67 protein-coding genes (2 of these 67 cut by a window edge) are annotated in these 56218 nt (G+C 45.2%); 39 read left to right on the top strand and 28 right to left on the bottom strand.

What is annotated here, in order from left to right:
* From ACMHKJ_RS08050 to ACMHKJ_RS08030, 5 genes are all read left to right on the top strand, one after another.
* Positions 1-716, top strand: partial view of an SGNH/GDSL hydrolase family protein gene (locus ACMHKJ_RS08050; RefSeq protein ID WP_413492969.1) — the 3' portion only. 466 nt of this gene lie to the left of the window's left edge; 716 of the gene's 1182 nt are visible here — the last part of the coding sequence; its start codon lies beyond the left edge, outside the window; the stop codon is at positions 714-716.
* Between the two features lie 1335 nt (positions 717-2051).
* Positions 2052-3422 (top strand): tyrosine phenol-lyase, encoded by a 1371-nt coding sequence (locus tag ACMHKJ_RS08045; RefSeq protein ID WP_067360826.1) that lies wholly within the window; start codon positions 2052-2054, stop codon positions 3420-3422.
* A 258-nt stretch (positions 3423-3680) separates the two neighbouring features.
* The gene (locus ACMHKJ_RS08040; RefSeq protein ID WP_413492967.1) at positions 3681-4943 is read left to right on the top strand and encodes an aromatic amino acid transporter; all 1263 of its coding nucleotides are present in this window, start codon (positions 3681-3683) and stop codon (positions 4941-4943) included.
* A gap of 84 nt (positions 4944-5027) precedes the next feature.
* Complete coding sequence (locus ACMHKJ_RS08035) at positions 5028-5171, top strand: hypothetical protein (RefSeq protein WP_413492965.1); 144 nt, start codon at positions 5028-5030, stop codon at positions 5169-5171.
* A gap of 245 nt (positions 5172-5416) precedes the next feature.
* Positions 5417-6421, top strand: a complete 1005-nt coding sequence (locus ACMHKJ_RS08030; RefSeq protein WP_413492964.1) for a hypothetical protein — start codon at positions 5417-5419, stop codon at positions 6419-6421.
* 192 nt (positions 6422-6613) lie between these two features.
* Here ACMHKJ_RS08030 and ACMHKJ_RS08025 read toward each other — a convergent pair whose 3' ends face one another.
* Positions 6614-7882 carry a NupC/NupG family nucleoside CNT transporter gene (locus tag ACMHKJ_RS08025; protein WP_413492962.1) on the bottom strand — a complete coding sequence of 423 codons (1269 nt, stop codon included), beginning with the start codon at positions 7880-7882 and terminating at the stop codon, positions 6614-6616.
* A 131-nt stretch (positions 7883-8013) separates the two neighbouring features.
* On the opposite strand from ACMHKJ_RS08025, the gene deoD reads away from it, so the two are divergent.
* Positions 8014-8721, top strand: a complete 708-nt coding sequence (gene deoD, locus ACMHKJ_RS08020; protein WP_413492960.1) for a purine-nucleoside phosphorylase — start codon at positions 8014-8016, stop codon at positions 8719-8721.
* Positions 8722-8780: 59 nt separating this feature from the next.
* On the opposite strand, the gene ACMHKJ_RS08015 is transcribed toward deoD, so the two are convergent.
* Complete coding sequence (locus ACMHKJ_RS08015; RefSeq protein WP_413492959.1) at positions 8781-9275, bottom strand: DUF4822 domain-containing protein; 495 nt, start codon at positions 9273-9275, stop codon at positions 8781-8783.
* 162 nt (positions 9276-9437) lie between these two features.
* Here ACMHKJ_RS08015 and ACMHKJ_RS08010 point away from each other — a divergent pair, with 162 nt between their 5' ends.
* Together ACMHKJ_RS08010 and ACMHKJ_RS08005 are read left to right on the top strand one after the other, a co-directional pair.
* Complete coding sequence (locus ACMHKJ_RS08010) at positions 9438-9575, top strand: hypothetical protein (protein WP_413492957.1); 138 nt, start codon at positions 9438-9440, stop codon at positions 9573-9575.
* Between the two features lie 18 nt (positions 9576-9593).
* A complete protein-coding gene (locus tag ACMHKJ_RS08005; protein ID WP_413492955.1) occupies positions 9594-10121 on the top strand; it encodes a hypothetical protein in 528 nt (175 codons plus the stop codon).
* A 127-nt stretch (positions 10122-10248) separates the two neighbouring features.
* Here ACMHKJ_RS08005 and ACMHKJ_RS08000 read toward each other — a convergent pair whose 3' ends face one another.
* The 5 genes from ACMHKJ_RS08000 to ACMHKJ_RS07980 form a co-directional block, all read right to left on the bottom strand.
* On the bottom strand, positions 10249-11409 hold the full coding sequence (locus ACMHKJ_RS08000; RefSeq protein ID WP_413492953.1) for an MFS transporter: 1161 nt from the start codon (positions 11407-11409) through the stop codon (positions 10249-10251).
* A gap of 287 nt (positions 11410-11696) precedes the next feature.
* The gene (locus ACMHKJ_RS07995; protein ID WP_413492951.1) at positions 11697-12545 is read right to left on the bottom strand and encodes an alpha/beta hydrolase; all 849 of its coding nucleotides are present in this window, start codon (positions 12543-12545) and stop codon (positions 11697-11699) included.
* 309 nt (positions 12546-12854) lie between these two features.
* On the bottom strand, positions 12855-14897 hold the full coding sequence (locus tag ACMHKJ_RS07990) for a TonB-dependent receptor domain-containing protein (protein WP_413492949.1): 2043 nt from the start codon (positions 14895-14897) through the stop codon (positions 12855-12857).
* 388 nt (positions 14898-15285) lie between these two features.
* A complete protein-coding gene (gene galE / locus ACMHKJ_RS07985) occupies positions 15286-16302 on the bottom strand; it encodes a UDP-glucose 4-epimerase GalE (RefSeq protein WP_413492947.1) in 1017 nt (338 codons plus the stop codon).
* A gap of 46 nt (positions 16303-16348) precedes the next feature.
* Positions 16349-16846, bottom strand: a complete 498-nt coding sequence (locus ACMHKJ_RS07980) for a hypothetical protein (RefSeq protein WP_413492945.1) — start codon at positions 16844-16846, stop codon at positions 16349-16351.
* 184 nt (positions 16847-17030) lie between these two features.
* Between ACMHKJ_RS07980 and ACMHKJ_RS07975 the strand changes: the two genes are divergently transcribed.
* Positions 17031-17453: a hypothetical protein gene (locus tag ACMHKJ_RS07975; RefSeq protein ID WP_413492943.1), complete on the top strand. Its 423-nt coding sequence runs from the start codon at positions 17031-17033 to the stop codon at positions 17451-17453.
* Between the two features lie 4 nt (positions 17454-17457).
* On the opposite strand, the gene ACMHKJ_RS07970 is transcribed toward ACMHKJ_RS07975, so the two are convergent.
* Positions 17458-18762 carry a uracil/xanthine transporter gene (locus ACMHKJ_RS07970; RefSeq protein ID WP_413492941.1) on the bottom strand — a complete coding sequence of 435 codons (1305 nt, stop codon included), beginning with the start codon at positions 18760-18762 and terminating at the stop codon, positions 17458-17460.
* Positions 18763-18946: 184 nt separating this feature from the next.
* On the opposite strand from ACMHKJ_RS07970, the gene ghrB reads away from it, so the two are divergent.
* A complete protein-coding gene (gene ghrB, locus ACMHKJ_RS07965; RefSeq protein WP_413492940.1) occupies positions 18947-19924 on the top strand; it encodes a glyoxylate/hydroxypyruvate reductase GhrB in 978 nt (325 codons plus the stop codon).
* Between the two features lie 203 nt (positions 19925-20127).
* Positions 20128-20535 (top strand): hypothetical protein, encoded by a 408-nt coding sequence (locus ACMHKJ_RS07960; protein ID WP_150384782.1) that lies wholly within the window; start codon positions 20128-20130, stop codon positions 20533-20535.
* A 59-nt stretch (positions 20536-20594) separates the two neighbouring features.
* On the opposite strand, the gene ACMHKJ_RS07955 is transcribed toward ACMHKJ_RS07960, so the two are convergent.
* Positions 20595-21542 carry a cation diffusion facilitator family transporter gene (locus ACMHKJ_RS07955; RefSeq protein WP_413492938.1) on the bottom strand — a complete coding sequence of 316 codons (948 nt, stop codon included), beginning with the start codon at positions 21540-21542 and terminating at the stop codon, positions 20595-20597.
* Positions 21543-22008: 466 nt separating this feature from the next.
* Between ACMHKJ_RS07955 and ACMHKJ_RS07950 the strand changes: the two genes are divergently transcribed.
* Positions 22009-22446 carry a universal stress protein gene (locus ACMHKJ_RS07950; protein WP_413492936.1) on the top strand — a complete coding sequence of 146 codons (438 nt, stop codon included), beginning with the start codon at positions 22009-22011 and terminating at the stop codon, positions 22444-22446.
* A gap of 324 nt (positions 22447-22770) precedes the next feature.
* On the opposite strand, the gene ACMHKJ_RS07945 is transcribed toward ACMHKJ_RS07950, so the two are convergent.
* The 3 genes from ACMHKJ_RS07945 to eco all read right to left on the bottom strand — a co-directional run bounded on the left by ACMHKJ_RS07945 (position 22771) and on the right by eco (position 24420).
* The gene (locus ACMHKJ_RS07945) at positions 22771-23226 is read right to left on the bottom strand and encodes a hypothetical protein (RefSeq protein ID WP_413492934.1); all 456 of its coding nucleotides are present in this window, start codon (positions 23224-23226) and stop codon (positions 22771-22773) included.
* Positions 23227-23261: 35 nt separating this feature from the next.
* Positions 23262-23663, bottom strand: coding sequence for a phosphate-starvation-inducible protein PsiE (gene psiE, locus ACMHKJ_RS07940; RefSeq protein ID WP_150384783.1), 402 nt, complete (start codon positions 23661-23663; stop codon positions 23262-23264).
* Positions 23664-23796: 133 nt separating this feature from the next.
* Positions 23797-24420 (bottom strand): serine protease inhibitor ecotin, encoded by a 624-nt coding sequence (gene eco / locus ACMHKJ_RS07935; protein ID WP_413492932.1) that lies wholly within the window; start codon positions 24418-24420, stop codon positions 23797-23799.
* 335 nt (positions 24421-24755) lie between these two features.
* Here eco and ACMHKJ_RS07930 point away from each other — a divergent pair, with 335 nt between their 5' ends.
* Complete coding sequence (locus tag ACMHKJ_RS07930; RefSeq protein ID WP_413483278.1) at positions 24756-24968, top strand: DUF465 domain-containing protein; 213 nt, start codon at positions 24756-24758, stop codon at positions 24966-24968.
* A gap of 161 nt (positions 24969-25129) precedes the next feature.
* Entirely contained in the window at positions 25130-25378 is a 249-nt protein-coding gene (locus ACMHKJ_RS07925) for a YecH family metal-binding protein (protein ID WP_413492930.1), read from the top strand.
* 81 nt (positions 25379-25459) lie between these two features.
* Here the strand turns inward: ACMHKJ_RS07925 and ACMHKJ_RS07920 are convergent, their stop codons facing one another.
* Positions 25460-25708 carry a DinI-like family protein gene (locus ACMHKJ_RS07920; protein ID WP_413492928.1) on the bottom strand — a complete coding sequence of 83 codons (249 nt, stop codon included), beginning with the start codon at positions 25706-25708 and terminating at the stop codon, positions 25460-25462.
* 119 nt (positions 25709-25827) lie between these two features.
* On the opposite strand from ACMHKJ_RS07920, the gene ACMHKJ_RS07915 reads away from it, so the two are divergent.
* Positions 25828-26175, top strand: coding sequence for a nitrous oxide-stimulated promoter family protein (locus ACMHKJ_RS07915; RefSeq protein ID WP_413492926.1), 348 nt, complete (start codon positions 25828-25830; stop codon positions 26173-26175).
* Positions 26176-26180: 5 nt separating this feature from the next.
* Here ACMHKJ_RS07915 and ACMHKJ_RS07910 read toward each other — a convergent pair whose 3' ends face one another.
* From ACMHKJ_RS07910 to ACMHKJ_RS07845, 14 genes are all read right to left on the bottom strand, one after another.
* Positions 26181-26735 carry a GNAT family N-acetyltransferase gene (locus tag ACMHKJ_RS07910; RefSeq protein ID WP_413492924.1) on the bottom strand — a complete coding sequence of 185 codons (555 nt, stop codon included), beginning with the start codon at positions 26733-26735 and terminating at the stop codon, positions 26181-26183.
* Between the two features lie 128 nt (positions 26736-26863).
* On the bottom strand, positions 26864-27577 hold the full coding sequence (locus ACMHKJ_RS07905) for a bactofilin family protein (protein ID WP_413492922.1): 714 nt from the start codon (positions 27575-27577) through the stop codon (positions 26864-26866).
* 163 nt (positions 27578-27740) lie between these two features.
* A complete protein-coding gene (locus ACMHKJ_RS07900) occupies positions 27741-27932 on the bottom strand; it encodes a hypothetical protein (RefSeq protein WP_067360771.1) in 192 nt (63 codons plus the stop codon).
* A gap of 68 nt (positions 27933-28000) precedes the next feature.
* Positions 28001-28624: an ATP-binding cassette domain-containing protein gene (locus tag ACMHKJ_RS07895; protein WP_413492920.1), complete on the bottom strand. Its 624-nt coding sequence runs from the start codon at positions 28622-28624 to the stop codon at positions 28001-28003.
* Positions 28611-29399, bottom strand: a complete 789-nt coding sequence (locus ACMHKJ_RS07890) for an ABC transporter permease (RefSeq protein WP_413493312.1) — start codon at positions 29397-29399, stop codon at positions 28611-28613. Before ACMHKJ_RS07890 ends, ACMHKJ_RS07895 begins: the two co-directional genes overlap by 14 nt.
* Before the next feature lie 15 nt (positions 29400-29414).
* On the bottom strand, positions 29415-30173 hold the full coding sequence (gene modA / locus ACMHKJ_RS07885) for a molybdate ABC transporter substrate-binding protein (RefSeq protein WP_413492918.1): 759 nt from the start codon (positions 30171-30173) through the stop codon (positions 29415-29417).
* A gap of 90 nt (positions 30174-30263) precedes the next feature.
* A complete protein-coding gene (locus ACMHKJ_RS07880; protein ID WP_413492916.1) occupies positions 30264-30662 on the bottom strand; it encodes a hypothetical protein in 399 nt (132 codons plus the stop codon).
* A 123-nt stretch (positions 30663-30785) separates the two neighbouring features.
* Entirely contained in the window at positions 30786-31673 is an 888-nt protein-coding gene (sctB, locus tag ACMHKJ_RS07875; RefSeq protein WP_413492914.1) for a type III secretion system translocon subunit SctB, read from the bottom strand.
* Positions 31674-31730: 57 nt separating this feature from the next.
* Positions 31731-32807, bottom strand: coding sequence for a type III secretion system translocon subunit SctE (sctE, locus tag ACMHKJ_RS07870; protein ID WP_413492913.1), 1077 nt, complete (start codon positions 32805-32807; stop codon positions 31731-31733).
* Positions 32791-33285 carry a SycD/LcrH family type III secretion system chaperone gene (locus tag ACMHKJ_RS07865; protein ID WP_413492911.1) on the bottom strand — a complete coding sequence of 165 codons (495 nt, stop codon included), beginning with the start codon at positions 33283-33285 and terminating at the stop codon, positions 32791-32793. The genes sctE and ACMHKJ_RS07865 overlap by 17 nt, the downstream gene beginning before the upstream one ends.
* Before the next feature lie 15 nt (positions 33286-33300).
* Positions 33301-34185, bottom strand: coding sequence for a virulence-associated V antigen (locus tag ACMHKJ_RS07860; RefSeq protein ID WP_413492909.1), 885 nt, complete (start codon positions 34183-34185; stop codon positions 33301-33303).
* Between the two features lie 200 nt (positions 34186-34385).
* Positions 34386-36545: a type III secretion system export apparatus subunit SctV gene (gene sctV / locus ACMHKJ_RS07855; RefSeq protein ID WP_413492907.1), complete on the bottom strand. Its 2160-nt coding sequence runs from the start codon at positions 36543-36545 to the stop codon at positions 34386-34388.
* Complete coding sequence (locus ACMHKJ_RS07850) at positions 36538-36864, bottom strand: hypothetical protein (protein ID WP_413492906.1); 327 nt, start codon at positions 36862-36864, stop codon at positions 36538-36540. The genes sctV and ACMHKJ_RS07850 overlap by 8 nt, the downstream gene beginning before the upstream one ends.
* Before the next feature lie 4 nt (positions 36865-36868).
* The gene (locus ACMHKJ_RS07845) at positions 36869-37240 is read right to left on the bottom strand and encodes a hypothetical protein (protein WP_413492904.1); all 372 of its coding nucleotides are present in this window, start codon (positions 37238-37240) and stop codon (positions 36869-36871) included.
* A 218-nt stretch (positions 37241-37458) separates the two neighbouring features.
* Between ACMHKJ_RS07845 and ACMHKJ_RS07840 the strand changes: the two genes are divergently transcribed.
* From ACMHKJ_RS07840 to ACMHKJ_RS07750, 19 genes are all read left to right on the top strand, one after another.
* Complete coding sequence (locus tag ACMHKJ_RS07840) at positions 37459-38778, top strand: FliI/YscN family ATPase (RefSeq protein WP_413492903.1); 1320 nt, start codon at positions 37459-37461, stop codon at positions 38776-38778.
* Positions 38775-39167 (top strand): hypothetical protein, encoded by a 393-nt coding sequence (locus tag ACMHKJ_RS07835; protein ID WP_413492901.1) that lies wholly within the window; start codon positions 38775-38777, stop codon positions 39165-39167. The genes ACMHKJ_RS07840 and ACMHKJ_RS07835 overlap by 4 nt, the downstream gene beginning before the upstream one ends.
* Positions 39167-40000, top strand: a complete 834-nt coding sequence (locus ACMHKJ_RS07830; RefSeq protein ID WP_413492900.1) for a hypothetical protein — start codon at positions 39167-39169, stop codon at positions 39998-40000. Before ACMHKJ_RS07835 ends, ACMHKJ_RS07830 begins: the two co-directional genes overlap by 1 nt.
* On the top strand, positions 40001-40906 hold the full coding sequence (locus ACMHKJ_RS07825) for a FliM/FliN family flagellar motor switch protein (protein ID WP_413492898.1): 906 nt from the start codon (positions 40001-40003) through the stop codon (positions 40904-40906).
* Complete coding sequence (gene sctR, locus ACMHKJ_RS07820; protein ID WP_413492896.1) at positions 40903-41550, top strand: type III secretion system export apparatus subunit SctR; 648 nt, start codon at positions 40903-40905, stop codon at positions 41548-41550. The genes ACMHKJ_RS07825 and sctR overlap by 4 nt, the downstream gene beginning before the upstream one ends.
* On the top strand, positions 41550-41804 hold the full coding sequence (sctS, locus tag ACMHKJ_RS07815; RefSeq protein WP_067360733.1) for a type III secretion system export apparatus subunit SctS: 255 nt from the start codon (positions 41550-41552) through the stop codon (positions 41802-41804). The genes sctR and sctS overlap by 1 nt, the downstream gene beginning before the upstream one ends.
* Positions 41801-42586, top strand: coding sequence for a type III secretion system export apparatus subunit SctT (gene sctT, locus ACMHKJ_RS07810; RefSeq protein ID WP_413492893.1), 786 nt, complete (start codon positions 41801-41803; stop codon positions 42584-42586). The genes sctS and sctT overlap by 4 nt, the downstream gene beginning before the upstream one ends.
* 13 nt (positions 42587-42599) lie before the next feature.
* On the top strand, positions 42600-43679 hold the full coding sequence (locus tag ACMHKJ_RS07805) for an EscU/YscU/HrcU family type III secretion system export apparatus switch protein (protein ID WP_413492892.1): 1080 nt from the start codon (positions 42600-42602) through the stop codon (positions 43677-43679).
* Positions 43680-44101: 422 nt separating this feature from the next.
* Positions 44102-44926 carry a helix-turn-helix transcriptional regulator gene (locus tag ACMHKJ_RS07800; RefSeq protein WP_413492890.1) on the top strand — a complete coding sequence of 275 codons (825 nt, stop codon included), beginning with the start codon at positions 44102-44104 and terminating at the stop codon, positions 44924-44926.
* Positions 44927-45025: 99 nt separating this feature from the next.
* The gene (locus ACMHKJ_RS07795) at positions 45026-45760 is read left to right on the top strand and encodes a hypothetical protein (protein ID WP_413492888.1); all 735 of its coding nucleotides are present in this window, start codon (positions 45026-45028) and stop codon (positions 45758-45760) included.
* On the top strand, positions 45690-47279 hold the full coding sequence (sctC, locus tag ACMHKJ_RS07790) for a type III secretion system outer membrane ring subunit SctC (protein WP_413492887.1): 1590 nt from the start codon (positions 45690-45692) through the stop codon (positions 47277-47279). The genes ACMHKJ_RS07795 and sctC overlap by 71 nt, the downstream gene beginning before the upstream one ends.
* Before the next feature lie 402 nt (positions 47280-47681).
* Entirely contained in the window at positions 47682-48497 is an 816-nt protein-coding gene (locus ACMHKJ_RS07785) for a hypothetical protein (RefSeq protein WP_413492886.1), read from the top strand.
* 187 nt (positions 48498-48684) lie between these two features.
* Positions 48685-48939 carry a type III secretion system needle filament subunit SctF gene (gene sctF / locus ACMHKJ_RS07780; RefSeq protein ID WP_413492885.1) on the top strand — a complete coding sequence of 85 codons (255 nt, stop codon included), beginning with the start codon at positions 48685-48687 and terminating at the stop codon, positions 48937-48939.
* Entirely contained in the window at positions 48936-49292 is a 357-nt protein-coding gene (locus ACMHKJ_RS07775; RefSeq protein WP_413492884.1) for a YscG family type III secretion protein, read from the top strand. Before sctF ends, ACMHKJ_RS07775 begins: the two co-directional genes overlap by 4 nt.
* A complete protein-coding gene (locus ACMHKJ_RS07770) occupies positions 49289-49663 on the top strand; it encodes a guanylate kinase (RefSeq protein ID WP_413492883.1) in 375 nt (124 codons plus the stop codon). The genes ACMHKJ_RS07775 and ACMHKJ_RS07770 overlap by 4 nt, the downstream gene beginning before the upstream one ends.
* A 2-nt stretch (positions 49664-49665) precedes the next feature.
* A complete protein-coding gene (gene sctI, locus ACMHKJ_RS07765) occupies positions 49666-49983 on the top strand; it encodes a type III secretion system inner rod subunit SctI (protein WP_413492882.1) in 318 nt (105 codons plus the stop codon).
* A gap of 1 nt (position 49984) precedes the next feature.
* Positions 49985-50764: a type III secretion system inner membrane ring lipoprotein SctJ gene (gene sctJ / locus ACMHKJ_RS07760; RefSeq protein WP_413492881.1), complete on the top strand. Its 780-nt coding sequence runs from the start codon at positions 49985-49987 to the stop codon at positions 50762-50764.
* Positions 50748-51371, top strand: a complete 624-nt coding sequence (locus ACMHKJ_RS07755; protein ID WP_413492880.1) for a SctK family type III secretion system sorting platform protein — start codon at positions 50748-50750, stop codon at positions 51369-51371. Before sctJ ends, ACMHKJ_RS07755 begins: the two co-directional genes overlap by 17 nt.
* Positions 51317-51940 carry an HrpE/YscL family type III secretion apparatus protein gene (locus ACMHKJ_RS07750; RefSeq protein ID WP_413492879.1) on the top strand — a complete coding sequence of 208 codons (624 nt, stop codon included), beginning with the start codon at positions 51317-51319 and terminating at the stop codon, positions 51938-51940. The genes ACMHKJ_RS07755 and ACMHKJ_RS07750 overlap by 55 nt, the downstream gene beginning before the upstream one ends.
* Here ACMHKJ_RS07750 and ACMHKJ_RS07745 read toward each other — a convergent pair.
* Positions 51937-52677, bottom strand: a complete 741-nt coding sequence (locus tag ACMHKJ_RS07745) for a cyclase family protein (RefSeq protein ID WP_413492878.1) — start codon at positions 52675-52677, stop codon at positions 51937-51939. The two genes, ACMHKJ_RS07750 and ACMHKJ_RS07745, sit on opposite strands and share 4 nt — an antisense overlap.
* 212 nt (positions 52678-52889) lie before the next feature.
* Here ACMHKJ_RS07745 and ACMHKJ_RS07740 point away from each other — a divergent pair, with 212 nt between their 5' ends.
* The 5 genes from ACMHKJ_RS07740 to ACMHKJ_RS07720 all read left to right on the top strand — a co-directional run.
* Positions 52890-53180 carry a putative quinol monooxygenase gene (locus ACMHKJ_RS07740; RefSeq protein ID WP_413492877.1) on the top strand — a complete coding sequence of 97 codons (291 nt, stop codon included), beginning with the start codon at positions 52890-52892 and terminating at the stop codon, positions 53178-53180.
* Positions 53181-53860: 680 nt separating this feature from the next.
* The gene (locus tag ACMHKJ_RS07735) at positions 53861-54169 is read left to right on the top strand and encodes a helix-turn-helix domain-containing protein (RefSeq protein ID WP_413492876.1); all 309 of its coding nucleotides are present in this window, start codon (positions 53861-53863) and stop codon (positions 54167-54169) included.
* Between the two features lie 185 nt (positions 54170-54354).
* A complete protein-coding gene (locus ACMHKJ_RS07730; protein ID WP_413492875.1) occupies positions 54355-54900 on the top strand; it encodes a fimbrial protein in 546 nt (181 codons plus the stop codon).
* 73 nt (positions 54901-54973) lie between these two features.
* The gene (locus tag ACMHKJ_RS07725; RefSeq protein ID WP_413492874.1) at positions 54974-55699 is read left to right on the top strand and encodes a fimbrial biogenesis chaperone; all 726 of its coding nucleotides are present in this window, start codon (positions 54974-54976) and stop codon (positions 55697-55699) included.
* Positions 55683-56218, top strand: the 5' portion of a protein-coding gene (locus ACMHKJ_RS07720; RefSeq protein ID WP_413492873.1) for a fimbrial protein. 16 nt of this gene lie beyond the right edge of the window; only the first 536 of its 552 coding nucleotides appear in the window; the start codon lies at positions 55683-55685; the stop codon falls past the right edge of the window. The genes ACMHKJ_RS07725 and ACMHKJ_RS07720 overlap by 17 nt, the downstream gene beginning before the upstream one ends.

Below are 56218 nucleotides of genomic sequence, written 5' to 3'. Positions count from 1 at the left end.
AAGTCGGAGAAGGTCAGACAATCAGTTCCCGCCTTTTAATTGAACGTGTACAGGTTCAGCCGGGGTCCGCAGACAGCACTCTGGTGGTTATCGGTGATTCGATGGTTGATGGCAGCGGTGTGGAAATGGACACTTATGGCCGCTGGACAGATTTTCTGGCTGAGCGCTTTATTGCAGAAAATATCGCGGTGGTTAATGCCGGACAGTCGGGTTCCCGGTTACTGAAAGACGGGATAGGCATCAGTACATTGTCACGTTTTGAGCGGGATGTCCTTCATCAGCCCGGCGTCAGTGCCTGTATTGTACAGGTCGGATTAAATGATATCGGGTTAGCGGGAACAGTATTAGATCCGCAAAGTTCCGTTCCGGCAGCAGCTGTATTGATCAACGCTTACCAGCAATTACTGAGTATGGCGCGGGGAAAAAATATCCGTATGACCGGTGTGACACTGGTACCGCTGCGGGGAACCGATGAATATGGTATGGAAAATTTTTATCAGCCTGAAAAAGAGACTGTTCGGCAGGAGGTTAACCATTGGATACGTACAAGTGGTGAATTTGATGCTGTTATTGACAGTGACCTGCTGGTGCGAGATCCGGCACATCCCCGGCAGCTCAGTGCGCAATATGATTCAGGCGATCACCTTCATCTCAACAATGCAGGGCACAGACTGGTAGCACAGTCCGTTCCGCTGAGCGTTATCCGCGCTGATTAACATTTTGCTGTGGTAGTTAAATGTCCCGCAATTTTGCGGGACATTTAACTTTATACATGACCCATTTCCCTGCTTTCAGGCAAAATCCACAATATGTGGATAAACAGCCGCATTTCTTCTGCCGGGATCAATAAGTAAAACGTGATCTTTACTGCATAATTAACATTTCTTGTATTTATATAATCGTCTGTATTCGCGGAATCTGATACAGAACCGCGTAGCCATAATTACGTAGTGATATCCTCATCATCTTCCGTAAAAAACAAACAACTAAGATGTAAAAACTATAAAAACAAATAATTCAAGATTTAACAACCGAATATATTGCTTATTGACGACCAATTCATCAGGTATAGTCTTTCTGCTGTTAACTCAATAGTGGGTATTCGGTTATAGCCCGTCAATATCAGGTGTAAACTTTTGGGTACATCATTTTTCTTTGCTAACATGTCTGTAAAGTGAAATCCGTGAAAACGATCACTAAACAGGTAAGATTGAAATTGCATAACAATTCACTTCTTTTATTAGATATTTTTGTTATTCCCTTGTCGTACATGTCCGGGAGAAATGTAACGAAGCATAATCTCTGTGATCTTCATCATCAGATTTATCCTATCCGGGTCACACTTTTATTTTTATCTTAAAATCAGGTTAATAAATCCCCGTGATCACAATGTTTTTCCGTCTGATCAAAAAATACACATGAAATTATAACTATAGTTATATATTAAATTTACTATCCAATAATGATGTAAAAAGAAGGTGCATGCATAATTTATAAAAGCGTATTGTAATATAATACATCTGATAATTTATTATACCTGTAAAGATAGATGCATTTATTTTTCATAAAGCACTATTTGTATTTTTGATGGCTATATAAATAACCGGGAAGTAAAGACAGAATGAAAGCATCATATAAATATCGGGAACCATTGAGTTATCACTATTTACATCACTTTAAAAAATAAATTTACCTCAAATAGTAAATCAAAATACAACAATACATTAACAACTATCAACATATTGAATAATAACAATTATTTTAACATTGGTGATATAGATCACCTTGTTTACACTTTTAATTAATGCTGGTTTTTTTATTTATATCGCCTCTATTCCATTTTCAATTCACTTCGAGCATGATGATTTCAAGCCAGACAAGAACGTCATCTACACCAGCAGCAATAAAAGTAAATAAATAAAATTTGAATTAACGCAAGAAAATTACCGGATTTACAAATGCTATATCATTCACCGGGCATGCTATTTATAACCAAGTAAATGCCTGTGTAAACTATCGAGTTATTATTATAAATAATTGGAGATTTTACCATGATGTATCCAGCAGAACCGTATCGTATTAAAAGTGTTGAAACTGTTTCCATGATCCCTCGCGAAGAGCGTATCAACAGAATGAAAGAGGCCGGTTACAACACATTCTTGTTAAATTCCAAAGATGTCTATGTCGATTTACTGACAGACAGCGGCACCAATGCCATGTCCGATAAGCAATGGGCCGGCATGATGATGGGTGATGAAGCTTACGCGGGCAGTGAAAACTTCTTCCACCTGGAAAGAACTGTTCAGGAATTATTTGGCTTTAAACACATTATTCCTACACACCAGGGCCGCGGCGCAGAGAATTTACTCTCTTCTTTAGCCATTAAACCGGGTCAGTATGTTGCAGGGAACATGTACTTCACTACCACCCGTTACCATCAGGAAAAAAACGGTGCCACCTTCGTTGATATCGTGCGTGATGAAGCTCACGATGCCGGCCTGGATGTGAAATTCAAAGGCAACATTGACCTTAAAAAGCTGGAAAAACTGATTGCAGAAAAAGGCGCGGAAAATATTGCGTATATCTGCCTGGCAGTAACGGTAAACCTGGCAGGTGGTCAGCCGGTTTCCATGGCAAACATGCGTGAAGTCCGTCAGTTATGTAATAAACACAAAATCAACGTGTTCTATGATGCAACCCGTTGTGTTGAAAACGCCTACTTTATCAAAGAGCAGGAAGCAGGTTTTGAAGATGTCTCCATCAAAGACATCATCCATGAAATGTTCAGCTACGCTGACGGTTGTACCATGAGTGGTAAAAAAGACTGTCTGGTGAACATTGGTGGTTTCCTGTGTATGAACGACGACGACCTGTTCTCAGCAGCACGCGAACTGGTTGTGGTTTATGAAGGAATGCCTTCTTATGGCGGCCTGGCTGGTCGTGATATGGAAGCAATGGCGATTGGTTTACGCGAAGCAATGCAGTTTGAATATATCGAGCACCGCGTTAAGCAGGTTCGTTATCTGGGCGATAAACTGAAAGCGGCCGGGGTACCGATTGTTGAGCCTGTCGGTGGTCACGCAGTATTCCTGGATGCACGTCGTTTCTGCGCACACCTGACCCAGGATGAATTCCCGGCACAGAGTCTGGCAGCCAGCATCTATATGGAAACCGGTGTCCGTTCAATGGAGCGCGGTATTATCTCCGCAGGCCGTAATAAAGAAACCGGCGACCATCACCGTCCTAAGCTTGAGACTGTTCGTCTGACTATTCCTCGTCGTGTTTACACTTATGCGCACATGGATCTGGTTGCTGACGGTATTATCAAGCTGTTCAAACATAAAGAAGATATTAAAGGGCTGAAGTTCATTTATGAGCCTAAGCAGCTGCGCTTCTTTACTGCACGCTTTGATTACGTATAACAAATTGGTGACAAAGGCCTCATTACTTTAATGGGGCTTTTTTGTCTCTGCATCTTATATACCCAACGTCATTCAGGATGCAGGCAGGCGGCAAGGAAAGACAGACGGGGAGCATAGGTAAACTATGTGACCCGGTGGGCTGACCGCAGCCAACACACCTGCAGTTTGAATAAATAAGGGTATAACAATAACGAACAAATAAAATCGATAGATATGAATGCTGTTGGTGATATTGATCATTAATAGGAAACTTTTATTATGAGTGTTCATAGTTCCGATACAAATAAATCACCCGGACTGACCAGCGGGACAATGCTTATTATTGCAACAGTCGTTGGCGGCGGTATGTTTTCATTACCCATTGCAATGGCCGGAGTTTGGTTTTCCGGTGCGACCATTATTTTACTTTTAGTCTCCGTCATGATGTTAATGACCGGATTAATGTTAGTTGAAGTAAATCTTCATTTCGAACCGGGCGCCAGTTTTAATACATTTACAACTGAATTATTGGGCAAAAAATGGAATGTCGTCGTAGGTATCGCCTTCGGGTTTGTACTCTATATTCTGACCTATGCCTATATTTCCGGCTCGTCTGCTGTCATTTCACAGACAATACTGAAATACACCGGGACCGCCATTCCGATTAAAGCCGCGGTGGCGATTGTTGCCTGTCTGGTCGGTGTGATTGTCTGGTACAGCTCCTTGTGGGTCGGGCGCATTACCACCATCCTGATTTTCGGTAAATTTATTGCCTTTTTTGCCACATTTTCAGGACTGGTTGCACATGTGGAAATTGCGAATCTGTTTGATTCAGCGTCGGTTGCCATTAAAGGTACCAGCTATCTCCCTTATGTGCTGATGACATTACCGTTCTGTATTATTTCGTTTGGTTTCCACGGTAATGTACCGAGTCTGGTCAAACTGTACGGCAAAACGAAATTCCGCTTCATCACCCGCTCAATTATTATCGGCACGGTGTTTGCGCTGCTGCTGTATATTTTCTGGCTGGGTGTCACGATGGGGAATATCAGCCGGGCAAACTTTGCGCCAATCATTGAGAAAGGCGGCAATATTGATGTTTTCGTTGAAGCAATCGGCGGTGTGATGTCCGGCAAAACCATGGAAGTCATCCTGACATTCTTCGGAAACTTTGCTGTCGCCAGCTCACTGTTAGCCGCAACACTGGGATTATTTGATTATATCGCTGACCTGCTGAAGTTTAAAAACGACAGCGCCGGTCGCTTTAAAACTGCCGTGGTGACATATCTGCCGCCGGCTGTGGTGTGCTTTTTCTTCCCGAACGGATTTGTGTACGCCATCGGCTACGCCGGTCTGGCCTTTACTATCTGGAGTGTGATTTTACCGCCATTCCTGGTTAAAGCATCCCGTAAACGTTACAGCAGTGCCATATATACCGCACCTTGTAATAACGCGGTACTGAACGTGGTGATTGTCTGTGGTGCGGTAGTTTACTTAACCGTGATACTGGATGTGTTCGGCTGGCTGCCAACCTTTAAATAGAAGTGTGTTACTGACGGCCGGATGTTGAAAAATATCCGGCCGCTTTTGCAACACCACACAGACTAATCTGCCGGGAGGCAAATTATGTACTTCTCTCTGCTACACTGGCAATCCCCACTGTTTACCCGCAGACAGGCTCTGCGTTTACTGGTTCAGTTACAGCGCGCCATACACATGACCCGCAGAGAGAGACGAGCCTGGCGGATCAGAAAAAACGCATCGGAATGAGTACGGAAAACTGATCAATTTTTGCAATTAACTTACGGTAAAGCGCTTTCATAAACTCTCCAAAACCGTGATAACCATCACGTCACATCCGGTGTATCTTACTCATCCGGCCCTTTCCTGCAAGTTTTCCCCGTACTTTTTTTATCCTGTTCACTGTAAAAAAATCACGACACTTTATCACTCACCACACAACAATATGATATTGTGATGCAATCGTTTGTTCGCAGCATTTTACGGGATAAATTATGCAAAAACCCTTATTTATCGGCACATTATTATCTGTATTCTTTCTCAGTAGTTTACACCCTGCCTTTGCGCTGACGTCACAACAGACAGCAAATACCTTGTCGCTGACAGAACTGGCAGAGACCTACAGCCCGGCTCAGATTTCATCACTGACACAACAACCCGGTACAGACAAATATGACGCACTGATGGTCACTATCGGCGCACTGACCCCGGCGGATCTGAAAACGCCGGCGGCAAACAGTGACAAACTTCAGACGTTTGTTGATGCACAGCAGAGCAAAATCCGCTATCTCGGTAATGTCTCGGATAAAAATATTGTCCCGCGCCTGCTTGCAGCATGGGATGCCGCCGTCTTCCCGAATGATTCAAAGACACTGATATCACTGAATAAATTTATTGATAAAGGCTATACCAGCGGCTACAACCTTGTGGATGTGCGGGAAGAATCGGGGTTTGATAAAAAACGGATGATCCGCTACGGACACAATGATATCCATCACGCAGCACAGTTAGTTTATCTGCTCAAACGCGAAGGGTTTGACCCGAAAGTACAGCTTACGCCGAAATCCTCTGCATTTGTCTATCTGGAGGAATGGGGTGAATCTGATTATCCGGTAACCACACTGAAAAGCGGGAAAAAAGTCGCTATCGCCAGCGAATATAATCTCGATTTTGAATTTCCGACCATCGCAGAAAGAGATCGTTTTCAGGCACTGATTGACCAATACGCCAAGAAAAACAGCGCTGATCAGAAAGGGCTTATCCGCGCAGCCTGGTGGCAGCCGTTCTACCGCAGCTATGTGCCGGTAACCGGTTATGATGAAGTGACTGAAACCCGTGTAACAAAAGGTCATTATCAGGCGGATTTAATGGCTCTGCCGGAAAATGCAGAAAAACAGGCAGAGAATATCCGTAAATCAAAAAGTGGCATGCAGGTCAAAAGTGAGAAAGTCTGGGTAAATCCCTCCTTTTTCCGCTACCTGAAAGGGGATTATAAGTAGCCGTCCGGCATACAACATGGCGCTGTGTTAAGTCCGGCGCCACTCTCCCGGTTCACTGATAACGGGCAAACCGAAAAGTCGCTGTAAACACATCCGTGTGCGCTCAGGCACGTCATCCCTGACGTGCATGCTTTTCGTCCGCCTGCCCGTTATCAATTCACCTGCTATTTCAGTTGCTTAAAGCCGGATTTGTCACCCGCCGATAAACAATCCGGCTATCGTCGCCGCCATCAGGTTGGATAACACCCCCGCGACTAATGCTTTCATACCCAGTGTGGCAATCTCTTTACGCCGCTCCGGGATAAGACTGCCTATTCCGCCGATAGCTATCGCGACAGTACCGAAGTTGGCAAATCCGCATAATGCAAAAGAGAGAATAATTTGTGTACGCTCTGTCATCGGCAATCCGGTGGCAGCGACAACAGCATCACCTCTCAAATATTCAGCCAGATTCACATACGCGAAGAATTCATTGATAACCACTTTCTGACCAATGATCCCACCTGCGGTCAGCGCTTCATTCCACGGAATGCCCATCAGCCAGGCCATAGGCGACAGTACATATCCCAGAACAAGTTCCATGCTGAGCTCAGGTAAACCAAACCAGCCGCCGACACCGCCGAGCAATCCGTTCAGTAACGCGACCAGGCTGACAAACGCCAGCAACATTGCACCCACCGCCAGCGCCATATTTAAGCCATTCATTGCTCCTTCCGCTGCCGCATCAATAATATTGGCAGGGCGATTTTCCTGCACCGGTTTGGCATTGGATTCATCCGCTGTTTCCTGCGTTTCCGGGATCATCAGTTTGGCGAATAATAAGCCGCCGGGGGCTGCCATAAATGACGCAGCCAGCAAATACTCCATTTTTACACCGAGTTGTGCGTAACTCACCAGCATCGTGCCGGCAATAGAAGCCAGCCCGCCGCACAGCACGGCGAACAGTTCCGAGCGGGTCATACTACCGAGATACGGTTTAACCAGTAACGGCGCTTCTGTCACACCAAGGAAAATATTCGCCGCCGAGTTCATGGATTCTGCCCGGCTGGTTTTCAGTAATCGTTGTAATCCCCCGCCGACCCAGCGCACAATAAATTGCATGATCCCCAGATAATAGAGCACCGCAGACAGTGCAGAGAAAAAGACAATAATCGGCAGCACCCGCAGAGCGATAATAAAGCCACCACTGCCGAACACTTCATACATTTTATCGCTGACCAGCCCGCCGAAAATAAATTTCGTTCCCGCATTATTAAAGTTGATCACCGTTGTAACCGCGTCTGCCATCACGAGAAGGACATTCTGCCCGACCGGGGAATACAAAATTAATCCGCCCAGAATCAATTCAATAATAAAAGCCAGCCCTACTGTGCGAAAATTAATCGCACGCCGGTTCTCAGACAATAAGTATCCGATCCCCAGCAACACCACTATCCCCATAATGCCGATTGCTGTATTCATAATGTGTATCCGGTAGAAACCCTGAGTGAAAAATCCCGCCGCAAACGGCGGTACAAAAAGCAAACCGTGCTAACATGCTGACTGACAAATACCGCCCCCGCACACAGTTTGATTGAGAGGAGAGCACTTTTATGGCAGTTGCAATTCAGGCAGACGCAAACGATTTCGCTGAAACCATTATTATGCCCGGAGATCCCCTGCGCGCCAAGTTTATTGCTGAACATTATTTAACGAAAGCGCGGGAGGTCAATCACGTCCGTAATATGCTGGGCTATACCGGTGAGTATAAAGGTAAGCAGGTTTCAGTCATGGCACACGGCATGGGTATCCCCTCAATTTCTATGTATGCCTATGAACTGATTAACGATTTCGGTGCTAAAAACCTGATCCGTATCGGCACCAGTGGTGCGGTACGTGATGACGTGAAATTGATGGATGTGGTCATTGCCATGGGTGCAAGTACCGACTCAAAAGTAAACCGCGACCGCTTTTATAACAATGACCTGGCAGCGATCGCAGACTGGCATTTGCTCTCTTGCGCGGTGAAAACAGCGGAGCGGCTGCAACAGCCGGTAAAAGTCGGCAATGTCTTCACCGCCGACCTGTTTTACAGCACCCGCCCTGAACTGTTTAAGGTGATGGAACAATACGGTATTCTCGGGGTGGATATGGAAGTTGCCGGTCTGTATACCGTAGCGGCAGAACTTGGTGCGCGGGCGCTGGCAATACTGACCACCTCCGATCATATTAAAAATGGCGGAAAACTGACTATCGATCAGCGCCAGAATGCAATGCACAATATGATCGAACTGGCGCTGGAAACCGCACTGATACTGTGACCCGGCTGTAAAACAGAAAAAGCGCCATCGCGGCGCTTAATTTGCTGACAAATCAATACTTACTCTGCGGTTTTAGGTTTATGAACAATATCCGCATAGTGTGTTTTATCATCTGCTTTCGGATAGACGCGATAAATATATTCATCCGGCGTGACTTTAATATTCTCCACAATACGGGTGAACAAAACCTCACCTTTATCATTTTTACCGGTCAGTGATCGGGTTTTACCGTCTTTACTGAATGACCAGTCACCCTGCAATTTAAGTTTTCCTTCCGGTGTATACATTTTGACCGTGCCGTCTTTTTCATAATCAGCCAGTCCGAAGAAACCCTCCACACTCTTATCGGTTGCGGGGATCTCTTTACCGTTCTGATCAAGCGCCTGTGTTGTCACCCAGGTTTTACCAATCAGATAATCTGCCGTATTGCCGGCCTTTACACCTTCTGCCTGTGTGGTGAAGGTAATAGTACCGGACTGTGTATTTGTCTCCGCCAGGGCGGAATATGAAAATACAGATGCCGTGATACCGGCAATCAAAATCATTTTTTTCATGTCAGTTCCTCAGGTTATCGGACTAAATCAATGTGATCAGTAATAGCATCAATAATAATAAAATTAATCCTATTAACTTATTTTTTATGTAAACAAATATAAATATTTATAAATTATATGTTTATTCACCTGTTTCCCTGCCGGCCAAAATAAGGAGATAAAATGGAGAATTATGAAGAAATTATGATGAATTGTGCAGGGATTATGATTTCACAGTCAGAAAGGGTAAAACGGATTGTCAGCAGTTCCGGAATGTTTAATGATAGCGCCAACAGCAACACGAAGATTCATTCAAATTAATACAGAAGGAAAATTAACATGAATAAAATGATTGCAAGCGTTATCGGTCTCAGCTTATTAGGTGCAGGTTTTGCGGCAGTTGCAGCACCGGCTCCGGTTAATCAGCAACAACAAAATACACAGAACATGAATGATAACGGTAATTACCACCGTGGTAATAATAATGGTTATTGCGATGGTAACGGCGGACGCCACGGCATGATGCGCGGTAACCACAACGGCAATAATAACCACAATGGTCGTGGCTATCATAACAACCGCGCACCGATCTACCAGGCATCACAAACTACCGCCACACCAGGTGAAACCCTGAAAAAAATGATTTCAGATGCTCCGGCCGTGAATAAAGACGGTAAAAAATATCATGTCCGCGCCAGTGTCCGTGATATGAACCATAATCAGATGTATCAGTCATCTGTCACAACAGATGCACCAAAAGATGCGCTGACAAAAATGGCAGGTGATGTACCGGCGCCGGTAAGCGGTCAGCAATATTATGTCCGCACCAGCATTGTTGAGATTCTGCCGGATAACACCGCACAGTAATCCTCTGATTTAAAAAAGAACGCCGCATTTATCAATGCGGCATTCTTTTTTTTGATATATACCCAACATCATTCAGGATGCAGCCAACACTCCTGCGGTTTGAATGAATAAGGGTATAACGGAGCAATCAGCTTGCCAGAATACGTGACTTGCGGCGAACGGCTGATAACAGCATATAAATTGCGGTGGACAACAGGACAATAAAGAAGAAATTCATAATGCCGTCGGGTTGTTTCATCAATTTCCCGGCAACCAGCGGACCTGCCGCTGAGCCAATGCTGTAACAAAACAGCATGACCTGAGTGGCGGCAACAATGACATTCGCTGTGAGCGTGTCACACGCCAGCGTGATCGCCACCGGATAAAGGGCAAATGAAGACATCCCCAATAATGCCAGCCCGGCAACCATCACCAGATAATGCCCGGAAATATAAATGATTCCCATGGCAAATACGCCAAGCAGAGAGACCATTGCCAGCAATAACACTTTACTCATCCGCGAGGATAACTTGCTGATCACCGGCTGAATAATCATCCCGCCGAGAATAATCGCCGCCATCAATCCGCCGACCTGCTCTGTATTGTACTGTTTTTCCTGTAGCGCCAGCGGCATCAGCCCGTAAATTGTTCCCATCACAATACCGGATGTCATACAGCCGACCATCGCCGGTTTACTCAGACGAAAAATTTGCTTCAGAGAAAGGTTTTTGTGTCCGCCATGGCAGTCCGGCTGCGCATCGGAGAACAGCAGTGGCAGAACAGCAATCAACAACACCGCGATGACCACAGCAAACGGCACCACACCCGCCGTACCAAACACACCGATAGCCAGTTGCCCCAGCGTGGTACCACCGTACAGCGCTGTCATATAGAAACTCAGTCGTTTGGCACGGATAGCCGGGTTATCACCAATCAGTAACCAGGATTCAATCACCACAAAAATACCGGCAACCGCAAACCCTGCCAGCAGGCGGGATACCAGCCAGGCACTGAGTTCAGTATAAAACGGCAGAATAACGACCGTGGCAGCCAGTGCCAGAGCGAACAAAATAAATGACCGGCGGTGACCAATGCGGGCAATAACCGGTTCAATCAGCATTGAGCCGAGTAATAAACCAACATAGTAAGCACTGGCTAACCAACCTGCATATTCACTGCCGATAGCAAAGCTACCCAGCGACAGCGGGATCAGGCTCATCAGATAACCGGATGCAATTGCAAATAAGGTCAGACCCGCGACAGGGATTAACACGCTGTCATGACGCGGTGCGCTGGTATTGTGAATCACTGCACTATCTCCACCTAAACAAAAAAACTAAAAAACATGACGCTGCTTTTTTCTCAGGTTTATCCATCGCCAAAATAGTTAATGGCGGATCTGGGCCGGAAGCAGTGGATTTATATCAGAAACGCAGCGGAATATAGACTGTTATGAAAGAGAAATGAAATCAAAAAAACTAATGCTGACGAATAGTTTTTGTCATGCGTGGAGATAACAGGGAAAAATGTGGTTTTCCCTGTTATTAACGATATTTTTAAATGAAAATTAACAAAAAATCAACGTAACTTTCGGATTTACGGAAGCAGTAAAATGACCGTATTAATCGCATCCGGAATCACACTGCCGTGCGATTTACCGGCAAAGCTGTGCAACTGACACTGTTTTCCCTGCTGTTGTAATTGCTCACAAACTTCACGCGCCGTAATGTCACTGTAACGGGAGGCAAGATTCTGTTTTTGTTCATCACTCATGCGTGACGGATCAGGTTTTTCCTCCAACCCGCCCTGTGTAATGGTCAGGCGGATATCCGGTGAAACTGCCGCAATACGCTCCGCTGTCATATAAGTGCCGTGTCCCCACCAGAGCGAGGGACTGGCGCTGATATAGTCGGTAAAGAGATCCGGCTCTGACATGGCGGTGCGCAATACAAATAGCCCCCCCAGACTGTGCCCGAAGAAATAGCGCCTTTGATTATCGACAGAATAGTGATTACTTACCCACGGAAGAACCTGTTGGCGGATAAACTGCCGGAAAGCGACTTCACCACCGCCATCAGCGAACTGTTCACCAGCCGCCGGGGGCGTATAATCAAGAGTGCGTATTTTCGGATAGGCGATATCAGACGGATAGCCAATGCCGACCACCAGCGGCAGCGGACGGATATTCCCGGCACTGAGCTGATTGAGCATCATCGGAAACTGTCCGTTACCATCCAGCATATAAACCACCGTATAAGCCGCCTGCGGTTGTTTCGGCTGCGCGATATACAACCGGTAAGCCCGCCCGCTGTTATTCATCTCATGATGCATCACAGTAAACTGCTGCTCTGCCGCCTCACTCAGAGGTGTTATCTCCTGTGAAGGACGCGCCATCAGCGGAAAAGCCGCCATCAGGCAACTGAGCACAATTACTTTTTTCCACATCACATAACCTCAGAAATCATTTAGAAAACACATCAGCCACATCAGCCACATCAGCCAACCACACCAGATATTACGCGAATTCATTTGTTCTGAGAGCGGACAAATCAGATATTACGCAAAATCATTCGTTCTGTGGCAAGGCAGCAACCGAAAAAAACCGGGGAGCATACACAAGTATGTGACCCGGTTTTTTAAGGGCGGCCAACGCCGCCACAGGACGAAGGATGAAGCGTAAGGGTGCATACATAAGTATGTGACCCGGGTTTTGAGGGCGGCCAACGCCGCCACAGGGCGAAGGATGAAGCGTAATCAGAAGTTGATTTTCAGATTAGCCCAATACCTGCGCCCTTCATCGATTTGCCAGTTCCCGTTCACATCAATATCATCACCTTTTTCATTGGCGATATTCAGGACGGCCAGGTTCAGCAGTGCATTTGGCATCACTTTGTAGGTCAGTCCCAGATCCATTGTTGTTATACCGCTGCGTTCACGCGGCTGTTTTGCCCCGTTGCGTTGTGCTGCCCAGATTTGTTTGCCTGTGTAGTTTGCGCGGGTGTAGAAATTCAGATCCGGACGGAATTGCCAGTCGAGGTTTGCATTTGCGGCATGACGCGGTGTCATTTCCAGCGGCTGACCTTTGAGGGATTGCCCGTTCAGCTTTTCATCATCACTTTTACGTTCTGAGTCTGTGAAGGTGTAATTCATGCCCAGGTTCCAGTCCTGTGCTACCGGAATGCGTGTTGCCATTTCGACACCACGGATATTCGCTTTACCCACGTTATCGTAGATAAACATATTCAGCCCGGTCAGCGGATCGGTTTCACCGGCAACCTGATAGCTGGTCAGCTTATTTTTAAATTCTGTATTAAACAGTGTTGCGCTGGCAGAAAAACCGGATTCATGATCATACGCAATACCCAGTTCTTCCGTGACACTGGTTTCCGGTTTCAGGTCGCGGTTACCATACATAATCGCTGCCCCGCCCTGGGTGGACGTCCCGAAGTTCGGACTGAGCTCACGCAATGACGGTGCACGGAACGCTTTTGCCACGCCGCCTTTAATGGTAATTTCATCGGTCAGTTTGTACACCGCATACGCACGCGGATTCCAGTGTTTGCCATAAAATTCATGGTCGTCCATACGCAGACCACCAGTCAGCGTCAGAGAATCCGTTACACTGAATTCATCTTCGACAAAGAGCGCTTTTTGATCTGCTGTGATGGTTTCAGTGACTGTTTTCTTTCCTTTAATCGCAGAATCATCTTTCAGTTTGGCATACTGATATTGTCCGCCGACTGTCAGAATATTATCCGGCAGAAAGGCGGTCACTTTTCCGTCAACTACCGTGTTGGTGATTTCCGGCTGGCGCGCATCATAGGCCATATTCCAGATTTCACTGGTTTTTTCCCATTTTCCGGTATTGGTTTTCCGGATGGTATTTTCCTGATAAACACTGACATCACTGTTTATCTCATCCCAGTCGCCTTTCCAGGTTAATGCCCAGTGATTGCGGTCATTATGAACTTCAGATTTATTATTTTTCTGCTTCAGCCCGCCACGGATAGCATAATCATCAATAGATTTACCCGGCGTAGAGGTATGTTCCTGCGTACTGCGCCCCATTTCGGCTAAGAATTTCTGCCCTTCAACCGGGGTAAACGCCAGTTTGGCGGTGATGTTTTTATCATCACGGCGCGGCGTACCTTCCAGTAACTTATCTTCACGGCGATAGTTCATTCCGCCATAAACCTGTAAACCCAGCTTGTCTTTAATCAGCGGACCGGAAACATAAAAATCGCTATTAGCCGAATTCCCGTACTCATTACTCTCCTGGAGAATACCGCCCATTCCCATGGAGCCGTGCCATTCTTCGGAGACAGCTTTGGTGATGATATTAATCACGCCGCCCATAGCATCAGACCCATAGAGGGATGACATAGGTCCGCGGATAACTTCAATACGCTCAATAGCTTCAACCGGCGGAATAAAACCGGATTCATAGCCACCGCTGCCGTTCGGTCGGGATTCACGGCTGTTCTGCCGGCGTCCGTCCACCATGATCAGTGTATAATCACCGGACAGCCCGCGGATACTGATATCCGGCTTCATGCTGCCGCCGATAATACTGACACCTTCCACATCTTTGACAGCATCATTCAGATTGCTGATGGGCTTATTCTGCAATTGTTCTTTGGTGATAACCGTAATGCTGGCAGGCGCGTCGCGCATTTCCTGCGCAAAACCGGATGCCGTAACAACAATGGTATCTTCTTTTTTATTTTCGGCGTAAGCCGTGGTGGCTGCGGTCATAACTGCGACCGCAAGTAATGAGCGTTTGAATGAAGTGTGCATAAAAATCCCTGACAAGATTGATATTTTTTATAAGAAATATTAAATGAGAATGATTAATCCTATCATTGATATCCGCTAATGAGAATATAATCAATAATGGTAATTATTATAAAAATAATAGTTATTTGATTATTTATCGTTAAAAAATGAAGAAAATCTGGATAATTTATTAGCGGAAGGAAAAAAATATAAAAAAAATGCTGTAATTTCGGGTGAAATTACAGCTTTCTAATGAAATGCCAATATTAATAATGAGGGATAGTTGATAAATAAAATTAACACATATACGTCAGGGATTTCTGTTCATCACATCAACAACATGTGACTGAACCGACAATACTGACAGCATAACGTATCTTTATCTGCACCCGGCGGACAAATCGTGCGGTCAGTCGGCATATCCCTGAGGATTTTGTAACTGCCAGCGCCAGGCATCCTGAGCCATATCATCCACAGAACGAACCGCACGCCACTGCATGTCACGCGCTGCTTTTTCCGGGCTTGACCAGCACTCGGCAATATCACCGGGGCGACGATCACAAATCGCATACGGGACAGGTTTACCCACCGCTTTACTGAAGGCGCTGATCATTTCCAGCACACTGGTTCCCCGGCCGGTTCCCAGGTTATAAATGTGCAATCCGGATGATTGCGCGACGGTATTCAGTGCCGCCACATGTCCGTCGGCCAAATCCATTACATGAATATAATCACGCACGCCGGTTCCGTCAGGTGTCGGGTAATCATTACCATAAACAGAGACTTTCTCACGGCGTCCGATAGCAACCTGAGTAATGTACGGCGTCAGGTTATTCGGAATACCGGCAGGATCTTCCCCCATCGTTCCTGACGGGTGTGCGCCGACCGGGTTAAAGTAACGCAGCAGAGAAACAGACCAGGTGTTATCAGCGGTCCATACATCACTGAGAACCCGCTCAGACATGTATTTACTGGTGCCGTAAGGATTGGTGGTATTACCAATTTCAGATGTTTCGGTAATCGGCACACTTGCCGGATCGCCGTAAACGGTTGCCGATGAACTGAAAATAATCCGTCTGACCTGCGCCCGCTCCATACTACGCAACAATACCAGTGTACCGTTGATATTATTATCATAGTATTCAACAGGTTTACTGACAGATTCCCCGACAGATTTCAGACCGGCAAAGTGAATAACAGCATTAATCTGATGTGAGGAAAATACCGTGTCCAGAAAAGCTTCATCACGGACATCACCCTGATAAAAAACAGGTTCTTTCCCGGTGATTGCTTTTATTCTGTCCAGCACTTTTTTATTGGCATTACACAGATTATCAATAATAACGGGGGTCATTCCGGCATGAATTAACTGAACACAGGTGTGGCTGCCGATATACCCCATGCCGCCGGTGACAAGAATTTCCACATAAACCTCTCAGACTTAATTCTGAATAAAATAATAGACCGCGCCATCAGCGTGGTGGCTGTAATTCTGCCGGAACGGCGTCTGCCGTCTTAATCAGGTTAATAAAATCAATGCCTTCCGGACTGAAAATAAACAATGCGTAATCTGTCGCCATTTTGATTTTGTCATCGCGGGTAATCCCCGGGAAGCCCGGCATTGGTCCGCCTTTCTCAACCTGTTTAATCAGACCAACCTGATCAATCATCACGCTACAGGCCAGCTGACCGTTCATCTCTTTCTGATCCATCCGAACCATATCGCCCTGATACGGACGGGATGTAAAATGATCAATTCCACCTTTATCCTGAACCGCCACACTGTACTGATTGGTGGATTTATCCAACCGCACCAGTCCGATATTCTGCGCATCACCCCGGACAGGCAGCTTATAAACACCGGTAAAATCAGGGCAATTTGCCTGTGTCTGTGCCGGTGGCAGAGGTGCGGCACAGCCGCTGAGCAGTATCGGGAGCAGTGCGGTTGCCAGCCAGAGTTTCCGCGTCATAAATATCCTTTTGTCAGTCCATTTTCCGGGTCCGGAACAGACAGAGAGCTTACCATATTTTCGGCATCATCCGGAAAACGGAACCTCCGGTGATGATATTTTCACTTTTTATGGAGTTATCTCATTGAATATACGCTGTTCATTCTCATAATAAGCGGTTCTGCTGTCCACATGGATGTTACTCATGCCTCCTTTCACCCGTTATCTCCCGTTTCTGCCCTTTATCGTGATAGCCATCATACTGTCTGTTTTTATTTATCAGTTTGCACAGGCCGATTTACAGGGGCGCTACCGGGAAGATAACCGGTTCATGTATTTCCTGCATACCGACAGTGATATCCGCAGCGTGCCTCGTATCTCAGATGATTTTTATTTTGATTATTCGCGGGATGATAATGACACCACAATCAACAGCATTACCTTCACCGGCACGATACAAACTGATGAAATCGGTGCTTATCTGAACACGCTCGGTTATAAACAAGTCCTGCGCCGGCTCGACGGAACAACGCTTTGGGAGCCCCGTAAAGGACAGGGGAAAAGCTATTTCCAACTGGAAACAGATACGCCCGCGGATGCCGTCCGTCTGACCAAAACCCGCCGCTGACAGACTATTTTATCTTATCCCAGCGCACCAGATTCTCAGACACCACCGCCAGTAAAATAGCAACCAGCATACCGTTTCCGAGCAACGGACGCAGTAACACAGGCAGGTCACTGATAAAAACAGCCGGAGGATTAATCAAAAAAATCCCTGTGAACAGCGGCACCGCAAGACGATAAATATTACGCGGATTGAGTACCGTTTTATCGACAAACGACAGCGCCGAAAACAGCAGTGGCAGATACGTTGCCAGCATCACCGCACTGCCTATAGCCAGTGGCAGCCCGCTGAAAAAGATCGTCAGCGGCGTAATCAGCCCCATCAGTAAAAACAACCCTGCGCCGACGACCAGCGATGTCCGGCTGCTGTCATTGGTCTGGGTAATTAATCCGACCGATGACACAAAGGGTGCAAACGGCACGACCGCCAGCGGTGATGTCAATAATGTCACTGTGCCGGTCACCATAAAACTGCGCCGGTACATTTTGCTGTTCTCCTGCAACCTGTCCATGTAAAACACATCCGTCGCACGGATAGCCCCGAAAGTGTTACTGATATTCAGCAGGCCGGTCAGAATACAGGTGATAATCACACCCCAGCGCAATTCAAACCCGGTTGTCTCCCCCAGCGGCAGTAACTGCCACGTAGTGGAAGCCGCATCCCTTGCAGGCGGTGAAAATAGCAGCACATACGCGCCCCAGCCCAATAACACTCCAATCAGTAAGGCATATTTTGCAACCGATGCCGGTGCATAGATAATCAGCCCGAGAACCAGAAACAACGTCACCAGAGCAAGGAAAAAGACCGGATAATTCACACCAGCATCCGGCGGCATAATCCCGAACGGCAGCCCCAGCATCCCTTTAAGAAAAATAGAAATAAGCTGTGCACCCATCATAAACATAAACACCGCCATGACGGTCGGGGTAAAAATACGGGCGATCCGCGCCCCGGCACCGGTTATACCAATCACCAGAGTGATAAGTCCCGCGCAGGCAATACCGATAGCTATATTTGCCCCGGTCACGCCCGCTGAGGTGCCGAAAGAGGCTTCTGCTACGGAGATCCCCAAAATTGTCGCCCACCACAGCCCGGTCGGCCCTTCCATAATCGCCCGCTGATGCCCGGCAAATACCTGAACCAGGCTGCCCAGCGCTGTGGCAATAAAACTGTATTGTGTGATTGTCAGTGTCACCGCATCTGAGAGATTAAACGCAGATTGCAGCGTCGGCGGGATAAGCACCGTGTTACAGAAAATAAAGAAATACCACTGAAAACCGGAGAGCCAGTGGTCTTTTTGCATTTTGATCATGAGGTAACGCCTTTTGGATAGATACCCAACGTCATTCAGGATGCAGACAGGCGGCAAGCTCCGCCAACGAACCTGCAGTTTGAAGGAATAAAGGTACAAAACCGGAATTATTTTTAGTATCGTGATAATGATCATACTATCAAAGTCCCGTAACCTTGTGGATAATTTCCCCTGTGAGGTCATAATGAAACCATCCGTCGTTGTTTACCGCGATATTCCTGATGATTTACTCGCCCGTCTGTCTGCTGAATGTGATGTTCACCGTGTCCCGGAGATTGACCCGGATATCAATCCGTCCGTAAAACCACTGCTGGCACAGGCAGATGCTATTCTCGGCTCCGGCGGAAAAATTGATGCCCGCTTCCTGACGATGGCACCCAAGCTGCGCGTGGCATCGACCATCACGGTCGGGTATGACAATTTTGATGTTGCCGCCCTGAGTGAACACAACGTCGTACTGATGCACACTCCGGATGTACTGACCGAAACTGTCGCTGATGCCACGATGGCACTGGTGCTGGCAACTGCGCGGCGGATGATTATCAGCTCAGAGCGGATGAAACGCGGAGAGTGGACACAGAGTATTACGCCGGACTGGTACGGGTGCGATGTTCACCACAAAACTATGGGGATCGTCGGTATGGGCCGCATCGGTGATGCTCTTGCCCGCCGCGCACACTGCGGATTCGGCATGAAGGTTCTCTACAATGCCCGCTCCCGCCATGAAAAAACAGAATGCGCGTATCAGGCACAATACCGGTCATTGGATGCCTTACTGTCAGAATCAGATTTTGTTTGCATCACGCTGCCGCTGACAAAAGAGACGCATCATCTGTTTGGTCGTAAACAATTTGAAAAAATGAAACGCAGCGCCATTCTGGTGAATATCGGACGCGGCGCGGTTATTGATGAAACCGCACTTGCACAGGCGCTGGCGGATAATACGATCCTTGCCGCCGGTCTGGATGTCTTTGAGCAGGAACCGCTCTCCCCTGACTCTCCGCTGCTATCTCTGCCCAATGTGGTACTGATGCCGCATATCGGCTCGGCAACACATGAAACCCGCTATGGAATGGCCGCCTGTGCGGTGGATAATGTGATCCGCGCCCTGAACCTGGATGTCAGCCAAAACTGTGTCAATCCGCAGGCATTGCAACACTAATCAGCTCCTGTTTACACAGCAGATTATCATAACCGGATAATCTGCTGTCTCACCGCACTTTAAACAACTCTCCGGAAATCGCAATTTCCATAATTATCAGATAAATACGATGGTATTTCCCCCTGATATCGTTTGATCTATACACTATATTCCGGGATACGGATATTCAAGAATAGTCACGACAGTGTATTAAAGGTCAGCGTATGAAAAAAATCGGATTACCGCTTCTTTGTATTCCTTTGTTGCTTTTTGGTTTGTTTCTGTTCTTTCATGAGACAGGAAGGATTATTTATCATGAATCAGATACTTACCGCTATTATCTGTATACCGACAGCGGCATTCGTAATGCCCCGCGGATAACGGATAATTATCAGTTTGAGTATATTCCGACGGAAGGGTCTATTTCAGAAATGAGCAGCATTGTGTTCCGTGATGCCGGGGACTCTGCCCCGCTGAAAAATTACCTGAGTAATGCCGGGTATTATCTCTACCGGATCCAGGATCAGGGACGGGATGAAATCTGGCTGTCAGCACAGAATAATAAAGCACTTTATTCTCTGCGCTGGGATAAACAGTCCGGGCTTATCCGCCTTTCCAGCGGATCGCTGTAAAGCACATATAAAAAAGGCGCACGTTCATGTGCGCCTTTGATTGCTTACACAGCAGAATATCAGGTTGTCAGCCCTGCACGGACAGATTGCGCGGGGTCAATGTGCGTCATCACACTCAGAACCTGCGGGTCGCGCCGGATATTCATTTCTGCGGCAATGGCAATCTCATGACCCTCTTTGACAGTCAGATTTTCATCAATTTCAAGATGCACATCCACCAGCAGATAATCGCCGGACTTGCGCGTTTTCAGATCATGGATACCTTCCACGCCGGGCGTCGCCATGACGGATTCGGTAATTTTCGCAATAGTCTCTTCATCTGCGCCGCGATCCATTAAATCCTGGAGTGATTGCAGCGTAAATTTGATCCCCATCCGCAGAATAAACAACCCGACAACTAAAGCTGCTATCGGATCAAGTATCCTGTATCCCAGCAGACTGCCGGTGATACCAATCGCCACCACCAGGGATGAGGCCGCATCGGAGCGGGCATGCCAGGCATTCGCTTCCAGCATATTGGACTTCACTTTGCGCGCCACATATAACATGTAGCGGAACAAGCCCTCTTTTGCCAGCAGTGCCAACAGCGCCACATATAACGCCACTGGATGAACTTCCGGAATTGTTTCCGGTGACATAATGCGCGAACCGGCTGTCCACAGCATACCGCCGCCAACGACCAGCAGCAGCACACCCAGCACCAGCGAGGCGACATTTTCATAGCGGAAATGTCCGTACGGGTGATCGTCATCCGGTGCTTTACGGCTGCCCCGGTTAGCAATCAGTACCACAAAATCCGCAATCAGATCAGACAGGGTATGAATACCATCAGCAATCAGCCCCTGCGAATGAGAAAATACCCCGATAACTATCTGCCAGACAGACAAAATCGCGTTCACCCAAACACTTATCCAGGTACTTTTTTTAGCCGCAGCAAATTTCATGTCCTGATTAATCACAGGGGTTTCAGCTGTGATTTTATCCGCATGTACAGGTGTATTTGACATAATTTAATTCCACATTAATTTTGTGGTTAATAGTTCAGGTAAACTAATTCGATAAATTAATACTATTTTAGTTCAACCGGCGGATTTATGCCGTCCTTCAGAACAAAAATAAAAAAAATCACAGATAACAATGCAATATAAGAATAACGGCACGCCGTTTTTTGTATCATATTTCACGGTAAACAGTATGCCACAGTAATTCAAAACCGTCTCCAATTTTATGATTTCATTTGGTTTTTACAATTGCGAATCATTATTCTTATCGCTTTTAAACACGGTTATTCCGACTGTTCCGCTGATGTATAGTTTCTCTTTTTAATTTATTATTCTTTTATTAAATCTGATTATCCTGAAAATAAACGAGAGTTATTTTCATTTCATAAATTAAATAAGCTGCCGAAATGATCACAACATATCTGTTCATTTTTTGCCATACTGAAAAGGTATTCAATTAACAGGAGGCAATATGTACAACACGATTCTGGTTCCGATTGATATTCTGGAAGATGATCTGACCGATAAAATGCTGCCCCATGTGGAAGCACTGGCAAAAATTGATAATCCGAAAATTCACTTTTTGACCGTGATCCCGAATGTGGAGATGTTTTTTGGTGTGGAATATGCCTCACTGCCGGTCAGTTTGCGTGAGTCCGGCGAGCGTATTGAATTAGCACTTACTGCGTTGCAGGACTTACTGAAAGATATTTCTGTCCCGGCACGTCAGTACACTCTGCACGCCGTCATCGGCTCGGCAAAAAATGAAATTCTGTCTTATGCCAAAGACATTAATGCTGATTTAATTCTGATGGGCTCTCACCGCCCGGATGCAGCAACGTTTCTGCTCGGCTCAACGGCCTCAGGCATTGTCCGTCACGCCAAAACTTCCGTAATGGTTGTCCGGTAAACCCGGATAAATAATCATATACCCAACGTTATTCAAGCTGCAGGCAACGAACCTGCAGTTTGAATGAATAAGGGTATTACCCAACGTCATTCAGGATGCAGGCAGGCGGCAAGGAAAGATAGACGGGGAGCATACATCAGTATGTGACCCGGTTAGCTGAGCGTAGGCAACGAACCTGCAGTTTGAATGAATAAGGGTATTACCCAACGTCATTCAGGATGCAGGCAGGCGGCAAGGGAAGATAGACGGGGAGCATACATCAGTATGTGACCCGGTTAGCTGAGCGTAGGCAACGAACCTGCAGTTTGAATGAATAAGGGTATATCAGGCCTCCGGTAAATCAAAAACATGCTCTGCCAGATAATCCACAACCGTCTCCGGCAGGCAATTTACTGTGGTAATCAATTTATCACCTTTATAAACTGTCACGCCGCCGTCATAACGGCTGCCGATATAACCGGAAAAAATTTGATAATGGTAATCACCATTCATAAAATTAAGTTCATAAGTGCTTGCCGTGCCGGTATCCGTCTCCGCTGCGCGGGTATTTAAATAGTTTGACGTCAGCTGAGCGGGTGCGCGATCTATTGAAATATCCGCACCTTTGCCAATTTTACCAAAGCTATAGTTATAACGTCCGTCCTTGAGTATCACATCAATCACTTTTTTGTCTTTATTCACACAGTGAAAAACCGTGACCGTATGTGAAGCGGCAACGGCAGGCAGCGCCAGACACAATACAGAAAACAGCACGCCCGCAATAACAGAAACTTTATTCATCAGAGAAATCCTTCAGAGGTAAATATAAAAATAACTCAGGCGCGTTTTAACTTATCTGTGTTCGCCAGATATAACGCCACGATCAGCACCAGTATTGATAATGTATGCAGGAATGTTGCCATTGCATCAGTATGATCAACAATAATCAGACGCACCATCGCCGTGATCCCGATGTAAATAAAATAGCGCAGCGGAAAATGATAGCCTGATAAAAAATACTTCACAATCAGTGCAATAAACTCGAAATACAAAAAATATGTCACAATGCTGTCTAATAACAAATACGTCGTTTTTTCCTGTACGGAAAAGACTAATCTCATCAGCGTCAGTGTCTCTTTTCCCATAAAAATAATCAGGAGTACGCCGAGCATCAGCAGTGCAATATTTAATATCCATTGCAAAACAGTGGCAATCTGGCGGGATGGCTGGAATTCCATAATTAATATCTCTGTAAAAATAGCATCAGTAAAACCCACAAACAGTGAGGTATTTAGTGTACGACGAAATCATTACAGAACAGAATAAAAAAACACGGCCGGAGCCGTGTTTCTGAAGAGAAGAATAATACGGTTATTTCGCAGGTGCGTCCGCTAACTGGTTATCCGTGCTCCAGATGCGATATTTAACATCCACATCTTTCGGTGCATAAACCACGACCGGCAAACGGCTGTTGTAACGGACAAAAGCCTCGTCACCCATATTTGCGCTGACAAATGCTTCGCGTTTATCATTGTTCAGGCAGCCCATCATAGTAGACATCGGCCCGGTTAATTCGCCGGTTTCATAATAATCATAACCAAAACCTTCAACCGTTTTTTGTGTCAGGCTGCCACCGAACCACTGGTGATTACAATCCACCATCTGTTTTTTCCCGACCACAAGTTCAATTTTGTACAGCCCTTCATCCGCTTTCGGCTCAACCGCGATCACATGACGAACCTGGCCTGAGGCCGGCTGCGGGAAATTTTTCAGCTCACTCATCCCATTATCTGTTTTCACAAGTTTTAATGGCTCCGCTTTAATCAGGCCGGCTTTTACATCTGTCAGTGGTTGAGCTTTAACTGAATCTTTTGTCAGTGGCTGCGCTTTAACTGAATCTTTTGTCAGTAGTTGCATATCGGTTGTTTTTGCATCTTCAGCATAAGCCCCCGCAGCAGCAAGCATCGCCATAACCGGAAGAATTAATTTTTTCATCAAATAACCACCTTATTTTATAAGTACATTTAATTATGAACTCGTCTCATAATCTTCATACTAACTGATAAGAACATTATAATAAGCATTGGTTCATCCTCAGATGAAAAGACAGATTATTCTTACAATTCATCGCATAATGATGATAAAAAAACCGAAAAACCAGTGCATTAAACCAATGAATATCAATTTTCCCATTGACGACATCAATGTTATTGAAAATCCTATAATGTAAATATGCCATTATGATCACGGTTATAACGACATGTTCCATGCAATTCAGTGCGCGTTTGTTATACTGAAAAGGCTGCATTCCCCGTCAAACAGGAGGTTCTATGCCACTTGATCAACAAGCCCTTATTGCACAGCTTAAAGACTCAAATCCTCGTTTTGCCGCACTGTACCTGAAGCATCACCAGTTGAATGGTGAAATTGCCAAGCTTGAAGGCCCGAATGGCGCAGGATACAACGATAGTGTTGCCCGTCTCAAAAAAGAAAAATTGCATGCTAAAGATGAGATGCAACGTATCCTGGAAGAGTGCCGGTAATTTCACTTCACTGACAGATAACGCCTGTCACAGGCGTTATCTTATGTCCCCGGTTTCACTCTCTGCTTTATACCTGATCTCACAATAAGCTGACCTGACGCAACCTATTACGCCCGAAAAGATGCATAATATTTACATCTTTATAAACAACCGGGGTTATTATGTCTGAGAAACCATCCGTTCATGGTCATGAAGTAATGAATATGATCATCGACAGCGGCAAAAGCTACACCACAGAATCACTGATTGCGGATATCCATGCGGCATTTGGCGCAGAGACCCGCTTTCATACCTGCTCTGCCGACAACATGGATGCAAAAGAACTGGTCAGTTTTCTCGCTGCACGCGGAAAATTCACCAGCAATGAAGAAGGGTTCAGCACGTCAGCGGATAAAATTTGTAACCACTGAGTGGTATGAAAAAATCGCTATCACCTCAGAAAACACAAAAAATGAGGGGATAGCGTTTCCTTTGACAGGAAAAAAGAAGGGTTATTGTGCGTTTTCTTCGCCCATCCAGCTATCGTCTTCCCAGATATTCTGAATGGTATCCATCAGTACCTGTTTTTCATCAGCCGATTTCATACCGGAGATATTGATAGTCGTCTGGCTGCTTTGCCCGATACGAAATTGCATCTCCGGATAGTCCGGCAGGATCAGACGTTTTAACTGCACTTCAAGTGATTGGAGTACATGCTCAGGCACCGCATTCCGTTTATCTAATAAGATTTCAATACGCATGATGTTGCTCCCATGAACTGTATGCATGTACAGTATTTTATTTTGAAATAAAAAGAAAGCTAATTTTAAGCATATTATTAAAATTTATTATTTCGTTGCTGCGTAAAAGAGGAAAAACGATGTCCGGAAAACGTATTTCGCGGGAGATAGAGACAGTTACCCGCATGGTCGCGCTTTATGAGCGCAGACATCCAGCACCGGCAGACGCGCCGGAGTATTACAGTGAACTGCTGATTTATGCAACGAAACGTCTGGAAAAATGCCGCTACGGGGAAGATAAACCCGCCTGTAAACAGTGCCCGGTTCACTGTTATCAACCCAAACCACGGGAAGAAATGAAAGTGATTATGCGCTGGGCAGGACCCAGGATGCTGTGGCATCACCCGATCCTGGCTATCCGGCATCTTATTGATGATAAAAAACCGGTTCCGCCCCTGCCGCCCCGCATCAGGACGCCCCGCGACTGATATCATCAAGCCTGCTGTGCGCGGTAATCTGCCTGTGAGATCTTATACAGCACATGCGTTTGCAGCGGATGCCCTTCTGACAATGCCGGATGAACAAAATCCCGCTCATAATGCATACCAACTTTTTCCATCACCCGGGCTGAAGGGCGGTTGACACTTGCGGTAAATGCCACAATCTCCGGCATATCAAGCTCAGTGAAGGCATGATGCAAAACCGCTTTTGCAGCTTGTGTTGCATATCCTTTGCCATGAAATGGCTTTGCCAGGCGCCAGCCAATCTCCGTACACGGGCTGAAATCAAACTGTAACTTCGGGATATTCAGACCGGTGAACCCGGTAAACGCCCCGCTGCTCTTTTCTTCAACTGCCCATAATCCGAACGTATTCTGTTTCTCAAAACGGCGGATAATTTCATCTGCCAGCGCATCACTTTCTGCGCCGCTCAGACAGGCAGGAAAAAATCGCATCACATCCGTGTCACTATTCAGTGCACGGAACGGCGCATAGTCTTCCGGTTTCCACGGACGCAGGCGCAAATCAGGTGTATCAAGAATAATCATGGTTTCCTCCGGTAATGGTGTAAGTGAAACCTACCGGAGAAGTATACCCGTCATACATCAGGATGCACGGGTGTTGACTGCATCCTGAATGACGTTGGGTATAGTCAATTAATGCACAATTGACCTGATTAAACGTTTTTAAAGACAGACGGCACTTTTTGCGGCTCTTTGCCTTTAGCGGCAGAGGGCTGCTGAGATGATGATTTCTGTGGCTCAGGTGCTTTTGTCTGCTGCGGTTCCTGCTTCAGATCCTGTACCGGTTCAGATACCGGCTGCACTTTTAGTGGTTCAGAACGGGACACCTGTGGCGCGGCTGTCGTTTTACTTTCCGCAGGAGCAACATAGGGCTCGGATTGACCGATAAAAATCCCGCCTTTGCGGATAGAGAAATTAGATGCGCGGCAGATACCGTTCAGCTCTCCGTGCTCCAGGATCTCCAGTTGCTCCACACTACAGGTACCGCTCAATACGCCGTCAATCAGCAGTGTTTCTGCAATGATATCGCCATCCACCACACCGGACTGCATAATACTGACGGTTCCTGAACGGGCTTTAATCTGGCCTTTAATTTTGCCCCAGATTTGCAGGTTACCGCTCAGATCGATATCCCCTGTCAGGCGGGTTTCCTTGCTGATAACTGTTGGCTGGCGGGACTCAAGGGAAGCCAGCGGACGCGACTGTTTTTCATCACCACGGACTGACAGTAACTGAGAAATTTCATTTGCCTGGGCATTAATTTCCGCCGCTTTTTTCTCTTCAGCTTCTTTGGTTTTCTGTACGGGGACGGCTACAGCAGCCTGCTCATCCGCCTGAATTTCAGCTTGTTTTTTCTTTCCGAACATGGATTGTTTCCTTTTCCTCTTCGAGATAACCATAATGAAACAGATAACTGCGACGATACCAATTAAATACACAGGCCACAATTTGTGCCCGGTCATCGCCGCGTACAATAACAATCCCCATAAAAACCACAAGGACGTCAGTAAAATATTGAGCATGGCAGACCTATAGTGATGGCATTCCTGCTTTTTGGGAAATACGGTCATTATTGTAAACAGGTGCCGCTCCGGTAAAGACCGGATTAAGACGAGTATCGGTATGTAATTGAGGAAATAAGGAAGAGACAGCGGCGACAACATATAGATACACTCCGGTATCCGGTGACAGCATCCCTTCAATATAATCCGTCACCGCCATCTCTGTAACCTACCTTACTGAAGATGACGGGACAAAAATATCACTATTACGTCCGAATTTTATCTCTCTCAACCTATTGTCGTCGTTCGGATTTTTCCGTCTTCTATTTGTACACAGTATTCTGCCAGCGCGTCCGACTCTTTAGGTTCATGTGTAACCAAAACAATCGTTGCCCCATCATTTTTCAGCATATTAATCTGTGACCATAACTGTCTGCGGGTTGCCCAGTCCAGCCCGGAGAAAGGTTCATCCAGTAAAAGGAGTGACGGAGAGGAAATAAGCGCCCGCGCCAGTGCCACTCTTTGCTGCTCTCCGCCGGAAATCTGATGCGGATAACGGGCAGCCAGATGCGCCACGCCCATTTTGTTCAGCAACGCATGTGCCCGCTCTTTATCCCGGCGCAATCCGGCCGCATACTGTGCCAGACGCAGGTTGTTCAGTACCGTCAGCCAGGGAAACAACCAGAGCCGCTGATTCAGATAGCGACAAGGACGCTTCCAGACCGGCAGAGTATCCAGCCGCGTGTCGCCCAGACGGATAACACCCTGACAGGATTGGTAGCCCGCAATGCAGTTCAGTAAGGTTGTTTTACCACTGCCGGACGGACCACAAACCGCACTGCACTGCCCCTGCGGCAGCGTCAGCGAGATATCCTGCAGTATCCCCGCTCTCAGGTTTTCAATATGCAACATGAGATACCTGCCTTTTCAGACGGTGCAGCGCAAACAACAGAACAATCGCCAGCGCCATCAAGATAAGCGCACAACCCAGCGCGAGAGAAAAATCACCGCTGGCAATATTGAGATAAACCGCCATCGGCAGGGTTTCTGTTTTAAACCGGGTGGCACCCGCCAGCATCAGTGTTGCCCCGAATTCGCCGAGCGCGCGGGAGTATGCGAGGATACCGCCGCTGAGCAGACTTTGCAGACACAACGGGATTTCCACCAGAAATAAGGTTTTACCGGGCGTCAGCCCCAGATTCATCGCCGTGCGGACATACGCAGGCTCCACCAATGAAAATGCGCCCTGTGCCGCGCGGTAGAGTACGGCGCAGGCAACATAGGTTTGCGCAATAATCACACCAACCGGTGAAAACAGCCAGCGACTGAGTTGCGGGAAAAGACAGGAGAATGGTCCCTGATTGCCCAGCAGCAGTAATAATCCGATACCGATCACCAGCGGTGGTGTTACCAGCGGAATATCAAGCAGTGTATCGGCTATCCGTTTGCCCGGAAAATTCCCCCGCACCATCACCCAGGCCGCCGGAACTGCAATCAGAAATGCCAGCATTAGTGACGTTAAGGATGTCGCCAGTGACATCATCACCGCAAAGTGAAATTCCGGCTCAGTAAATAGCTGTCCTAATAATGATGGCGTTACCTGAAACAACAATGCCATCAGTGACCCGGCAATCAGAGTCAGCAGTAACAGCAGAGGCAGCAGTGCCCACTTCATCGCCGTATACATCATGATCCGCAGACGTTAGTGAGCTTCAGCCGGGTGAACCGGCAGGAAACCATAGTCCGTAAATACTTTAATGCCTTCCGGTGAACTGAAACAGGCAGCAAGATGTTTTGCTTCTTCAGGTGCGGCACTGGTACTGAGCACAGCCAGTGTAGCCACCTCTTCGGGAGCCCCTTCCGGCGATGGCAGGATCAGTAATTTATCCTGATTTTTCATGGCATCAGCCCGTCCGATAACCGCCGCATCCACTTCACCATTGAGCAGATACATGGAAAGATGTTTAATTGTCGCCGCGCGGACGATGACTTTGTCGCGCAACACATCACCATAACCACTCGCATCCAGCAGTAATTCACCACTGCGCCCAAGCGCAATCGCTTTCGGGTCACCCATACCGATACGCAGATTACTGGCCGCCAGGTCCGCTACGGTTGTAATTCCGTCCGCTTTATCCCTGCGTACGGCAATAACCGGAATATGTCGGACAATCGGATGGCTTTCCGTCACCAGATCCTCTTTTTGCAGTTTTTCCACATAGTCAGCCGATCCCGGGAAGAAAAGATCGCCCTGCTTTGTCAGTTCAAACCGGGTCAGAATTTGCCCGGAACCGCCGTATTCCACGGATACATTATTGCCGGTCTCTTTTTCAAATTTATCAATGACTTTTTCTATCGGCGAACGAAGACCGGCTCCGGCATACATGTGTAATTGTGCGGACATTGCAGCCGGAACAGAGCAACAGAGTAATAATGCAAACAGCATCAGACCACGTGACATAGAAATTCCACCTAACCGTTATATATTTTTTTATATAATGATTAAAACAGGCTATATAAGCAAGGGATAAAACGCACAAAAACAGAGTGCTTATTCCGGAACACGGTTCAGCGTTATATTAACGGCATTTCCGGGAACAACATGCTGCTCCTGCTCCGCCTCAACCACAGAATGATCCGCCCGCAGTAATTGCACATTTATTTTGAGCGGCTGATCCTTTTGTGTGAAATACGGCAATTCAAAATCAAAATAATAAGGTAAAACAGAGACCTCAGCACGTTGCTGTATAACAGGTGCTTCTCCCGTTTTTTTTGCACCAGACACCGTCAGTACCAGTGTCTGCTGTTCATAACGAAAGTCCCGCAGCTCTACATGCCCGATGAGCCGCACAGGGGTAGCCGGACTGACCGCCACACATCCTGTCAACGCTATCACTGATAAAACTATCATTGATAAAATAGTCACCGGCAAAAAAAAATAACGTTTCATCGTAACCTCTCAGAAAAAGAGAATTAATTGTATAAAACGTTCGTTTCCCGGACTTATAATTAACGTCGTAAAAATAGCAAAAGGACGCAATTGCGCCCCCTGTATTAAAAATTGTGATTATATTTATGCTCTTGCAGGAACTTGTAAAAAGTCCTTTGCCTGAACGGCATTGTCTTTTACTTTATCCAGCACCGCTTCTGATTTTTTAATGATGTCATCCAGCTCAGAAAGAGAATCACCTTTATTTTTCGTCGTATTATCCGTCGTTTCTGTTTCTTTTTTATTCTGAGTGATCAAATTGTCATTAATAAAACCGGAGGTCCCCTGCATCAGGCTGAGAGCCAGGTCTGTCCACGCTTTGCGGGTTTCCGAACCTGCCTGTAATTCACTTAATGCGCTCTGCTGAGACACCAAAGATACTTTCAGCTCTGACAACTGACTTTCCAGCGCAGTTTTGTTTTCTGCGGTCAGATCCGGGTTTTTCAGTGCATCTGTCGTTTTGGTAATATCCCCCTGAGTTTTATCAATGCCGCTTTTCAGTGTATTTTCCTGCTGCGCTGCTGCGTGATCCTGATATGCAGTCACACTGCTCAGTATCATTGTACCCAAAGACAGTGCGCCGGAAATAACGGAGAATGCAATCTGCCAGTTTGAACTCAGATTCAGTTCAGAGGCAGACGCTTTCAGATTATCTGCTGACGCGGCATTTTTCAGCTCATTCAGTTTGCCACTTATCTGATCTTTCGCGTCCTTTATACTGCTGAGCAGTGATTGTAAATCAGCCAGTGATGATGAAACTTTATCCAGCATACCGCTGTCTTTCCCGTCTGCGGATGTTTTCGGTGGCGTAATAGTGATATCCCCCTGAGCCACATCATTTTTCACAGGTGAATGCCCCATTTCCACCGATGTTTTCACACCGGACTCTGTTGCTTTCACCGGTTTACTTTCCGGCTGCTGAATATCATTCATTGTAATTACAGCCGTTTTCGGTCCATGAATTGCGTCCATATTTATTTCCCTATTTTATAAATTAATGTATTGATTTTAATATGATTACGTTCTTACTTACTTTTCTGTCGCAGCCGTTGCGACCAGCCGGGCGATATCCGCTTTTTCCTGAGAAAAACGGGATAACTCCGCCATCGCATCCTGGTATTGCGAGATCATTTTGCCAAACTCGTTCTGAAGTTTTTCCATTGCCTGCTGTAGCAACACCATCTGACCTTTTGTTTCCTGAGAGCCTGCAATTTCCTTATTGCCCATATTCGCCAGGACAGATGCCGTCGTGCCTGAAATTACCGCACCGGCATCCAGAACGGAGCCGGAAACAGATAACCCGGTCTGCGCCAGCATCTGCCCGGCATGAACACCTTCCTGCGCAACAGCACTGACAGCTCCGCCGCCGAACGTGACAACACAGGTTGCAATCCCCACTGCGACCTGCAACCCGGCCATCGCGGGTCCCAGATACTTCATTGTGTCATCATCAATCATCCCGGCTTCTGCCATCTCATTGATAATCTGTGAAGATGCGCTGGTTACCGCACTGGCTATCATCATGGCACCGGCGAGCGCCCCCACACCGGTTGCCACTAAAACCGCGCCCGCGATGGCAGAAACAGCCGTGCTCAGCCAACCGAATATTTTATTTGCTGTCCGCGAACGTTCTGCTTCCTCAAAACGGCTTTCTGCTTCTTTGAGCTGTTCGTGGTTTTCGGCAATTTTCCGGGTATTTTCTTCCCGGGCCTGCCGGATCTGACTGACTTTCATCTCTTTCATGTCAGATTTTATCTGTGTCAGCAGCAGCGCCAGCTCTGTTTCAAAGTTTCCTTTCGCCAATGCTTTTTCAATCGTGTCCCTGCTGGTGATCAGCGCCTGCCAACTGCTGTGTGCGCCTTTATCAACAATATTATTGGCTTTATCCGCAATATCCTCAGTGTTATCCGGCAATACAACATCCGGTTTATCAAGCGGAATTAGCGCTTTTTTTATCTCTTGATCCCCCGTCTCCCGCGGTACAAGCAATGGCTCAACCGGTGTTTTTCCGCTCTGTTGCACAGAAGATGGCGCAATCCCGGTGACAGGATCGGTTTCTGCCGGAAAAGTGACTCTTACCCCCGGAAAATCAGTGACATTTTGCATTTCCTGCCTCCGCCTGTGCTGTGGCCGCTGCCAGCATCACTCCGGCCTTTTCTGCCAGTGATTCATAACCGGACTGTGTTTTTGCCAGTAACTGCGCACCTGCAAATGCCTGTTTTGCGGTACTGAACTCTTTCATATGAAGTAAGCACTCACCTGCATGGAACGGAAAACGCGGATCTGACGGTGACATCAGCGATGCATAGCTATACGTTTCCAGCGCCGGGTGATAAAGTTCCTGATGCTGACGGCAGGCACCTAATGCGAGAAAAAACCGGGTATCATAATGATTAAGAATACACAGCACCTGAAATAAGCTTTCGGCATCCTGATATTTACCTGATTCATAAAAATCATATGCAACGGCATATATTTTTTCCAATTCAGCTTCAGAGATATTTTTCAGCATGGCTAATGAACCGCCTTCAGCAATAAATTTATTCAGCTCTGTTTCTACTGCATGATTACCAGCAACATCCATGTCATTTTCCTTTAATTATAGAGATCTTGATAAATCCTGAAGTAACGTGTCAAGTTTTTGAATAAAACGGGTTAACGCTTCAATTGATGAGTTATATATATTACTGGCTTCATTCAATTGTGTGCTTTTTTCATTAACCAGATCATTAAGCGGACGGGTAATATCACCAACCATACTGGCAAAATGCCCTAATTTATTATTGTTTTTATCATAGGAATATGTGTTATCAAGCCCTGTCATTGCAGGTGATGATTTCTTATCACTCTGTAAAAAATATTTTATTGACAATACATCTCCGGACATTGTTTCTTTACCCACAATTTTATCCAAAAATACTTTTTCTTTTGAAGGCGGCGGCCCATTAAATTCTTTTGCTGTCATACCATACAATGATGGGTCCAGAAGATTCTGCCCACTATTATCAATAGCGATTTCCTGTTTGGATGATGACATCGCCTTATTAATATGAGACTGAATAATACTGAATATTTTTAATTCAATAGCCAATTCATGAAGCTGTTCTTTAATATTGTCACGTATTTCCCGCGTGCTATCCACACTGTTATTCATACCGGACAGAATATCATCGGCGATACTGCTTCTCTGACCGCCCAAACTTACCACCATCAGCAGTGACTTCATATCTATCGAATCACCTACTGTCGGAAGAATGCTGTTAATGTTTTTATCCAGCTGAGTTTTATCAATAGTAATATTATTTTTATGACAAAATCGTTCAATAATAAGGTCAGGTGAAATCTGTTTACACTCATCACTCCGCAATTTTATACCATATTTATCAAGCAAACCGGAAACCAGTTTATAATTTCCAAAATCAAATGAATCATTATTACCAGTAATATTAAAATTTAATTTATTAATACTTGCAATGCTATCCATTGCGCCACCTTATTTATCGGATGAATTTGTTTTTTTCAGGTATAAATCCACAATGGTCTGAGGAATAGCCAATCGCACTAACAGCCGGGTGTATTGCTCATAATAACTCTCATATTCCCTGAGGACTGAAATACTGTCAGACAGTGTTTTTTTTATTATTTTTTCATTTTCCATGCGAAGAATAATAAGGTGAAAACCCCTTAATTTATGTCATTATCCACCTGCGAGTTTATCACTTCATCGATTTTTACTCTGCCAAGAGGCTGAATATTCATCGTCGGTAGTAACTCCTGATAAGAAAGAACCGGTAATGCCTCAAATTCCTGCTCAATAAATCGTTTTACATAGCGGCGGATATCCCGTGATACAATAAGCACAGGTTTATTCATCATTTTTTGTAAATCCCCCAGCATCGCTTTCATTACCGTCAATAATGTTTCATGTACCGCCGGCGGCAGAGCCAGATAACTGCCGGAAATAGTCTGCCTGATATGACTACGGATAAGATCTTCCAGTTCGTGATCATATAAAAAGGCCGGCAGAACATGATTGCCATTACTGTATTTGTGGCAAATATAGCGGCTCAATTCACCCCGTACATATTCAGTCAGCATAATAATGTCTTTTTCATTTTGTCCCCACGTAGTCAGGGCTTCCAGAATGGTGCGCATATTACGGATAGAAATATCCTCCGCCACCAGACGTTGCAGAACATCCGTCATTTTATAGAGCGGAACCACCCGCTGAGCTTCCCTGACTAATTCACTAAAACTGCCTTCCATCTGTTCAAGTAAATAGCGGGTTTCCTGAATACCAATAAAATCAGCCGCGTATTTTTGTAATATAAACGCCAGATGCGCTTTAATAATCGCCATAGAAGATAAACAACGTAAGCCGGTTTTTTCTGCGCGCTCCGATCCCTTCAGCTCAATCCAGTAAGCCGGCGAACCATCAAACCATGCTTCGCCGTTCTCATACTCAATACCGAGCATAGTCAGTTGCTTCTCCTCTTCTCTCACCAGTAACTTATCTTCCGGTAAAAGCCCCTTTCCGACCGGAACCTCCTGTAAGAAGATCCGATAAGAATCAGCCGGGACATGCTCAGAAAAATGCAGATAAACACCGGGAAACGGGACACCCAGTGAGAGATAGAGACTGCGGCGCAGTTGTACTAAAGCCTGATTAAAATCATCGGCATATAATCTGTCATGTAGTGATGTGCTGAACTCCATCAGCAGCGGTACAGTAAGCGCAAATGTTTCCGGTTCAGCCAGTGCATCATCACTGTTGCCGGGTTTTGCCGCCTGATTTGCAGAACGCAGCACCGGGGCTCCGGCACCACCCGCTACCGCCGCACTCAGTGATTGTTCCTGCCCCCCGGCCTGATGCCGTATCCGGCGCTTTAACAGATATCCTCCGCCCGTTAATATCAGTGCCAGGATCATAAATGTCAGTACCGGAAATCCGGGAACCATACCAAACAGGAAAAGTAAAAAACCTCCAACCTGCAAGGCCTGCGGCTGTCCGGTTATCTGACGCCCGATATCATTCCCGAGGTCAGCTGAATCTTCGGAAGAAACGCGTGTAACAATAATACCAGACGTAACCGCAATTAATAATGCGGGGATCTGAGAGACCATTCCATCCCCGACGGTCAGAATACTGTAGAGTTGCAGGGCATCCCCCGCCGCCATTCCTTTTTGCCCGGTACCGATAGCCAGCCCGCCGAGAATATTGACACAGATAATCACCAGCCCTGCGATAGCATCACCCTTGATAAATTTCATTGCGCCATCCATCGAACCGAACATCTGACTCTCTTTTTCCACTTCCCGGCGCCGCTCGCGGGCTTCATCCATGTTGATAACGCCTGCGCGCATATCACCATCAATACTCATTTGTTTGCCCGGCATCGCATCAAGGGAGAATCGGGCGCTGACTTCTGCCACCCGTTCAGCACCTTTGGTGATCACCAGAAATTGCACCACCGTGATAATAAGGAAAATAACAATGCCCACCACCAGATTGCCACCGACAACAAATTCACCGAATGTCGCCACAATTTGCCCGGCATCGGCTTCCAGCAGAATCATCCGCGTTGTACTTACCGCCAGCGCCAGACGGAAAAGTGTGGTCACCAGCAGAACAACCGGAAATGCAGAGAACTGTAACGGAGACCGGATATACACCGCCATCATCAGTAATGTGATTGATATCATCATATTGATGGCAATCAGAATATCGAGGATAAAATCCGGTAGCGGCAGGATCATCATAAAAATAATAGCCAGCAATAACAGCGCGAGAAAAATATCCTGCCGGCCGGCAATACGCAGAAGCAGTGAACGGGGATCAGCCACAGCACACCCGTTTAATCAGATAACGGTAATAGACCTCCAGCGCTTCACTATGCAGACCATCCTGCTGAAAAGCCAGCGCCTCACACAGCAGCAGATTAGCATCACAATATCCTCTCTGATACAGCAATGCGCACTGAAACAGCGCTTCCTGCCCCTGTTTATCTTCAATTAATGCAATAATTAATATTTTGCGGGCGCGGATATGATCCGGCTCATAAATAAGTAACGTGCGTAATAACGTAATGCTGTTATTAATAAACCCATACTGAAATTGTAGCCAGGATTGCTGGAGTAACACTTCAATTTGTAATTGATTCATGACATTACACTTTTATCATTAAATTTTTGTGGGATAGCAGGAGTAACGTATTTTCAAGTAATGAGCTTAGGATCGAAAAAGCAGCGATGATGTCAGGATCAGACTCCGGTTTTATTAATAAACAGAGATCACTTAATAATTCATAAAATAATGCCGGTTGTCCGATCAACTGCGGATCAATTACCGGCTGTATGGCGAGATACAACCTTGCACGTATATCTGCGCCGTCATACAGCGCTGCCAGTACCGGCGGAAAATGTCCGCTGAATTCTGCGGATGGCACCGTTTTCATTGCAACAGGTGTCATTGTGGCTGACATTTCCTGCGGATCACTTTCCGGCAGGATAGCCCCGTAAGCAGGAATACTATTAATCATCAGTCACCTCCTCTGAAAGGATATATCCAACGTCATTCAGGATGCAGCCAACGAACCTGCAGTCTGAATGAATAAGGATATAACGGCATTTCCTCAAATATATCCCGACAGTTATATCCGCTTATTTTTATATTTCATTTACTGTTTTTACTAAAATTGCCTCCATGACTGTCAGCCTGACCGGTTTATTTCAGTCAGACTGACCCGGAGGAGTTTTCATGACAATAACCGCACTACGTACCCGCCTGAAACAGCACCTGCAGGACATCACCGGTAATACATTTTTTACCCTCCACGGACGGGTGCTCAGTGTTACCGGTACATTGATCCGCGCATCAGTCAGTCACGTTAAAATCGGTGAAATCTGTCTGCTGCTGACACAAAAAAACCAGCTGAAAGCCGAAGTCGTCGGGCTGGATGGTCAGGATGCGTTACTCGCACCTTACGGGGAACTCACCGGTATTTCTGCTAATACAGCGGTCACAGCAACCGGCTCCCCATTGCAGATTGCCCTGTGGCCTGCGATGACAGGGCTAATTCTCAACGGCCTGGGGGAATCACTGACACCCGTTACGCTGCCACCGGATGTCTCGTACGGATTACTCAATAATCCCCCGCCGTCGGCACTGAACCGGAAGATGATTACCACACCGCTGTCTCTGGGCATCAGAGCGATTGATGGTCTGCTGACCTGCGGAGAGGGGCAGCGTATGGGTATTTTTGCGGCAGCCGGCGGCGGAAAAAGTACACTGCTGGCAGCTATTATCCGTAATACACAGGCAGATATCTGCGTATTGGCACTGGTCGGTGAGCGCGGACGCGAGCTGAATGAGTTTATTGAGCACGACCTCGGTGAAGAGGGGCTGAAAAAAGCGGTACTGGTCGTTTCAACCTCAGACAGACCCGCCATTGAGCGCGCCAAAGCCGGTTTTACTGCCACGCGGATAGCGGAATATTTCCGTGACAGGGGGAAACGGGTACTGCTGTTGATGGACTCAGTCACCCGGTTTGCAAGGGCACAACGGGAGATTGGATTAGCCGCCGGAGAGCCGCCCGCCCGGCAGGGATATCCGCCATCGGTTTTTGCACAGTTGCCGGTGCTGATGGAAAGAGCCGGACAATCTGACAAAGGTTCAATTACCGCCCTCTATACCGTTCTGGTGGAAGGTGACGACCTTAATGAACCGGTAGCCGATGAAACCCGCTCGATTCTTGACGGACACATAGTCCTGACCCGCAAACTGGCGGAGATGCAGCACTATCCTGCCATTGATGTTCTGAAATCGGCGAGCCGTGTAATGAACCGGATAATCCCCGAAAATCAGAAAAAAGCAGCCGCTTCCATAAAGACGGTTCTTGCTCAGTATGATGAACTGGAATTCCTTATTCAGCTTGGTGAATATGAGCCCGGTAAAAATCCGGATAATGACAATATAATCCGCAGATACCACGCCATTATGCACTGGCTGAAGCAGGGTACTGATGAATCCCGGGATTATGCTCAAACCTGCCGGGAAATCACGGAGTCCGCATTATGACCGGAGCAGTTAACCGCAAACACGCCCGTATTCTGCGCTATTACCGGCATCAGTCGGAACAGACAGAAGCTCAGCTGACTGCCGCACGCAAAGCCCTGCAACAGTTGGGCAGTCAGCAGGCAGAGCTGGAGCAGCATAAAGCGGCACTGCTCCTGAGCCACTGCGCAATCACGGCTCATTTCAGCATTACAGCGGACACACCGGCCTGCCGGCTGAATACTCTCTGTCAGCAGTTAAGTGACCTGAATACCGATAAAGAGCGTGCTGAAAGTGCACTCCGGGAACATGCGCAGATAACAGAAGCCGCGCAGATACATCTGCACGTTCATCAGCGCCGCCTGAAACAAATTGATGTGAAACAACAACATATTTTCCGGTGTTTTCCCTGATGGCGCATTTTTTATCATTTATGCCATTCGTGATGCCATCCGCCGGCACGCTTCTCTCACCCGCCCTGAAACCGGCAGCGCGGATACCCGGCACAGTGACAGCAACGACTGCCGAAGTCCGGCTGTTTTTATCGGTAATGCGGAACGGAAAAACACCATTATTATCTGAAAAATTGCCCCAACCCACTGTGCCGAAAAAATCTCCGGCATTTTTATTACCGACTCACGTTTTATCTGACATAAAACAGAGCGGTAATACAACATCAAAAGCGAAAACAGTACCGGATACTGCCGGTAACACAGGCAAAAAAGAGCATGAATCACAAAACAAAACCGCGAGATCCGGATTCAGTAAAATCCCGGACAAACAAGAACTGCGCTTGATCCAAAATATCACTGCTCAATGTATTGCCCGGCGTGATACAACAGAAAAAACTCATCACCACAGAGACAATATTACAGATATCCCTGCTGATACGGCGTTTCCGGCTGACACCACAAGGGTCACAACCCATCTTCACATCAAACAGGCAGATGTTATTACCCGTATCAGTGAAACACTGGTAACCCGGATCTCCCATATTTCCCGGTCAACAGAAACACTGAGCACCTGCAACGCAACCTTCCCGGCACTGGGTGAGATTAATTTCACTATCCGCAGCCGGCCTGACGGATTGCATATACACATTCAGTGTCCGACCGGCGGACAGGCTTTTCTTCAGTCCTGCCTTCCTCAGTTACAGGAACGACTGGCGCAAAAAATTCCGCAACCCGTGACGATAACGCTGACAGGCAATACGTCCGGATCACCCGCCTCCGTAAGGCGCAAATAAATGACTAACAAGCTGAGCTGCCCGGTCATCATTCTCAGTGAACAGGATATTGCTGCCATCCACCTGCGGGAACATTATCAGACTCACTATAACGCCGGGACAAAGAACGCAGACGTTTGTTATCAGACACAAACAACCGAACTGACACTGGCTGTCAGCCGGCAGGGACATAGCGGGTTTATTTATTGCTCTTATGCTGATATGGCTATTTTACTGGAGGATACATTATCAGGTACGGATATCCGTCTGCTGCCGGATGAAATACTGATTGCGTTAGTATCCTCATGGCTAAACACATTTTCAGCCGGGCTATCTATCCGGAAAATAACAAAAGAAGAACAGGAAATTACCGGCGCCTCTGTTATTTACTCCGGTGCTATTTTTATTTTCTCTGATATTTCACTGATTCATTCACACCTTAAATCCATTCCTGACTCTATAGCTCAAATACCCATTAAAATTCGCCTTTGCTCTCCCGCTTTTTATCTTACCTACAGTGAGATACTGACATTACACGCTGATGACCTGATAATCAGTCCGCTGGCAGATAATAACGGCGCGGTTTCAGTATATTATCGGCACTACTCTGTTGCAGCAGGTATACAGCTTTCAAATAAGGTGGCTATCCGAAAAATGACAACGCTCTCCCGGCACCATAAATCATTATTACCGCTGAAAGGCAGACTTTATTTTGAGCTGGCTGAAACGGAGATAAGCCTGGCTGAACTCGCCGGAATGAAAACGGATTCGTTAATTGAATTAACTGATAAAACAACAAATTACATCCGTGTTTTTTGTGATGAAACGCATATTGCCAATGGCATACTTGTCTCTTTTCAACAACGACTGGCGGTCCAGATAAAAGAATTCACCGGCTTACAGGCCGCTCCCGGCACCGGCTCATGAATTTATCTGATCCTATATTTTTGATTGCTCTTCTGGCATTTATTTCTTTTATACCCGTTATTATCGTGACCGGCACTGCATTTATAAAAATAGGGATTGTACTCTCACTTCTTCGTAATGCGATTGGTATTCAGCAAATTCCCTCTAACCTCACTATGCATTCTTTTGCGCTGATCCTGACATTATTTGTCATGGGACCGACACTGTTTGATATTAAAGAAATTATAGATACTGAAAAACTGTCCGGTGACCCCATTTACCTTGCAGACACCGTTATGCGGGCAGGTGAAATATATAGCCGGTTCTTAATAAAAAATACAGCGCCGGAGAGCCGGCAATTTTTTCAGCAAACCATCCAGACTATCTGGCCGGAGAAATATCATCCCGCACAGGATAACCCTCCGTTCTATATTCTGTTGCCTTCATTTACACTCAGTGAGCTCATCAGTGCATTTAAAATCGGTTTCTTACTGTATCTGCCATTTCTCGCCATCGATTTTATTATCTCAAATATTTTACTGGCGATGGGAATGATGATGGTATCCCCGATGACAATATCCCTCCCCTTAAAATTACTCTTATTTATAATGATTAATGGCTGGGAAAAACTAATCCGTGCTCTGCTTTTCAGCTACCACTTCTGATGATGGATCCACAACTGCTTTTCTATGCCGGGAAAATGCTCTGGCTGATTTTTATTCTGTCACTACCGACAATTCTGGCTGCCACTATCGTCGGGGTACTCGTGGCAATTGTGCAGGCTATTACACAGATTCAGGAACAAACACTGGGTTTTCTCTGTAAACTCACCGCTGTGATTATAACCTTGTTTATGACACTGAGCTGGTCAGGGCAGCAATTGCTGATATTTTTTAATCAGATATTTGCACTGCTATGATGGTATTCACTGACCTTATTTATCCGTTTTTTGTGTCACTCTTTCTGGCGCTGCCCAGGCTGTATGGTTTTTTTTTACTACTGCCGATGATGAATAAATCGCTGTTCGGGCACCGCCTCATCAATCATGCCATTGTATTATCGCTGGGATTTCTTATCAGGCAGCATCTGCCGGCACCCTTACCCGAAATGAGTACATGGTTTTTTTTCTTCATTATTATCAAAGAATTTTTTACCGGATTGTTATTTGGTATCATTACTGTCATTCCCTTTTGGGCAATGGAGGCGGCGGGACAATGTATTGATCAGCAACGCGGGGCAACCACCGGCAATATACTGAATCCGCTTTCCGGTCAGCAGGCATCTCTGACCGGAATTTTCTTCTCTCAGTATCTGATCCTGTTTTATCTGACGTCCGGCTTATTTTTTCAGTTAATTGCTTTATTTTTACACGGATTTATCTGGTTTCCGGTTTTCAATTCACAATTTATATTTCCGTCCACGCTTATTTCATTATTTTTTGGATTAATCACACTGTACAGCCACGCCGTTATCAATTTTGCTCTTCCGCTGATCATTCCCATGTATCTGACTGAAATTGCGCTGGCTTTCGTCAATAAATTCGCACCGGCATTAAATGTTTTTGTGATTGCGATGCCGGTAAAATCCGCTGTCGCACTCTTTTTCGCAACCGGCTATGTAATGATAGCGAATGACCCGCTGACGGCGTTGATAAAACAAACATTCACACTCATTGCCGCTCTCAATTTTCCACTATTATGAATTTAAAAAAACAATGAGCGGAGAAAAAACTGAACAACCCACCACTAAAAAACGCCGTGATAACCGCAAGCAGGGAATGGTTTTTAAAAGCCGCGAATTACTGCTTTTTCTGACCTCATTGTGTCAAATTACCGGTCTGATATTTTTTGCACCTCAATTGTATGCCGGTTTTTATGTACTGTTACAATATGTACTTGAACAGTCCGTTACCGGGTCATTTACTTTTGTTATCTCTCATACTGCCACCCTGTTTGTTCAGGAATTACTATATCCGTTACTTTTTCTCGCCGCGATATTTATAGCAGGGATTATTATCAGCCATGTTATTCAGTTTGGTTTGCTGATGAATATATCTGCACTGAAAGTTGATATCAGTAATATCTCACCACATAAAGGTATTAAAAAAATCATATCTCTGAATAATGTGTGGGAGTTTATTAAATCAGTTATTAAAGTAAGTTTACTGGCTGTACTGCTTTTCCGGGTTCTGCTCTATCATTATCCGGCATTCAGCCGGCTGATTACCGTTAACATTCACGAGAATCTTGTTGTCGCCCATCATATAGGGATGATATTGCTTTATCTTTTTTTCACCGGACTGCTCATCATTGTCCTGACAGATTTTGTTATTTCGCTGTACGGACACCGTAAGAAAATGATGATGTCACAGGAAGAGATTAAAAATGAATATAAGGAATCTGAAGGAAACAGTGAGATAAAAAGCAAACGCAGGCAAATTCATAAAGAGATACAGCAGCAGGATATGCGAACTACGGTCAAAAAATCCCGGTGTATTGTTGTCAATCCAACCCACTATGCCGTTGGCATTGACTACCGCGAAGAGAAAACTCCACTACCCGTCATTACCTTTAAAGAACAGAATGATATTGCTCTCACTATCCGCCGGATAGCCCGTGAGGAAGGTATCCCCCTCATAGAAAAAAAATATCTGGCCCGTTATCTTTATCGTTTTGGTCATACCGGCAGTGCCGTTCCCCCCGCGACCCTGGAATTAATAGCAGAAATTCTGTATTGGCTGGAAAAAAGCGATAAAGATAAAGCCGAATTCACAGATTGTCACTACAACAATTAGTTGTAAATAAAAACAATAATGTAACATTTAATGAGGTAATAAATACAATACATAAGAATTCATTCATAAAACTTACGGTATTTTTATTTAAATCATTTCTAACCTGCTAATTCCTTGTGTTTTGTTAAAAACAGCGCACTTATGTTTATTTTTTTGTTTTAATAACGTTGAAGCAGTAACTGTCTTGCAAAAACCAATTAACACATTTACCTAATTAATGATTAATTAATCATCTGATTATGACTTAATTTATTCACCATGTGAATAAAGAACCAACCAAAGCCATAAATAAAGCCACTAATGCCATAAATTTACCTATAAAAGTAGAAAGCATCGTGATTAGCTATATAATTATCTATATTGAATGGATTGAATCTGTTCCTCTTATTTTATTACACAGCATTTTTCACTCAGAGATGCCTATGAATTTATATACTTTACCCGATAGTAATACTATCAACATACAGCCTGTTATTATTGATTCATCAGACTTCAATATTATTGAGCAACAGGAAAAGGGATTATACATCCTTATTTCCGGATCAATGAAATGGCAGGACTGCACAAATTCGTTCACGTTGAACATGAATGAGGTTATCTTCTCAAATCAGGGAAGCTATGCTTATCAGCATATATCCGGCCAGATTTGTTTATTATGGATACCTCTCAGCAGTAATTTTTTACGCGATTTTCTTCAGCGGTTCTCTGATACACTGAGTCATTTACAGCGGATCTCAGAACCAACATCCGGTATTATCTGTTTTTCACATTCAGATATGATGGAAGAGAGTATTACAGGGCTATATAATGCCCATAAGAATAATACACCCCCTGCACTAATGAAATTAAAGCTGGAAGAGCTATTACTCATTGTTGCACTCAGTGACCAGGGAATACGGTTGATGTCCGTATTACGCCAATTAAGTAATCGCCAGGCTGAGCGCTTACAGACATTCATGGAAAAAAACTACCTTAATGACTGGAAGTTAAATGAGTTTTCCAAAGAATTCGGGATGGGACTGACAACATTTAAAGAGTTGTTCGGCTCAGTTTACGGTACATCTCCACGCGCATGGATAAGCGAACGCCGACTTTTATTTTCTCATCAGTTATTACTTAACACACAGATGAGTATTGTGGATATCTCAATGGAAGCCGGATTTTCAAGCCAATCCTATTTTACACAGAGTTACCGTAAACGCTTCGGGTTTACACCAAGTAAAACCAGATCTAATCATGTTATCTGACGAATAGTGATAAAAAGGTAAAATAAAAATCACACTAATATAGTAATAGTTCTGCTAGGCTACCCTTTTGATGTACTTTATATTTAACCAGAGGGAATTATGCTTAATAAAACTAAAGATACTGTATTTTTGTCCGATAATGAAATTCATACATTTGATGAACTATACGATGAAAACTATTTATTATCAAAATATATTTGTCGTAAAAACACAGATAAATTAAAAGAAACACCGTGGTTCAAGCGAAAGAAAAAATGGAATATACCTTTCAGGTATCATGACTTAACCATAATAAGAGAATCCATACGTCGCCACCCGGATAATTGGGTTGATTATCTGGCTGATACTATCCAATTATCCGAATCACGCTATTGGATTGATTGGCTGATTACAGAAACCTATGAATACTGGTTAAATAACAACCATGGTGATATCAATGTATTAAAAAATAAATATCATAAATATAATACCGCACGAAATCAGTTATCTGCATTGATAATGCTCTATAAAAAAAATGTGATACTGATCGGGGAAAACCGGATTACGCAAATGGAACAAAAATTAGCTGATTGCAACAATAATTTGTCTCGCCTGAGAATGGATATAGATAAATTAAGTCAGTCGGTTCCGTTTACTCAGCGTGATTTTTATGATGCATTACGTGCGGCTATTTATCACAACAATGTACTGCAACATTCCGCTGTTCCGGAAGAGTTACAAACAGTTATTGATTCCATTCTGTTACTGAAAGAAAATAATAATAATGAATTTTTGCATAAATGGTTATATCAGAGAAATATCTGCCTGCGTGGTGACATATTGCACTGGTACTGATCTAATACGGAGAAAATATTATCTGGCAGGGCATTATTTAGCAGGGATAGTAATATTCCTGCTTTTTTCTGTTTGCCGGGCCGCTTCTTTTACATCAGAGGAACCTTACAGTTTTATTGCAAACAATACCCCATTAACTGAGGTGCTGAAACATTTTGCAGACAACAATGACATTCAGTCAGACATCAGCCCTGATATTACCAGTTTTGCCAACGGGCACCTGACGGCAGATACCGCAACAGAATTCCTGGATAATATCTCCCGCCTTTACCGCCTGGAAACCTATTTTTATAACAATACATTATATGTCAGTAAAAAAAACAGTAACCGGACACAGAACATCCGGCTGAAATCGCTCACAGCCGGACAGGCACAAGCACTGTTGCAGGAAACTGACATCGCAGATAACCGCTGGAAAATGACAACCAGTACACCGGACCAGCTCCGGCTATCCGGCCCGCCTGCATATATTAATTTAGCCCGGCTGATAATTGATGCCAAAGAAAATGAATTAAGTGAACAGCGCCGTTCCCCGGAACAAACTATTGCTATTATTCCGCTCAAATACAGTTCTGCCGTGGACCGGGTTATTCAATACCGGGACAGTAAGATAACCGCGCCGGGTGTTGCCACTATTTTGTCACGTATTCTTTCCGGCCCTGTTCATCTGCCCGGTTATAAATCGCCCGAAGGACAAAGTGCATCTCAGGGTGTAATAAATGCCGACCCGACGCTGAATGCCATTATCCTGCGGGATATACCGGAAAAAATCACCTTATATAAAGAATTAATCCGGCAGTTGGATATTCCTACATCACGAATAGAAATTGCTTTATATATTATCGATGTGGATACACAAAATGCTGAATCCCTCGGTATTGACTGGGGCGGAACACTCAGCAGCGGAAATACAAAAATCAGTATTTCATCCACATTATCACCGCAGGGTTCGGCTATCGGTACATTACTTAATCAGACCGGTCTGAATCAATTACTGGCAAATGTTCATCTGCTGCAAAGCAAAGGCTATGCCCGGATGGTATCACGCCCGATAATTCTGACCCTGGAAAATAACCCGGCACTGATCGACCATAATGAAACCTATTATGTCAAAATCAACGGGGAACGGGTTGCTGAATTAAAAAGCATCACTTACGGCACACTTTTACAATTAACACCGCGCATTATCCGGGAAACAAAAAATACGCTGCTGGATATGACACTGCATATTGAGGATGGCAATCAAAAAACAGGAAATAGCAGTAATGATGCTATCCCGACCATCAGCCGGACCGTTATTGATACCATTGCGCGGGTTGAATTAGGACAATCACTGCTGATCGGCGGTATTTACCGTGATGAAGAACGGAAAACAGAATCACGGGTTCCGTTACTCGGTGATATTCCCTGGCTTGGCGCACTATTTCGCAGTGAAACAGTACAAGATCGCCAGGCAGTCCGGCTGTTTATTATCAAGCCACGGATTATTGACTACGGCAAGCCATCCCCGCCGTTATAATAGAATGCTACTTTTATTTGTCATACTATGAAAGTTACTTTGTCTGTTTTATCGGGTCTGCATCGCGGTGCGGTGGCACATTTTACAGTGCAGCCCTCCGGCAATACATCCATAGTGATAGGATCTGATGCATTTAATACTGATATCACTTTACTGGACCCCGGCATTAAACCGGTACACTGGCGTTTAACAGCGGATAAAAAGGGTCTTTGCCTCAATGAAAATAGCGGCAATACCCCATTGTCACAGGGATCACATGACATTCAATCCGGTGATTATATTTTATACGGGAAACCATTTGAGTGCGCGGGGATCAGTCTGGCAGCACAGTGTGTATCCGCCGAAAAACCATTTTATCGCCGGAAAGCTGTTATTGTTATCAGTTCCATAATACTGATTATATTGACTATTTTAGTCTTTTCCAGTCGCCCCCCAGCCTCCGCCATATTGACCGAACGGTTTTTATCCACGGAACCTTATCATTGCCTTTCATGGGGAACAATAGATAACCGATTGATTATAAGTGGTTTTGTAACGACCAGTGCGGAGAAAAAATTAATATCCTTTTTTAAGCAACAGGATATTTCTTACCGGCTGAGTGTCATAACCCAGGATACTGAACAACGCAAATTGAATGACTGGCTCAATTCTCAATCCAATAATCATCTGACTGCCGAATTGAGTAATACCTGCGGACACCTTGAAATTCAGGGAATACGGGCGCCGCACCAACAAGATGAGTCACTTACCGATGTGCTGCCGGTAATGCTCATGTCATCAGAAGAATCTATAGATGACAATTCAACAATCACTGACGAATACATAAAAAAGTTAGATTCACTGATAAATACTCTTCAACTCAACAGTGTTATCCTCGATTTTACGTTTTCAGCGCAATTATTTAGTGTCACTCTCAGCAAAAGTGCAGATAATACAGTTAAAAAACAGTTAGATATACTTCTTGACGAATTTAATCAGGATTTTAAATTTAATTACCAGCTGGATATCCGGGTGCGACCGGTCAATAAACCCAAACTGGTTGTCAGAGCAATTTCACTCGGAAGAGTACCTTACGTTATTTTGCATGACGGGAAAAAATATCCGGCTGGCTCTGACCCCGACAAAGATACCCGGATTATTTCTATAAATAAGGAGCAGATGGTGTTGTTGTATAAAAATGAACGGTACACCATCACATTCACCGATGATAAAAAATAATGATGCGTTTGACTGTCTTATAAAAAACCATGCTGTATTTCTGATGCGAATACAAAAGTTGCAATCAGAGAATATTGCCCGGCTGTCTGCAGCAAACAGTAAACATATTTTTTATCAGCTCCGGATAAAATCAGATGCATTGACGGCAGCTGAAATTATTCTGCATACATTATGTTAGAGGGAACTTATGCCAATTATTTTTGATCCATCCAGGCAGGGAAGCATACTGGATGAAATCCTGCTCAGTTTAAAAGACCAGGCTCTGGCCAATGAAAATGAACTGAAAGACGCTATTGAAAATTTAAAAAAGAACCCTGACAACCCTGCTTTGTTACAGGAACTGCAATACAGGACAACTAAATGGAGTCTTGTTTTTAATACTGCATCATCATTAGTGAAATCTATGAAAGATATAATGCAGAATATATTACAAAAAATATGAAAGACTATTCGGATGAGCGCTTTCTCGCTGAAATTTCTCTGGCCGGTATTCTTGCAGGGAAATATCAGGAGGCAGAAAGTATAGCTACCTGGCTGCTGACTCAGGATGAAAAATACCATGAAAGTGGAAAACTAATCTTAGTTACATCCTGGCATGCCTGCAAAAGATATACCGATATAATTAATTTATTATCCGAAGAGTGCTCTGCATCTCTGCTGCCGTTTAAAGCATTAAGTGAATACCATATTGGTTTGAATCACACTCTTAAAAATACAATAAAAACATTAAAATCCGACGGAAATAACGAATTAATGGCGTTTGTCAAACAATTTGAAGAGGATTTATTTTTATGAAAAAACATGTGGAAAATATAACTGAAACACCAGAAAAAGAAGATAACCGCCAATTATTATGGCAAAAACTAAAACATACGTCTCCGGAAAGCACAGAGTATAATTACCTGTGTGATGCTTTACTGGCACCTGTTATTTCTGACCTGAAAAAATTCAGTTACGCTGAAAAAATTGACAGAGAAACATTATCAGAAATTTTATTAAGCTATGATGAATATGGTGTCCGCCAGGAGTTTATTTTATCGAGACTATGGCAGGCGTTACCGGAATCACTAGCTGATAGTGATCTTAACTGCCTGATATCCTCAGAACTTAATCAACAGATTTCAGTCAATAATCAACTGGCCTTCAGCCAATGCAATTTCCGGTAATAATGATGATCTCTGCCCCCCGTACACACACCCTTCCACTGACGGATCTGACTGTATCGCCGGAAGATAACACATTTACCACGATACCACCGGCAGAGGAAACATACTCACTGAAGACACTGTTTGATAGTTTTTATCAGTCAATCAAACAGGATACGGACAAAATTGCATCATTGCACAATAGTGATGCACTTACATCTCCGGATGCATTACTACAGACCCAGTTGGCTCTGGCAAAAATTCATTTCCGTGAAGAATTACTGGCCAAAACCGTCGGGAAGGTAAGTCAAAATATCGATATGATGATAAAAAGTCAGTAACATGAAGATCCCTGTTCCTTTTTATCATCCTGTATTCCGCTGTATAATACTCTGTGTTATTGCATTGTTGCTCACTGCCTGTAAAACAGAATTGTATAGCGGATTACCACAAAAAGAAGCGAATGAAATGTATTCTCTGCTGCTGGAAAATAATATTATTGCAGAAAAAAAATCCGGTAAAGAAGGAAAAACATCTTTATTGGTTGAAGAATCCCACATCCCGAAGGCTATCGAAATATTAAAACAACGTGGTTATCCACGCGGACAGTTTCAGTCTCTCAATGATATTTTTACCGGTGACAGTTTAATTCCCAGTCCGCAGGAACAGGCTGCAAAGCTTAATTATGTCAGATCACAGGAGTTGGCACAGGTATTATCTGATATTGATGGTGTTATCACTGCCAGAGTTTTATTTACCCGACCTGAATTTAAAACAGATTCAGACACACCTTCTGAGAATTTAGTCAGTGCTGCCATTTTTATCAAGTACTCCCCTGATATTCCTGTATTTCATTACCGGGATCAAATTAAACACCTGGTTAAAAACAGCATTCAGGGACTCACCACAGAGAATATCAGTCTGACACTCATACCCGCTATCACAGCAAAACCGGTTATTACCACACCTGAATTACGAACACTTATGAATATACAAGTGACAACGGGCTCTTACACTAAGCTACTCAGTTATGCTACCGGATTTATTATCCTGTTTATTTCCTCACACCTGCTGCATTTTTTTCTGAATAAACGAAAGTTCCGTCATGAGCGCTCTGACTGATTTTCAATTTCGTTTTTGTCCGGTCGTTTATTGCCATCCGGATCACCTGAATACGCTTACGCAATATCAGCAATTTGCAACGCTGCCGGATAAATATACACAGCCGCGGCTCAACAAACTGTTATTTGACTCTTTTTCACTCACGGCAGATGCAGATGAATTAACTACTTTACAGCAGGCGATTTTACTCAGCAACACTGAATTACAACGCTTTCTGACTTTTTGTGGCAGTTGCTTTTATCTCCGGGATCTGACTACCCGCTGGCCGGTTCCGGGACTCCGGCGCCCGTTCATCGCATTGACTACGCAAGATACCGCATTGCTGCTGCGCTGGAAGTCAGGATTATTATTACCGCTGCAACACTACCAGCGCTCACTCACGGATACACCTGATGATGAATCAATCATCCATGTAACAGGTCAGCAACTGTGGTTTTATCTGATACAAGAGAGTAGTCTTCAATTTCGCCGGCGGGCTGAACTGCGTTTTCCTGTAACCGTTTCCCCGCCGGTACATTTTCCGGATGAACTTACACCACTACTGAATACATTATGCCTGACGATACTCCGCTCCCTGACACAACCAGCCTGCCATTCAGCCGTCTGACAACCGACACATATACCCTGACAGCCGCGCCTTGTATTATCCGGGCGGCAGACTACAGGTTATTGCAGGATAGTGAGACACTGAAATCTGATACGGAACAGTTGCGCCTGCAAATGCAGAGCGGACTCAATGATGAAATGGCTGCCCGCCGAAAGAATGCAGAAGAAGAACTGGCCTGCGCGCGGACACAAATTCTGCTGGAAACCCGGCAACATTGTCGGGAGGTTATCACACAGCTCGATGCGGAGATAACCGCACTTGTCTGTCATACGATACACATCCTGCTGGAGGATGCCCCGGCACAAAACCGTCTGCGTGCTGCACTGCGCGGTGGATTGCGCCGGACAAACCCGCAATTTTCGCTGATACTGACAGTCCATCCTGATCAGGCGGATTTTCTGCATCAGTGGCTGACAGCAGAAGAGACCATACCGCTGCCGGAAGATATTTCTGTTGATACGGACAACTCACTCCTGCCGGGCGACTGTCTTATCCGCCAGGGAAAACAGGTTATTCATGCCACCCTGGAGAATCAGCTGACGGTACTGAAACGTATTTTTCCGGCTTAGTCCGGCAAAACAGCAAATGACCGGACAGGGAATCCTCCTGCATTGTCCGGTTTTGCCACGATATTAAAAATCACCGCGCCTTTTGCCGGAACCTGATCCAGGTTAGCCAGTAATTCTATCTGATACGCATCCTGATCCAGAACAAAATATTCGGCCTGCAATACCTTGTTTTTACGAAAATCCACCGCAGAATCGGTATCAAATGTCTCATGCCCTACCGCACTTATGCCGCGCTCACGGAACAAAAATTCCAGTGCATCCATTCCCCAGCCCGGAATATGATTGTGTCCGTCGGCATCTTTATTATCCATCAGTGCCTGTGATGGCCAGCGTTTACTCCAGTCTGTCCGTAATGCCACAAAGCTGCCCGCATCAATACGTCCGTGCTCCTGTTCAAATGCCAGAATATCCTCAGCCGACAGGGCAAAATCAGGATCCTGCTGCGCCCGGGCAGACTGATCAATAACCACCAGCGGCAACACTAATTCTTTCAGTTCCAGCTCATGCACAAACCGCCGCCCCTGAACAAAGTGGCAAGGTGCATCAATGTGCGTGCCGTATTGTCCGGGAAACGTAAATTGCTGGGCAAAAAAGCCATCCTGATAATCAAATAATGTTTTAAATTCTGCCGGATCAAACATAAAGAAGTGCGGTGAATCAGCGCTGAAAGCATGAGTTAAATCAACCCATTTTTTCGATTTTAACAGTTCGACGGCGTCAATTAATGATGATGACATCAGGCTCCCCTTATAATGTACTTTTTAATGTGATGTGTTTTTTACCTTTATCCATTCAAACTGCTGGTTCGTTGGTTACGCTCTGCCCACCTCTCTGCAATTGAATGACGCTGGGTGTATACTCTTGTGTATCAACTAAATCTACACGGCATGGTGCATAAATTCAGTTGCAGATATTTCATGACTATCCGTGCACAAATAAGGAATAAGAAATGTTAAAAGTGATCGCTGAAGATTTCATGCAACCGGATGCTGTTGAAATCCTGATGCCGATGTATGAGGAATTAGTCGCCGCCACCCGTAAAGAGCCACTGTGTATCAGTTACGATCTGTTTGTTGACCGCAAAGATCCGGGGCATTTTGTGTTTATTGAAACCTGGCCTGATCAGGCGGCACTGGATATTCATTGTGCCAGCGAACACTTTCAGCGCCTGGTGCCGGCTATCAATAAATATCAGCGGGACAACCCGCGCTTTGTTCTGATGAACAGCGCAGTTGAATAAAACCGGCGGGGCAGAATAACCGCCCCGTATTCTCTTTATTCTTGTCGCTATCTGTGTGCGTTACCAGGGTAAATAACCTTTTACGGGATCATGGTTGGCGGGGTGACTGACAGTAAATTATTTATTTCTGATAACATTATACACACAAAAAGTCATATCCCGGTTTTAGCTCTGAAACGAAACGCAGGCAGGGCAAGGCCTGACAGCGAATATGACACATAATGATACATACAGCCACCAAATGTGTCTGATGTGTGTTTTTTTCTTAAAAAATTAAATATACGCTATATTATTTTATTTTAATTACCTTGAGTGGATTATTTAAGAATTAAATATCGTTAAATTCCAAATTTAACGAAATGATAAAGACAAAATAAAACAGACGCACCATCATGATTTATAACATAAAATTCACACCTCAATGAAACTATTCCGCTTGTTTACAATTTTGATGAGTAACCAACTAAACAAATAACGACTATTGCATTGAGACCTTTATCACACGTAGAATTAACACATCCGAAAAGCACCGCTAAATTAATGTAATTTTTATTTTTTTGGTTTCTCTTTTATGTTTTTTTTCATTCTTTTTATTGTGTAAACAGCACGACCAATTTGAAGTCACTTATTTATTTTAAAGGCACCTAATTATGTCCGGTATGAAAAAACGGGACTCCGGAATGATTAATAAATCTGCCGGAGCAGTTATCCGTTTATTGCGTAAAAAAAAACAATTATCCGGTTATGAGTTTGGTCAGCTGACAGGATTAAGTCAGCAACAGATATCACGTTACGAGCGTGGCAGAAATCACCTGACATTAAATTTGCTGATAAAAATGCTGATAGTACTTGATGTTACGCTGGAGGATTTCTTTTACCAGCTCAGCATCGTGTGTGGTTTTGCGGATACCAGGGATATGCTGTCCGTGTACGACAAACAGAGTATCACGACTGAATCTACTACTGATGATGAAGAAGAATACCTGTAAAAATTAATGTTATTACGGACTGAACATTAATTTATATAATTATTTTTGATATGTGAAAACATCAAAATAATTAAGCAAATACAAAACAATGACATCAATAACATTATTATCTTTAAGGGATAATTAATGCCCGTTGTCTCGCCTGCATTTTTTATTTTTAATTAGAATATTGATAGGAATTTTATATGACGTTTAAAACTCAATTACTTTCTGTTGCACTGATTACCGGTATGTCTGCTGTCAGCCTGAATGCGGTTGCCGCACCATCATCGGAAGTCACTCTTCAGGGCATCCTGACTGATACCACCTGTGACGTTACCATCAACGGCGGTAAATCTGTTCTGAACGTGGGTGTATTCAATACCAAAGTCGGCGGTCCCGATGCCAGCTTCACCGCGGCAAATGCAATCACAAATCAGCAGGTTGATATGCCGGTTACTCTGACCGGTTGTGCAAAAGGCGAAAACGGTGAATTGATTGTTCAGGGCGTTACATCCACCGGTAACAACGAGCAAAACGTCTTTGTTGCCCAGGATACCCAGACTACCGGCTTTATGATTCAGGACACTAACGGTCAGAGCCTGACTAATGGTAAAGGTGCAATTGTCGCCCTTGATGCAGAAGAAACCAGCGGTCAGTACACATTTAAGGTGGGTATGGCAACAACCAACAGCACTCCTGTAGCCGGCGCTTACAGCGCACCAATCCTGGTTGCTTATATCGTTAACTGATACGGCATACCTGTTGTTCCGGCAGAGCGGTCTACCGCTCTGCCTTGTTCCTGTGAGTGACACGGAGAGAAATATGAAAAAATTCACTGTAATTCAGTACATTATCGGAAGTTTGGTTTTACTCTCCGCATCAGCCTCCGCCGGGATAGCCATTGATAACACCCGGGTTGTTTTTCAGGCAGCCGACGACACCACAGGGAAAAGTGTCGGGATCACCAGTTCATCAAACTCGCTGACGCCCTATCTGGTCAAAACGCAGATATTGCAGACACCAACAGGCGACAATGCGGATACCCCGTTTTTAGTAACACCGTCTCTGTTCCGTCTGGAACCGGGATCAACCAACCAAATCCGGATTATGAAAAAACCCGGCGGATTACCGCAGAATAAAGAATCTGTCTTTTATTTGCGCACCATCGCTGTACCGGCCGGTGAAAAAGACAACAACAATCAACAGAGCCATATCGGCGGTACGCTACAGGTTTCAACCGGTAATGTTATCAAATTATTTTATCGCCCTGCCGGTCTTGGCATGACGCAACAGCAGGCGATGCAGTCACTGCAATTTTCAGCTGCAGGAAACGGACTGAAAGTCACCAATCCGTCACCGTATTACGTCTCTCTGGACACACTGAACATTGGCGGACGTAAGGTTGCGATGAGTATTAAAAACGGCAGCACCATGATAGCGCCGTTTGCCAGCAATACCTTCGCCAACGCACCGCATCAGGGACGCGCAGAATGGAAAGCTATCAATGACTACGGAGCAACGGAGGTGTTTTATGGTCAGGTCCGGTAAATTGCTGCCGGTGCTGTGCCTGGCGCTGTTCAGTGCATCACTGACCGCCCGTGCTGACATCACCGAGATCAGTGCAGTTATCACCGACGATATCGGGTGCGGCATGACAGTTGCGTCTGTACTTAAATTTACACCGCAGCGCACATCTGATTTTCAGGGCGCGGTGACAACACATGAAATCAAACCGTTGCAGGCTGTTTTTACCTGCACCGGTAAAACAGGGAAACTGACACCCAAAGTCACATTACAGGGGAATACCCCTTACAACAGCGATACCGTTTTTCTGGATGGTACACCCAACAGCGCCGGTTTTATGCTGCGCCTGAGTGAGGGACAGACGTTGTCTCTGAGTGATTTTTACGATACAGGCAAAGCGATTAAACGCGGCAAACAGATCTTGCTCAGTCCGGTGAATGCTGAAAATCAGTACCGGACAGAAGAAACCTTCCTGGTCGGACTGGTAGGTCCGCTCGAAGGGCCCGCAACGGCGGGCGAATTTTCAGCAGCACTCACGTTTAA

The organism is Morganella psychrotolerans (genome assembly GCF_965118875.1).
Lineage (GTDB): Bacteria > Pseudomonadota > Gammaproteobacteria > Enterobacterales > Enterobacteriaceae > Morganella > Morganella psychrotolerans_C.
The sequence above is the reverse complement of the archived record's forward strand: the minus strand, read 5'-3'. Positions and strand labels throughout refer to the sequence as shown.

Excerpts from the sequence above, each read along its gene's own strand:
- ACMHKJ_RS07775 (WP_413492884.1), top strand. The coding sequence starts at position 48,936 with ATGAAAGACTATTCGGATGAGCGCTTTCTCGCTGAAATTTCTCTGGCC.
- sctB (WP_413492914.1), bottom strand. The coding sequence starts at position 31,673 with ATGGACGCAATTCATGGACCGAAAACGGCTGTAATTACAATGAATGAT.
- sctF (WP_413492885.1), top strand. The coding sequence starts at position 48,685 with ATGCCAATTATTTTTGATCCATCCAGGCAGGGAAGCATACTGGATGAA.
- ACMHKJ_RS08025 (WP_413492962.1), bottom strand. The coding sequence starts at position 7,882 with ATGAATACAGCAATCGGCATTATGGGGATAGTGGTGTTGCTGGGGATC.
- ACMHKJ_RS07800 (WP_413492890.1), top strand. The coding sequence starts at position 44,102 with ATGAATTTATATACTTTACCCGATAGTAATACTATCAACATACAGCCT.
- ACMHKJ_RS07860 (WP_413492909.1), bottom strand. The coding sequence starts at position 34,185 with ATGGATAGCATTGCAAGTATTAATAAATTAAATTTTAATATTACTGGT.
- ACMHKJ_RS07915 (WP_413492926.1), top strand. The coding sequence starts at position 25,828 with ATGTCCGGAAAACGTATTTCGCGGGAGATAGAGACAGTTACCCGCATG.
- sctC (WP_413492887.1), top strand. The coding sequence starts at position 45,690 with ATGAATTTTTGCATAAATGGTTATATCAGAGAAATATCTGCCTGCGTG.
- ACMHKJ_RS07795 (WP_413492888.1), top strand. The coding sequence starts at position 45,026 with ATGCTTAATAAAACTAAAGATACTGTATTTTTGTCCGATAATGAAATT.
- ACMHKJ_RS07920 (WP_413492928.1), bottom strand. The coding sequence starts at position 25,708 with ATGCGTATTGAAATCTTATTAGATAAACGGAATGCGGTGCCTGAGCAT.
- ACMHKJ_RS07850 (WP_413492906.1), bottom strand. The coding sequence starts at position 36,864 with ATGAATCAATTACAAATTGAAGTGTTACTCCAGCAATCCTGGCTACAA.
- ACMHKJ_RS07890 (WP_413493312.1), bottom strand. The coding sequence starts at position 29,399 with ATGTATACGGCGATGAAGTGGGCACTGCTGCCTCTGCTGTTACTGCTG.
- ACMHKJ_RS07750 (WP_413492879.1), top strand. The coding sequence starts at position 51,317 with ATGCCTGACGATACTCCGCTCCCTGACACAACCAGCCTGCCATTCAGC.
- ACMHKJ_RS08015 (WP_413492959.1), bottom strand. The coding sequence starts at position 9,275 with ATGAAAAAAATGATTTTGATTGCCGGTATCACGGCATCTGTATTTTCA.
- sctE (WP_413492913.1), bottom strand. The coding sequence starts at position 32,807 with ATGCAAAATGTCACTGATTTTCCGGGGGTAAGAGTCACTTTTCCGGCA.
- ACMHKJ_RS08035 (WP_413492965.1), top strand. The coding sequence starts at position 5,028 with ATGTACTTCTCTCTGCTACACTGGCAATCCCCACTGTTTACCCGCAGA.
- ACMHKJ_RS08010 (WP_413492957.1), top strand. The coding sequence starts at position 9,438 with ATGGAGAATTATGAAGAAATTATGATGAATTGTGCAGGGATTATGATT.
- ACMHKJ_RS07825 (WP_413492898.1), top strand. The coding sequence starts at position 40,001 with ATGACTAACAAGCTGAGCTGCCCGGTCATCATTCTCAGTGAACAGGAT.
- ACMHKJ_RS08030 (WP_413492964.1), top strand. The coding sequence starts at position 5,417 with ATGCAAAAACCCTTATTTATCGGCACATTATTATCTGTATTCTTTCTC.
- deoD (WP_413492960.1), top strand. The coding sequence starts at position 8,014 with ATGGCAGTTGCAATTCAGGCAGACGCAAACGATTTCGCTGAAACCATT.
- sctS (WP_067360733.1), top strand. The coding sequence starts at position 41,550 with ATGATGGATCCACAACTGCTTTTCTATGCCGGGAAAATGCTCTGGCTG.
- ACMHKJ_RS07830 (WP_413492900.1), top strand. The coding sequence starts at position 39,167 with ATGGCGCATTTTTTATCATTTATGCCATTCGTGATGCCATCCGCCGGC.
- sctI (WP_413492882.1), top strand. The coding sequence starts at position 49,666 with ATGATGATCTCTGCCCCCCGTACACACACCCTTCCACTGACGGATCTG.
- ACMHKJ_RS07960 (WP_150384782.1), top strand. The coding sequence starts at position 20,128 with ATGAAAAAAATCGGATTACCGCTTCTTTGTATTCCTTTGTTGCTTTTT.
- psiE (WP_150384783.1), bottom strand. The coding sequence starts at position 23,663 with ATGGAATTCCAGCCATCCCGCCAGATTGCCACTGTTTTGCAATGGATA.
- ACMHKJ_RS08040 (WP_413492967.1), top strand. The coding sequence starts at position 3,681 with ATGAGTGTTCATAGTTCCGATACAAATAAATCACCCGGACTGACCAGC.
- ACMHKJ_RS07730 (WP_413492875.1), top strand. The coding sequence starts at position 54,355 with ATGACGTTTAAAACTCAATTACTTTCTGTTGCACTGATTACCGGTATG.
- ACMHKJ_RS08005 (WP_413492955.1), top strand. The coding sequence starts at position 9,594 with ATGAATAAAATGATTGCAAGCGTTATCGGTCTCAGCTTATTAGGTGCA.
- sctT (WP_413492893.1), top strand. The coding sequence starts at position 41,801 with ATGATGGTATTCACTGACCTTATTTATCCGTTTTTTGTGTCACTCTTT.
- sctR (WP_413492896.1), top strand. The coding sequence starts at position 40,903 with ATGAATTTATCTGATCCTATATTTTTGATTGCTCTTCTGGCATTTATT.
- eco (WP_413492932.1), bottom strand. The coding sequence starts at position 24,420 with ATGAAAAAATTAATTCTTCCGGTTATGGCGATGCTTGCTGCTGCGGGG.
- ACMHKJ_RS07910 (WP_413492924.1), bottom strand. The coding sequence starts at position 26,735 with ATGATTATTCTTGATACACCTGATTTGCGCCTGCGTCCGTGGAAACCG.
- ACMHKJ_RS07900 (WP_067360771.1), bottom strand. The coding sequence starts at position 27,932 with ATGGCGGTGACGGATTATATTGAAGGGATGCTGTCACCGGATACCGGA.
- sctJ (WP_413492881.1), top strand. The coding sequence starts at position 49,985 with ATGAAGATCCCTGTTCCTTTTTATCATCCTGTATTCCGCTGTATAATA.
- ACMHKJ_RS07840 (WP_413492903.1), top strand. The coding sequence starts at position 37,459 with ATGACAATAACCGCACTACGTACCCGCCTGAAACAGCACCTGCAGGAC.
- ACMHKJ_RS07905 (WP_413492922.1), bottom strand. The coding sequence starts at position 27,577 with ATGTTCGGAAAGAAAAAACAAGCTGAAATTCAGGCGGATGAGCAGGCT.
- ACMHKJ_RS07740 (WP_413492877.1), top strand. The coding sequence starts at position 52,890 with ATGTTAAAAGTGATCGCTGAAGATTTCATGCAACCGGATGCTGTTGAA.
- ACMHKJ_RS07770 (WP_413492883.1), top strand. The coding sequence starts at position 49,289 with ATGAAAAAACATGTGGAAAATATAACTGAAACACCAGAAAAAGAAGAT.
- ACMHKJ_RS07895 (WP_413492920.1), bottom strand. The coding sequence starts at position 28,624 with ATGTTGCATATTGAAAACCTGAGAGCGGGGATACTGCAGGATATCTCG.
- ACMHKJ_RS07995 (WP_413492951.1), bottom strand. The coding sequence starts at position 12,545 with ATGTGGAAAAAAGTAATTGTGCTCAGTTGCCTGATGGCGGCTTTTCCG.
- ACMHKJ_RS07865 (WP_413492911.1), bottom strand. The coding sequence starts at position 33,285 with ATGGATGTTGCTGGTAATCATGCAGTAGAAACAGAGCTGAATAAATTT.
- ACMHKJ_RS07970 (WP_413492941.1), bottom strand. The coding sequence starts at position 18,762 with ATGATCAAAATGCAAAAAGACCACTGGCTCTCCGGTTTTCAGTGGTAT.
- ACMHKJ_RS07835 (WP_413492901.1), top strand. The coding sequence starts at position 38,775 with ATGACCGGAGCAGTTAACCGCAAACACGCCCGTATTCTGCGCTATTAC.
- ACMHKJ_RS07975 (WP_413492943.1), top strand. The coding sequence starts at position 17,031 with ATGCCTCCTTTCACCCGTTATCTCCCGTTTCTGCCCTTTATCGTGATA.
- ghrB (WP_413492940.1), top strand. The coding sequence starts at position 18,947 with ATGAAACCATCCGTCGTTGTTTACCGCGATATTCCTGATGATTTACTC.
- ACMHKJ_RS07930 (WP_413483278.1), top strand. The coding sequence starts at position 24,756 with ATGCCACTTGATCAACAAGCCCTTATTGCACAGCTTAAAGACTCAAAT.
- ACMHKJ_RS07925 (WP_413492930.1), top strand. The coding sequence starts at position 25,130 with ATGTCTGAGAAACCATCCGTTCATGGTCATGAAGTAATGAATATGATC.
- ACMHKJ_RS07845 (WP_413492904.1), bottom strand. The coding sequence starts at position 37,240 with ATGATTAATAGTATTCCTGCTTACGGGGCTATCCTGCCGGAAAGTGAT.
- ACMHKJ_RS07990 (WP_413492949.1), bottom strand. The coding sequence starts at position 14,897 with ATGCACACTTCATTCAAACGCTCATTACTTGCGGTCGCAGTTATGACC.
- ACMHKJ_RS07725 (WP_413492874.1), top strand. The coding sequence starts at position 54,974 with ATGAAAAAATTCACTGTAATTCAGTACATTATCGGAAGTTTGGTTTTA.
- ACMHKJ_RS07980 (WP_413492945.1), bottom strand. The coding sequence starts at position 16,846 with ATGACGCGGAAACTCTGGCTGGCAACCGCACTGCTCCCGATACTGCTC.
- ACMHKJ_RS07880 (WP_413492916.1), bottom strand. The coding sequence starts at position 30,662 with ATGAAACGTTATTTTTTTTTGCCGGTGACTATTTTATCAATGATAGTT.
- modA (WP_413492918.1), bottom strand. The coding sequence starts at position 30,173 with ATGTCACGTGGTCTGATGCTGTTTGCATTATTACTCTGTTGCTCTGTT.
- ACMHKJ_RS07735 (WP_413492876.1), top strand. The coding sequence starts at position 53,861 with ATGATTAATAAATCTGCCGGAGCAGTTATCCGTTTATTGCGTAAAAAA.
- ACMHKJ_RS07945 (WP_413492934.1), bottom strand. The coding sequence starts at position 23,226 with ATGAATAAAGTTTCTGTTATTGCGGGCGTGCTGTTTTCTGTATTGTGT.
- ACMHKJ_RS07755 (WP_413492880.1), top strand. The coding sequence starts at position 50,748 with ATGAGCGCTCTGACTGATTTTCAATTTCGTTTTTGTCCGGTCGTTTAT.
- ACMHKJ_RS08045 (WP_067360826.1), top strand. The coding sequence starts at position 2,052 with ATGATGTATCCAGCAGAACCGTATCGTATTAAAAGTGTTGAAACTGTT.
- ACMHKJ_RS07805 (WP_413492892.1), top strand. The coding sequence starts at position 42,600 with ATGAGCGGAGAAAAAACTGAACAACCCACCACTAAAAAACGCCGTGAT.
- ACMHKJ_RS07955 (WP_413492938.1), bottom strand. The coding sequence starts at position 21,542 with ATGTCAAATACACCTGTACATGCGGATAAAATCACAGCTGAAACCCCT.
- ACMHKJ_RS07950 (WP_413492936.1), top strand. The coding sequence starts at position 22,009 with ATGTACAACACGATTCTGGTTCCGATTGATATTCTGGAAGATGATCTG.
- ACMHKJ_RS07745 (WP_413492878.1), bottom strand. The coding sequence starts at position 52,677 with ATGTCATCATCATTAATTGACGCCGTCGAACTGTTAAAATCGAAAAAA.